Source organism: Winogradskyella thalassocola, assembly GCF_900099995.1.
In the GTDB taxonomy this organism is placed as follows: Bacteria; Bacteroidota; Bacteroidia; order Flavobacteriales; family Flavobacteriaceae; genus Winogradskyella; species Winogradskyella thalassocola.
This window is the reverse complement of sequence record NZ_FNCZ01000011.1, coordinates 1-57,671: the sequence shown is the minus strand read 5'-3', so window position 1 is coordinate 57,671 and position 57,671 is coordinate 1. Positions and strand designations below refer to the sequence as shown.

Annotated in this window: 51 protein-coding genes; 30 read left to right on the top strand and 21 right to left on the bottom strand. The window is 32.5% G+C overall.

Annotated elements, in window-relative coordinates; all coding sequences use genetic code 11:
• Positions 1–109: 109 nt before the first annotated feature.
• From BLT80_RS18025 to BLT80_RS18005, 5 genes are all read right to left on the bottom strand, one after another.
• The gene (locus tag BLT80_RS18025) at positions 110–1,273 is read right to left on the bottom strand and encodes an SH3 domain-containing protein (RefSeq protein ID WP_139181103.1); all 1,164 of its coding nucleotides are present in this window, start codon (positions 1,271–1,273) and stop codon (positions 110–112) included.
• A 16-nt stretch (positions 1,274–1,289) separates the two neighbouring features.
• Positions 1,290–2,714: an L-serine ammonia-lyase gene (locus tag BLT80_RS18020; RefSeq protein WP_092470604.1), complete on the bottom strand. Its 1,425-nt coding sequence runs from the start codon at positions 2,712–2,714 to the stop codon at positions 1,290–1,292.
• Between the two features lie 92 nt (positions 2,715–2,806).
• A complete protein-coding gene (locus BLT80_RS18015; RefSeq protein WP_092470602.1) occupies positions 2,807–3,769 on the bottom strand; it encodes a T9SS type A sorting domain-containing protein in 963 nt (320 codons plus the stop codon).
• 186 nt (positions 3,770–3,955) lie between these two features.
• Positions 3,956–4,465, bottom strand: coding sequence for a hypothetical protein (locus BLT80_RS18010; protein ID WP_092470600.1), 510 nt, complete (start codon positions 4,463–4,465; stop codon positions 3,956–3,958).
• Positions 4,466–4,635: 170 nt separating this feature from the next.
• Positions 4,636–8,175 (bottom strand): choice-of-anchor I family protein, encoded by a 3,540-nt coding sequence (locus BLT80_RS18005; protein ID WP_092470598.1) that lies wholly within the window; start codon positions 8,173–8,175, stop codon positions 4,636–4,638.
• 290 nt (positions 8,176–8,465) lie between these two features.
• On the opposite strand from BLT80_RS18005, the gene dnaK reads away from it, so the two are divergent.
• Entirely contained in the window at positions 8,466–10,367 is a 1,902-nt protein-coding gene (gene dnaK, locus BLT80_RS18000) for a molecular chaperone DnaK (protein WP_092470596.1), read from the top strand.
• A 293-nt stretch (positions 10,368–10,660) separates the two neighbouring features.
• Complete coding sequence (locus BLT80_RS17995) at positions 10,661–11,947, top strand: phenylacetate--CoA ligase family protein (RefSeq protein ID WP_092470594.1); 1,287 nt, start codon at positions 10,661–10,663, stop codon at positions 11,945–11,947.
• Positions 11,948–12,059: 112 nt separating this feature from the next.
• Here BLT80_RS17995 and BLT80_RS17990 read toward each other — a convergent pair whose 3' ends face one another.
• Entirely contained in the window at positions 12,060–12,725 is a 666-nt protein-coding gene (locus BLT80_RS17990; protein ID WP_092470592.1) for an acetyltransferase, read from the bottom strand.
• A gap of 228 nt (positions 12,726–12,953) precedes the next feature.
• Here BLT80_RS17990 and BLT80_RS17985 point away from each other — a divergent pair, with 228 nt between their 5' ends.
• The 10 genes from BLT80_RS17985 to BLT80_RS17940 all read left to right on the top strand — a co-directional run bounded on the left by BLT80_RS17985 (position 12,954) and on the right by BLT80_RS17940 (position 26,577).
• On the top strand, positions 12,954–14,171 hold the full coding sequence (locus BLT80_RS17985; RefSeq protein WP_092470590.1) for a class I SAM-dependent rRNA methyltransferase: 1,218 nt from the start codon (positions 12,954–12,956) through the stop codon (positions 14,169–14,171).
• Positions 14,172–14,261: 90 nt separating this feature from the next.
• On the top strand, positions 14,262–15,209 hold the full coding sequence (locus BLT80_RS17980; RefSeq protein WP_092470588.1) for an NAD(P)H-dependent flavin oxidoreductase: 948 nt from the start codon (positions 14,262–14,264) through the stop codon (positions 15,207–15,209).
• Positions 15,209–15,640, top strand: a complete 432-nt coding sequence (locus BLT80_RS17975) for a hypothetical protein (RefSeq protein ID WP_092470586.1) — start codon at positions 15,209–15,211, stop codon at positions 15,638–15,640. The genes BLT80_RS17980 and BLT80_RS17975 overlap by 1 nt, the downstream gene beginning before the upstream one ends.
• 119 nt (positions 15,641–15,759) lie before the next feature.
• Entirely contained in the window at positions 15,760–16,107 is a 348-nt protein-coding gene (locus tag BLT80_RS17970) for a YciI family protein (protein WP_092470584.1), read from the top strand.
• 6 nt (positions 16,108–16,113) lie between these two features.
• Complete coding sequence (locus BLT80_RS17965) at positions 16,114–17,355, top strand: RNA polymerase sigma factor (RefSeq protein WP_092470582.1); 1,242 nt, start codon at positions 16,114–16,116, stop codon at positions 17,353–17,355.
• 28 nt (positions 17,356–17,383) lie between these two features.
• Complete coding sequence (locus BLT80_RS17960; RefSeq protein ID WP_092470580.1) at positions 17,384–18,082, top strand: DNA alkylation repair protein; 699 nt, start codon at positions 17,384–17,386, stop codon at positions 18,080–18,082.
• A 46-nt stretch (positions 18,083–18,128) separates the two neighbouring features.
• Positions 18,129–18,503, top strand: coding sequence for a VOC family protein (locus BLT80_RS17955; RefSeq protein WP_092470578.1), 375 nt, complete (start codon positions 18,129–18,131; stop codon positions 18,501–18,503).
• A gap of 117 nt (positions 18,504–18,620) precedes the next feature.
• Positions 18,621–18,941: a YtxH domain-containing protein gene (locus tag BLT80_RS17950; protein WP_092470576.1), complete on the top strand. Its 321-nt coding sequence runs from the start codon at positions 18,621–18,623 to the stop codon at positions 18,939–18,941.
• Positions 18,942–19,297: 356 nt separating this feature from the next.
• Positions 19,298–26,176, top strand: coding sequence for a PAS domain-containing sensor histidine kinase (locus BLT80_RS17945; RefSeq protein WP_092470574.1), 6,879 nt, complete (start codon positions 19,298–19,300; stop codon positions 26,174–26,176).
• 2 nt (positions 26,177–26,178) lie between these two features.
• Positions 26,179–26,577 carry a response regulator gene (locus BLT80_RS17940; RefSeq protein WP_092470572.1) on the top strand — a complete coding sequence of 133 codons (399 nt, stop codon included), beginning with the start codon at positions 26,179–26,181 and terminating at the stop codon, positions 26,575–26,577.
• Between the two features lie 26 nt (positions 26,578–26,603).
• Here BLT80_RS17940 and BLT80_RS17935 read toward each other — a convergent pair whose 3' ends face one another.
• Complete coding sequence (locus BLT80_RS17935; RefSeq protein WP_092470570.1) at positions 26,604–27,242, bottom strand: alpha/beta hydrolase; 639 nt, start codon at positions 27,240–27,242, stop codon at positions 26,604–26,606.
• Between the two features lie 53 nt (positions 27,243–27,295).
• Between BLT80_RS17935 and BLT80_RS17930 the strand changes: the two genes are divergently transcribed.
• The 5 genes from BLT80_RS17930 (at position 27,296) to BLT80_RS17910 (ending at position 32,083) form a co-directional block, all read left to right on the top strand.
• On the top strand, positions 27,296–27,721 hold the full coding sequence (locus BLT80_RS17930; RefSeq protein ID WP_092470568.1) for a PaaI family thioesterase: 426 nt from the start codon (positions 27,296–27,298) through the stop codon (positions 27,719–27,721).
• A 3-nt stretch (positions 27,722–27,724) separates the two neighbouring features.
• The gene (locus BLT80_RS17925; protein ID WP_092470566.1) at positions 27,725–28,843 is read left to right on the top strand and encodes a chorismate-binding protein; all 1,119 of its coding nucleotides are present in this window, start codon (positions 27,725–27,727) and stop codon (positions 28,841–28,843) included.
• Between the two features lie 84 nt (positions 28,844–28,927).
• Positions 28,928–30,688, top strand: a complete 1,761-nt coding sequence (gene menD / locus BLT80_RS17920; protein WP_092470564.1) for a 2-succinyl-5-enolpyruvyl-6-hydroxy-3-cyclohexene-1-carboxylic-acid synthase — start codon at positions 28,928–28,930, stop codon at positions 30,686–30,688.
• A gap of 96 nt (positions 30,689–30,784) precedes the next feature.
• The gene (locus tag BLT80_RS17915; protein ID WP_092470562.1) at positions 30,785–31,126 is read left to right on the top strand and encodes a DUF2853 family protein; all 342 of its coding nucleotides are present in this window, start codon (positions 30,785–30,787) and stop codon (positions 31,124–31,126) included.
• 126 nt (positions 31,127–31,252) lie between these two features.
• Complete coding sequence (locus tag BLT80_RS17910) at positions 31,253–32,083, top strand: CvfB family protein (RefSeq protein ID WP_092470560.1); 831 nt, start codon at positions 31,253–31,255, stop codon at positions 32,081–32,083.
• On the opposite strand, the gene BLT80_RS17905 is transcribed toward BLT80_RS17910, so the two are convergent.
• A complete protein-coding gene (locus BLT80_RS17905; RefSeq protein ID WP_139181102.1) occupies positions 32,071–32,412 on the bottom strand; it encodes a hypothetical protein in 342 nt (113 codons plus the stop codon). The genes BLT80_RS17910 and BLT80_RS17905 overlap by 13 nt on opposite strands.
• Positions 32,413–32,613: 201 nt before the next feature.
• Here BLT80_RS17905 and BLT80_RS17900 point away from each other — a divergent pair, with 201 nt between their 5' ends.
• The 7 genes from BLT80_RS17900 to BLT80_RS17870 all read left to right on the top strand — a co-directional run bounded on the left by BLT80_RS17900 (position 32,614) and on the right by BLT80_RS17870 (position 39,843).
• Complete coding sequence (locus BLT80_RS17900; RefSeq protein WP_092470555.1) at positions 32,614–33,453, top strand: 1,4-dihydroxy-2-naphthoyl-CoA synthase; 840 nt, start codon at positions 32,614–32,616, stop codon at positions 33,451–33,453.
• Between the two features lie 15 nt (positions 33,454–33,468).
• Complete coding sequence (gene menA / locus BLT80_RS17895; protein ID WP_092470553.1) at positions 33,469–34,374, top strand: 1,4-dihydroxy-2-naphthoate octaprenyltransferase; 906 nt, start codon at positions 33,469–33,471, stop codon at positions 34,372–34,374.
• 36 nt (positions 34,375–34,410) lie between these two features.
• Positions 34,411–35,088: a metal-dependent hydrolase gene (locus BLT80_RS17890; protein WP_092470551.1), complete on the top strand. Its 678-nt coding sequence runs from the start codon at positions 34,411–34,413 to the stop codon at positions 35,086–35,088.
• Between the two features lie 20 nt (positions 35,089–35,108).
• A complete protein-coding gene (locus BLT80_RS17885; protein ID WP_092470549.1) occupies positions 35,109–35,933 on the top strand; it encodes an alpha/beta hydrolase in 825 nt (274 codons plus the stop codon).
• Positions 35,934–35,987: 54 nt separating this feature from the next.
• The gene (locus tag BLT80_RS17880; RefSeq protein WP_092470547.1) at positions 35,988–37,100 is read left to right on the top strand and encodes a DUF2914 domain-containing protein; all 1,113 of its coding nucleotides are present in this window, start codon (positions 35,988–35,990) and stop codon (positions 37,098–37,100) included.
• A gap of 88 nt (positions 37,101–37,188) precedes the next feature.
• Positions 37,189–39,159, top strand: a complete 1,971-nt coding sequence (locus BLT80_RS17875) for a YgiQ family radical SAM protein (RefSeq protein ID WP_092470545.1) — start codon at positions 37,189–37,191, stop codon at positions 39,157–39,159.
• 15 nt (positions 39,160–39,174) lie between these two features.
• Positions 39,175–39,843, top strand: coding sequence for an RluA family pseudouridine synthase (locus BLT80_RS17870; protein WP_092470543.1), 669 nt, complete (start codon positions 39,175–39,177; stop codon positions 39,841–39,843).
• Between the two features lie 2 nt (positions 39,844–39,845).
• On the opposite strand, the gene BLT80_RS17865 is transcribed toward BLT80_RS17870, so the two are convergent.
• On the bottom strand, positions 39,846–40,637 hold the full coding sequence (locus BLT80_RS17865; protein ID WP_092470540.1) for an SDR family oxidoreductase: 792 nt from the start codon (positions 40,635–40,637) through the stop codon (positions 39,846–39,848).
• A gap of 460 nt (positions 40,638–41,097) precedes the next feature.
• Between BLT80_RS17865 and BLT80_RS17860 the strand changes: the two genes are divergently transcribed.
• The gene (locus BLT80_RS17860; protein WP_092470537.1) at positions 41,098–42,213 is read left to right on the top strand and encodes a glycosyltransferase family 4 protein; all 1,116 of its coding nucleotides are present in this window, start codon (positions 41,098–41,100) and stop codon (positions 42,211–42,213) included.
• 7 nt (positions 42,214–42,220) lie between these two features.
• Here BLT80_RS17860 and BLT80_RS17855 read toward each other — a convergent pair whose 3' ends face one another.
• Positions 42,221–43,114, bottom strand: coding sequence for a sterol desaturase family protein (locus tag BLT80_RS17855; protein WP_092470535.1), 894 nt, complete (start codon positions 43,112–43,114; stop codon positions 42,221–42,223).
• Between the two features lie 59 nt (positions 43,115–43,173).
• Here BLT80_RS17855 and BLT80_RS17850 point away from each other — a divergent pair, with 59 nt between their 5' ends.
• The 4 genes from BLT80_RS17850 to BLT80_RS17835 all read left to right on the top strand — a co-directional run bounded on the left by BLT80_RS17850 (position 43,174) and on the right by BLT80_RS17835 (position 48,415).
• Positions 43,174–44,208 (top strand): o-succinylbenzoate synthase, encoded by a 1,035-nt coding sequence (locus tag BLT80_RS17850; RefSeq protein WP_092470744.1) that lies wholly within the window; start codon positions 43,174–43,176, stop codon positions 44,206–44,208.
• 2 nt (positions 44,209–44,210) lie between these two features.
• Positions 44,211–45,152 (top strand): CPBP family intramembrane glutamic endopeptidase, encoded by a 942-nt coding sequence (locus BLT80_RS17845; protein WP_092470533.1) that lies wholly within the window; start codon positions 44,211–44,213, stop codon positions 45,150–45,152.
• 3 nt (positions 45,153–45,155) lie between these two features.
• Complete coding sequence (locus BLT80_RS17840) at positions 45,156–46,241, top strand: AMP-binding protein (protein WP_092470531.1); 1,086 nt, start codon at positions 45,156–45,158, stop codon at positions 46,239–46,241.
• Positions 46,242–46,327: 86 nt separating this feature from the next.
• Positions 46,328–48,415, top strand: coding sequence for a vWA domain-containing protein (locus BLT80_RS17835; RefSeq protein ID WP_092470529.1), 2,088 nt, complete (start codon positions 46,328–46,330; stop codon positions 48,413–48,415).
• A gap of 70 nt (positions 48,416–48,485) precedes the next feature.
• On the opposite strand, the gene BLT80_RS17830 is transcribed toward BLT80_RS17835, so the two are convergent.
• The 3 genes from BLT80_RS17830 to BLT80_RS17820 all read right to left on the bottom strand — a co-directional run bounded on the left by BLT80_RS17830 (position 48,486) and on the right by BLT80_RS17820 (position 50,887).
• A complete protein-coding gene (locus BLT80_RS17830) occupies positions 48,486–49,343 on the bottom strand; it encodes an OmpA/MotB family protein (protein WP_092470527.1) in 858 nt (285 codons plus the stop codon).
• Positions 49,344–49,447: 104 nt separating this feature from the next.
• The gene (locus BLT80_RS17825; protein ID WP_092470525.1) at positions 49,448–50,437 is read right to left on the bottom strand and encodes a glycosyltransferase family 2 protein; all 990 of its coding nucleotides are present in this window, start codon (positions 50,435–50,437) and stop codon (positions 49,448–49,450) included.
• Complete coding sequence (locus BLT80_RS17820; protein ID WP_092470742.1) at positions 50,438–50,887, bottom strand: type I restriction enzyme HsdR N-terminal domain-containing protein; 450 nt, start codon at positions 50,885–50,887, stop codon at positions 50,438–50,440.
• Positions 50,888–51,019: 132 nt separating this feature from the next.
• On the opposite strand from BLT80_RS17820, the gene holA reads away from it, so the two are divergent.
• Positions 51,020–52,027: a DNA polymerase III subunit delta gene (gene holA / locus BLT80_RS17815; RefSeq protein ID WP_092470740.1), complete on the top strand. Its 1,008-nt coding sequence runs from the start codon at positions 51,020–51,022 to the stop codon at positions 52,025–52,027.
• Between the two features lie 27 nt (positions 52,028–52,054).
• On the opposite strand, the gene BLT80_RS17810 is transcribed toward holA, so the two are convergent.
• The 8 genes from BLT80_RS17810 to BLT80_RS17775 form a co-directional block, all read right to left on the bottom strand.
• Entirely contained in the window at positions 52,055–52,480 is a 426-nt protein-coding gene (locus tag BLT80_RS17810) for a hypothetical protein (protein ID WP_139181101.1), read from the bottom strand.
• 7 nt (positions 52,481–52,487) lie between these two features.
• Positions 52,488–53,576: an acyltransferase family protein gene (locus BLT80_RS17805; protein WP_175455645.1), complete on the bottom strand. Its 1,089-nt coding sequence runs from the start codon at positions 53,574–53,576 to the stop codon at positions 52,488–52,490.
• The gene (locus tag BLT80_RS17800; protein WP_175455644.1) at positions 53,566–54,051 is read right to left on the bottom strand and encodes an SRPBCC family protein; all 486 of its coding nucleotides are present in this window, start codon (positions 54,049–54,051) and stop codon (positions 53,566–53,568) included. Before BLT80_RS17800 ends, BLT80_RS17805 begins: the two co-directional genes overlap by 11 nt.
• Before the next feature lie 97 nt (positions 54,052–54,148).
• Positions 54,149–54,382, bottom strand: coding sequence for a hypothetical protein (locus BLT80_RS17795; protein ID WP_092470517.1), 234 nt, complete (start codon positions 54,380–54,382; stop codon positions 54,149–54,151).
• A 150-nt stretch (positions 54,383–54,532) separates the two neighbouring features.
• A complete protein-coding gene (locus tag BLT80_RS17790) occupies positions 54,533–55,348 on the bottom strand; it encodes a hypothetical protein (RefSeq protein WP_092470515.1) in 816 nt (271 codons plus the stop codon).
• 167 nt (positions 55,349–55,515) lie between these two features.
• Positions 55,516–56,337, bottom strand: a complete 822-nt coding sequence (locus tag BLT80_RS17785) for a hypothetical protein (RefSeq protein ID WP_092470514.1) — start codon at positions 56,335–56,337, stop codon at positions 55,516–55,518.
• A gap of 64 nt (positions 56,338–56,401) precedes the next feature.
• Positions 56,402–57,259 carry an IS3 family transposase gene (locus BLT80_RS17780; protein WP_092470513.1) on the bottom strand — a complete coding sequence of 286 codons (858 nt, stop codon included), beginning with the start codon at positions 57,257–57,259 and terminating at the stop codon, positions 56,402–56,404.
• Positions 57,260–57,264: 5 nt separating this feature from the next.
• The gene (locus tag BLT80_RS17775; protein ID WP_092470739.1) at positions 57,265–57,630 is read right to left on the bottom strand and encodes a transposase; all 366 of its coding nucleotides are present in this window, start codon (positions 57,628–57,630) and stop codon (positions 57,265–57,267) included.
• Positions 57,631–57,671 lie beyond the last annotated feature (41 nt).

Here is a 57,671-nt window from a genome sequence, read left to right as displayed (position 1 = left end):
CCTGTAAATTTTAGTCTTATGTAAAAATAAGTCATTGTGGTATTATTCTTTTCCGCTATTGCAGATTGTAGACCATTGGGGAATTATGTATTTGAAAGATACTAGGATATTAACAAAGGTTGAAAACAGTAACACTATAGATCTTCCCGTTTTTGAAAACGATGTTATAGCCGCCATAATCATTGAAAATAGTATAGGTGTGAAGATCTTGTATGCTAGTGCGTATATACTTAGAATATAATTTTATGAATTCAGTTTCAATTATGGTATGGTCTATAATAGAGTTTTCGTTCATAATAAAAACGCTGTTTTCATCTAAAATAATATCGACAATTTCTGCCAAGTTTTCTTCAGGATTAACAGATAATGTCATGTTTTTATAATGGTAAAATGTAGAACTATAATACACTCCGCATTCATCACTTATGTTTTCCATTTTAATAGGTTGTCCGTAAGTGTCAATAACAGTATTTAAGTCTGCCATTTGCTTGTTAATTTGTACTCCTTTTATTTTGAAACTGGCATCTTCTATAAAGCTGGTAACCATTTCAGATGGTAATGGGTGTTCTAAACCATCAGCTAAAGTCAAATACATTTGTGTAGACTTTATCAACGCTGTATTATTTGTATCTGTGGCGACATCTAGTAAAACAAGATAAGCAGATTTTAGATAAGTGTAGCCGCTATTCCAAGCTAACTCAACTAACCGTTCGGCAATCTTAAGTCGCTCATTAGTATTGCTTTTTTCTATACTAGCGTAAGACAAAGCTAAAGCATCATAACTAGGACGTTCATTAAGATATTTTCTTTGAATGTAGCGGTTATCAGAGATATTTACCCATGCATCTTTTTCAACAGGTATATACTTTACTCGCACAGGTTCTCCCATAGTTAAAATGGTTCGAATTTCTCCTGATAAATTTGGTTCACCTCGCGCTCTTAAAGAGGCCACAGTCACAAATAAATGATGTCCACCGTAATAGTTGTCACCATTTAAAATGGGATTGTCACTATCTTCTACAATATTTTGATTTGAATTGTACTTAACTGAAAGGTATTTTGATTGCACATAACCTGTGTTGTCATTATCTGCTTTTACAAAAACCCAATCACTTGTTTGTGTAGAAAGGACTTCAACGCGTGCATTGACTTTAAAATATCCCTTGAAGCCATCATTCGTAGTCGCTTCATTGTAAAGGCGTGTATCAGCGTTTATATATTTGTGATTTTGCGCCTGAATCACCATTGAAACAAAAAGAAATATAAAAAGCATTTTTAACCTCATGAGTCTAACAGTCTGTAAGATTCACACCAACAGCTAATCCACCTTCAGAGGTTTCTTTATATTTAGAGCTCATGTCTTTTGCGGTTTCCCACATAGTTTGTACTACTTTATCAAGTGGAACTTTTACATTTTTAGGATCTGTTTCTAAAGCTAGTTCTGCCGCATTAATAGCTTTGATTGCTCCCATAGAATTACGTTCAATACATGGTATTTGAACTAAGCCACCAATAGGGTCACAAGTTAGTCCTAAATGATGCTCCATCGCTATTTCTGCCGCAACTAAAACTTGTTCTGGTGTGCCTCCTAATAATTCAGTTAAGGCACCGGCTGCCATTGCAGACGACACTCCAATTTCTGCTTGGCAGCCTCCCATTGCTGCACTGATAGTGGCGTTCTTTTTAAAGATACTACCAATTTCACTGGCAACTAATAAGAATCTTTTAATGTGTTCAAAGTCGGCATCGTGATTTTCAATCACCAAATAATACATTAATACAGATGGAATAACACCTGCACTTCCGTTTGTTGGTGCAGTAACTACACGTCCCAAAGAGGCATTAACTTCGTTAACCGCTAAAGCAAAACAACTGACCCATTTTAAAATCTGGCGGAATTTAACTTCCGTTTTTCTAATAGTCTCGAGCCATTCTTGTGGGTTTTCATAAGTATTATCTCCTATAATATTTTTGTGCATGTCAAAAGCACGTCGTCTTACGTTTAATCCACCAGGTAAATTACCTTCGGTATGGCAACCTGTGTACATGCATTCTAGCATGGTATTCCAAATTCGTTTTAATTCAAAATCAATAGAAGCTTCATCTCTTATGGATTTTTCATTTTCTAAAACCACACCAGAAATAGGTAATTGTAATTGGTCACAAAACTTAAGTAACTCTTCTCCGTAGGCAATAGGATAAGGAAATGTGCAATAGAAGATTATTTTATTAGCTTTAGATACTTTTCGTTCTTCTTGTACCACAAATCCACCACCAATAGAGTAGTAGGTCGATTTATAATTTCTACCGTTAATTAGTGCTGTAAAAATCATTCCGTTGGAATGAAATGGTAACGATTTTCGGTTAAAAACGATATTAGTTTTAAAATCGAAAGGAATCGCTCTTTCATTATTAAAGTTTAAAACCTGATTTGTCTTAACATCGGTAATAATTGTATCGATATCCTCTATAGGCATACGTTCAGGGTCCGCACCAGTTAAGCCTAAAATTACAGCAAAATCTGTGGCATGTCCTTTTCCGGTTAAGGATAAAGAACCGTAAAGATCTATGGTGATTTTTTCAACCTTATCAAAACGATTTTTTGCTTTTAGTTCTTTTATCCAACGTTCTGCTGCTCGCCAAGGTCCTAAAGTATGAGAACTCGATGGTCCTACACCAATTTTTAGCATGTCGAAAACTGAAATACACTCCATTAAATTACTATTAGTGTTAGCAACAAAGATACATTATACGCATGAAGAAAAAAGTAAAAAACAGCCTTTGCTATATCTTTATGAAAGCGATATTACATTTTTAGAATCTTTTTAGTAATGGTTTGTGAATTGGTTGTTAACGATAAATAATACAAGCCTGATTGTAAGTTGTTTAAACTTAGTTTTTCGTTGTTTTTTATAGATCCATTTAATAGGCGTTGACCATGGGTATTATAAATTTCAAATAAAACAGGATCAACTATAGAAGTGTTATATTGAATAGTAACATTATCGGAAAAAGGATTAGGATGAACATTTACTGAAATAGCATCAAAGAGAAAGTCTTGAGTATTTAAAGGGAGCGAAAATAAAGCGCATACGGCATCTATATCGGCACCAGGAGTTGTTCCTCCACAGGTTCCATCTGGAATATCTTTAATCTCAATGGCGTCAAATTTTAAACTACCTTGAGCGTATCCAACTAAGATATTATCTATATCAATGCCGTTAGTTGATCCTCCGATTTCACCAATTTCATAAAACCCATCCGAATCTTCGTCAGGAATACCTTGTTCAATAAGTTGTGTTTCAGTATAGCTATCTACTGGGCGTATTGCTAATTTAATAGGTTCTACATTAGGTCCTATTTCAAAAACCCAAACATCGATATCATCCGTACCCGAATTACTTAAAAGGTTATCAGTAAATCCGAGTTTAATGAAACCACCTTGTCCTAAAGCAACAAATGTTGGTGAATCTTCAAGGCTACCATCGTAATCACTAATTCCAAGTGAGCCATTTGGTTCTGGGTCTATAAATGTACAACCAGATTGATATTCAATCACCACATCGGCAAATGTGATACCATCAGTACATATTTCGCATGCATTATCTGAAAAATCCAGGCAATCGTCATCTGCACAATCAATTAATCCATCACCGTCATTATCGATTCCATCAGCACAAGCTATAGCATTATTTTCTTGAGCATAAGTCACACTTAAAAAGCATAAGCATATAAATGTTAAGACCAAATTTAAAGTAGTTTTGTTCATTTTTTTTAATGTATTGATTAATAGGGGTTTCAATATATATAATTAAATTAATAAAAAAAGTTATTTTTAACTTTTAATAGAAAAATTCTTGAAAATATATCATATACTATTGCGAATAATTTAAAAAATGACAAAAAAAAAGCTTGAAATTTATTTCAAGCTTTTTAAAATATTTATTTTAATATTCTATTCAATGTATTCCATTACGTCTTCATAATTTGTGATATCTAAATTACTACTATTTACAAAGTCAACTGGTAAAACAACAATTCTAAAGGTTTGGTTTAAAGTAGCAGCAGATGATAGATTATTGAAATCGAAGCTAGCAGGTGCGTCTATAAATAATCGAACTTCATCAAAGCTGTAATCATAATTATATTGAAATAATTCACCCGCATCTGTAAAAACAGTTTGAGGTATAAGTCTCCAAACATCATTACCTGTAACAGGATCTTGTTCCCAAAGCACATAAGTTAAAATCATGTCGGTGTCAAAAAGATCAATTGAGCTAGGAATAACAATATACTCTTCGTAGCTGTTTTCAGGCAGGAAATCAATTGTTCTTTCAAAGGATTGACCTACAAAGTTAACTCCATTTAATCCATCTTGTCCATCAAAACCAGGAGGGCCTTGGTCACCAGTACATGCGGTTAATAAAAAAGTAAGTGCAAATAATAAAGAGGCAATTTTTCTCATGATGATATAAATTTTAATTAATAACTAATGTATTGCTATTTATTATCAAACAGTGTGCCCTTTTTAGATATTATTAAGATTTTGCTTCTTAAAGAAAAATGAATTGAATTATTACAACGAAAAAAAGCACCTTCAATTGAAGGTGCTTTTATGGAAATAAATTAGCAGATTTATTTAATTAAAAGCTTAAAGCTTTCACCATTGTTTGTTTTCAATATATAGGTGCCAATATTTAAACTTGGTAGTTTAAAGTCCATTGTATTTTCCTTAGTCGCTATTTCACGGCCTTGTAAATCAAATAAAGACACTGAAACCGTTTGGTTAAAATAAACCGTTTGATTTGATTTTGAAGGATTAGGATATATTTTAAACGATTCAGACTGCAAAGTAAATTCATCTGTATTCAGGGTTGTAGTGTTAAGTGCATAGAAACTTAATGTAGAACTAACCTCATTAGCCATAATCACTAAACCAGTGTTAACTGGACTGTTTTCTGGAGTTACATATATTATACCTTCAGGACCTAAGTCACCACCTTCATCTTCACCTAAATCTCTATTGTTAATATACTTTTCAAACACAGGATTGTTTGGGTCTGTAATGTTATACGTCATAAAACCACCAACACGCTCTAGAGTGATGAATGCATACACCTGACCATCAATTTCCGTAATAGTGACACCTTCAGGCTCAGGACCTTTATTATCACTTCTGTTTTTAAAGTTGTTATTGCTATTACTTGCATTAAATAAACCTCCATAAGTTGGGTCGTTTGCTGTAATACGTTCAAAATCATCACCACTATCAAAAACTAAAGCTCCTGTTGCGGCATTCCAAACGCTAAAAGAGCGCGATCCTAAAACATGAATTTCGTCAATATCACCGTCATTGTCAGTATCTCCAGAAGCGTTAGTCGCTGTTAATCGTCCTAAGTTACTATCAAGTTTTAAAAATTCTGCGTTAGGAAAAACCGTTGGATCTAAATTTAAATCGCTCACACGTTCTTCTTCTTCAAATGTATCATATTCTCTGGCATCACCTTCATTGGCAGTTACTAAATAAGTAACTCCTCCTATTTCGTAAGACGCCATAGCATCTGGCATATACATTCCTTTTACTGGCCAATTGGCTAAGAAAATAAAGTCTGTATCATCAGAAGCATCTAATGTGTTTCCTGCTAAAGTATGATCTTTTAACCCTAAAGGCAAAATAGATGTTATAGTATTAGTTGTTAAGTCGATAACTCCAATAGCATTGTTTTCTTGAAGTGTTACATAAGCTGTTTGTGAATCACTTGAGAATGAAATATATTCTGGTTCTAAGTCTTGAGAAACGGAAGCATTTGGACCAAATATTCTAACACCTGCAGCTTGTAGTGTAGTTAATTGATTATCGAAGGTATTAAAGTTAATACTTGTAACGTTCGCTTGAGAAATGTTTCCTAAGCCCGATGTAACATCAATAACAGAAATACTACCTTCAGGATCTACAGAATAATCATCATTTGGTTGACCTTCGTTAGCTACTAAAAGTTTAGTGCCATCAGGAGTGAATCCAACCATATCAGGAAGATTTCCAGCAGTGACTGTCGATAAGATTGTGCCATTAATATCACAAAACACAACCACACCATCTTCTAAAGGCCCTTTTGAAATCCCAAGAGCGACGATATTATTCATATAGGCCACACTCGTTGGATCACCATAGGTAGATAAATCGATAGCACTGATTGTAGAAATGGCATTGATATCAGAGAAATCGATAATCTCTAATTTCTGAGCTATTGAATTTAAAACAAATAGACGTTCTGAAACAGGATCGTGAGCCACAATCTCTGCAGAACCAGCACCATCTACTAAATAACTAGATAAATAAGTAATATCTAAAAGATCAGTTGCTGCAGGTGTCGCCGTATCATTATCTATAATATAAACTCCTGTAGTTTCATGAGCACCTAAAGTACCATTAACAGGATTTGAAAGACTCAAAATAAAAAGTTCATCCATTTCTGCAATAGCATCATCTACAAGAGGAATTGTTATTGAAATTGCATCTGTAGAATTTGCAGGAAAGTCTATTGTTTGGTTTGTAAAAGTAAAATCATCAGTCTCTGTAGCTGTTAATAATTCGGTAACTAAACTAACATTTATCGAAACGATGTTAGCTGTAGATGCAGATAATTCTATTGAAACCTCAAGGCTAGTTCCATCTTCACTAATAACATAAGTGCTTTCGGCAAAACTAATCTGTGGAATCACATTAGTAATAGGATTATAAGTTCCTGGTGATGCATAAACATTGTCACCAAGAGAAGGACCAATTAAGTTAGTCGCTGGTAACCAGTTGGTACCTTCGTTAAAGTCGCCTTCAGGATTTAACAATTCTAAAGAAGGACCATCACCATCCGCAGTCGTTGGCCAAGGCGAATCATCGCTATATTCAACTTGAGATATTACAGTGCCTTCAGAATTTTTAATTTCTAATAATTCGCCACCATTACCTAAGGCATTAGAAATAGCTTGCGGCATATCCAAAAATGACACTCCGTAAAAGGCATCGGCAGTAGCTTTGTCAGTCGCTAATAAAACAATGCCTTCTGAAGCCAATGTCATTTCAGGGAATGTAAAAAAGAAATTACCTTCATCATTAACCGTTATGCCTCCTAAATCAATTGAAGTAGCACTATTATTATAGATTTCTAAAAACTCTAAAGCGTTAGAGTCATCAGAAGGAGCATTATACATGATTTCAGTAATAATTAAACCAGAGGTTAAGGAGTTGTAATAAAAATCGTCACTCACATAAGCAGTGGTTTGTGTATTGGCAAAGACATCTTCAAGATTGTTGATGTTAACGTTATAAGCTAAACCTTCATTTAAACCTGAATGTGTAAGAGTTGCTGTTAATGTAACATTGTCATAAACAATTGAATTCACATTAAGAGCAGGACTGAAAATATAATTAGCTATTGATTCTGCTGTAGCTTGTGTGACCTCTTCAGTAAATACAACTTTGGTTGTGGTTTGGTTAATTGAATAAACATTAGCAACACTTGGAGGGTTTGTATCTGTCGTTGAGATTACAAACGGAGTTGTGTCAAAAGGTAGATTAGCAGCTTCTTCAAAGTTATAGTTACTCATAGTATTTAAAGCAACGATATAGCCGTTAGCTGTATAGCCTGTTCTTGGTCCATTGTAAACAGCCAAAGTCGTTCCGTTAGCATACGTTAAAGCCGTAGAGCCTTCTGTAAGTCCAGTGCCAATTAAACCAGTGCCAGCACCATCATCATAGGCAGAAGATGAATTTGCAACAGCAGTAATAAATGTAGTAGGAGTGTCTATATCTGTACCTTGATATACAAATATAGCTTCTGATGATGCCGAAATTCCGCCAGGCGAACCAACAATAGTTCCATGTGATACGTTTGGTATGTCACTAATAGTGTAAAATGTAATAATTGATCCGGCTGTAATTACTTCTGTACCTGTATGCCATTCATAATTAGCTTCACCAGAATTAAATTCTGTTCCTGTCCATTCTTTGTCAGAAAAATAGATAATGCTATTTGCAGGTATGTCAACAAATGTCACCATTGCAAAATCATCGTCGTCATTGGCGTGAAAAGCAGTAAACGCCATATCACCAGTACTTAATTGAGCACTAGCGAAGCATGTGAAAAAGATAAATAATAATTGTAAAATGTGTTTCATAATTTTTGGTTGTTTTTAGTTCCTGTAAAGCTATCAACCATACGTATCCTTATTATATGCTTAGTATTATTAAAGAATGAAGAAATTTTTAATAAGGTTAAGTAGACGTATTCTAAGTGTTGTGTAGTTTATTATCTCTTAACAATTTCTTAAAGTGACATCATGTCATATTTTTTGTCATGGCATAATCATTGACTAATACATACCGAGATAGAAAATTAACACACTATAATTTCCGTGTATTTGTCTAATATTAGGTAGAAGCGGAAAACTATTAACAAATAAATATTATGAGTAAGATTATTGGAATTGATTTAGGTACAACAAACTCTTGTGTTTCTGTAATGGAAGGTAACGAGCCAGTTGTAATCCCGAACGCTGAAGGTAAAAGAACAACACCTTCGGTTATCGCTTTCGTAGAAGGTGGTGAAATTAAAGTTGGAGATCCAGCAAAAAGACAAGCAGTTACTAACCCAACAAAGACAGTTTATTCGATTAAACGTTTTATGGGTAACAAGTATTCTGAGTCTAAGAAAGAAGCAGAGCGTGTACCATATAAAGTGGTAAAAGGTGACAACGATACTCCAAGAGTAGATATCGATGGTCGTTTATACACGCCTCAAGAATTATCGGCAATGGTACTTCAAAAAATGAAGAAAACTGCTGAAGATTATTTAGGACAAGATGTAACTGAAGCTGTAATTACAGTACCAGCATATTTTAACGATGCACAACGTCAGGCTACAAAAGAAGCTGGTGAGATTGCAGGTCTTAAAGTTCGTAGAATTATAAACGAACCAACAGCTGCAGCATTGGCTTACGGAATGGACAAAAAAGGGACTGACCAAAAAATCGTAGTATTTGACTTTGGTGGAGGAACACATGATGTATCTATTCTAGAATTAGGTGATGGTGTATTTGAAGTATTATCTACAGATGGTGATACACATTTAGGTGGTGATGATGTTGATCAACGTATTATCGATTGGTTAGCTGAGGAGTTTATTGCTGATGAAAATATGGACTTACGTAAAGACCCAATGGCTTTACAACGTTTAAAAGAAGCAGCAGAAAAAGCGAAGATTGAATTATCATCTTCTGCACAAACTGAAATCAACTTGCCTTACGTTACAGCAACAGCTAGTGGACCAAAGCACTTGGTACGTACATTAACACGTTCTAAATTTGAGCAGTTAATTGACGATTTAATTAAACGTACAATAGAGCCTTGTCAAACAGCCCTAAAAGCAGCAGGTTTAACAAAATCTGATATTGACCAAGTTATTTTAGTTGGTGGTTCTACACGTATTCCTGCAGTTGTAAACGCAGTTGAAGCTTTCTTCGGAAAAGCTCCAAGTAAAGGTGTGAATCCTGATGAGGTTGTATCATTAGGTGCAGCAATTCAAGGTGGTGTTTTATCTGGTGATGTAAAAGATGTTCTTTTATTAGACGTTACACCATTATCATTAGGTATTGAAACTATGGGTAATGTAATGACGAAGTTGATTGAGTCTAACACAACGATTCCTACTAAGAAATCGCAAGTATTCTCAACAGCTGCAGACAATCAGCCATCAGTAGAGATTCACGTGTTACAAGGTGAGCGTCCAATGGCAGCAGATAACAAAACAATTGGTCGTTTCCACTTAGACGGAATTCCACCATCAAGACGAGGAACTCCTCAGATTGAAGTAACGTTTGATATTGATGCCAATGGTATCATTAAAGTATCTGCTACAGATAAAGCAACAAACAAAACTCAAGATATCAGAATTGAAGCATCATCTGGATTAACAGAAGAGGAAATTCAAAAGATGAAAGCTGATGCTGAAGCAAATGCTGAATCTGATGCGAAAGCAAAAGAAACTGCTGATAAATTGAATGAGGCCGATGCTATGATTTTTCAAACAGAAAGTCAGTTGAAAGAATTTGGTGATAAATTATCTGATGATAAAAAAGCGCCAATTGAGTCAGCTCTTGAAGAATTGAAAAAAGCATACGAAACAAAAGATATCGCAGTTATCACTCCAGCTTTAGATAAAATTAACGAAGTATGGAAAGTAGCAAGCGAAGAAATGTACAAAGCCCAAGCAGAAGGTCAAGGTGGAGCTGCTGGTCCTGAAGCAGGAGCAGAGCAACCAGCTGACGAGTCTAGCGATGTGGAAGATGTAGACTTCGAAGAAGTTAAGTAAGCAGAGAACCAACTTTTGCTTTTGCGAAAGTTATGTGAATCGCTTATGCCAACGAAGGTGGGCATCTCAGAGAACCAAAATATGCTTTTGGCGTATTTTGAGTGAATCGCTTATGCCAACGAAAGTGGGCATCTTAGAGAATCAATTCTGACTTTTTTGTCAGAAAGAAGCTAAATACTTCAATTAAATAATAAAAAACGCAATCATTAATTTGGTTGCGTTTTTTTGTTAATGTTTATAGTAAAAACGTCCCTAATCTAAAATTTAATTAACTTTACAGAAACCAAATCAAATTGAATTTAAGACGCTATATTTTTTGGACAATAGACCGACTTAAAGGAAGTTCTTTAAGAAAAAACTATCAGCACACAACATCTATCTTAGAAGCCAAGGATAAGAATTGGACTAAGACTGAAAACTCTAATCGTTTATTAGAATTGTTGAATCATGCTACTGAGACAACGTCATTTTATAGAGGTAGATCCTTTAAATCATTAGAAGATTTCCCGGTCGTTAATAAAAATATGATCCGAGATAATTTTGATGCTTTCTTTTCTGATAAGTACCAAAAACAGCAATGTAAAGTTGCTTCTACAAGCGGTTCAACAGGAGCACCATTTCAGCTTTATCAAAATAAAGAAAAGGTTCGTAAAATAAAGGCTGACATTCTTTATTTTTCTTCTTTATCAAACTATGAATTAGGAGAGTTTCTCGTCTTTATTAAAATTTGGCCTAAACTCTTACCTTTTAAATTAAAGCTGAATTTCTTTGCTAAGAATTTCAAACCTTGGAACATTTTAAATTTATCTGATGCCGCAATTGAAGAGTTAATCGCAACACTCAATAAGAAAAGGACGCCTATTAGTTTTTTAGGTTACCCCACTGCTTTTGAGAAAATTTGTAATTATATAGATGCTCTAGGAGAAAACCCTATTCAATTTAAAACCCGATCAATAATTACAATCTCAGAGCGTTTAAATTCTTATACAAGGCAGACTACAGAGACGTATTTTGGAGTTACACCATTATCTAGATATTCAAATAATGAAACAGGTATAATGGCTCAGCAATTGAGTGCGGAAGACACTAAATTTAGAATCAATGACTCTAGCTATGTCATGGAAATTCTAGCTTTAAATGAAGATAAGAAGTTACCCGATGGTGAATTAGGACGGATTGTTTTAACTGATTTATATAATTTGGCAACTCCTTTAATTCGATATGATACTGGTGATATTGGCATTATGGAACACGACAAAAACGGACGACCATTCTTCACTGAAATTTCAGGAAGGAAAGTAGATCAACTTTATAATACAAGTGGTGAGTTAATCTCATCACATTTATCGTTAAGGTTATTAGATTATGGGACTTTTAAGCAATTTCAATTGGTTCAAAAAAGTAAGACAGAGTATCATTTTAATCTAAACACAGTGAAGCGCATCGATGAAACGAAATTAATTTCGGATTATAAAGTGCATTTCGGGGAAGACGCTATTATAAAAATCAATTATGTAGATGAGATTCCGCTTTTAGCCTCAGGAAAAAGGAGAGAAGTTGTAAATGAGTATTATACCTAAATCAGCTCATTATTTTTTAAGGTTAATTTTCTTCAATAAGTTTAAGTTTCAAAATAGCCAACAAAAACTCTTGATGGACTCGTTCTAATCTTAATAATACAATTAAGTTTTTTTATCCTAAATATTTGGAGTTTGGTTTTCGATCTTTAATAGTATGAATAGGGGATCCAAAAGCTTTTTTTAAATCACCAATAGATTTAACAACTAACGATGCTGCACCAATAATGGTATGGTCTCCAACGGAAATGTTTTGTATAATAGTGGTTTTTAAGCAAATTGCAGAGCATAGTCCGATGTTTACATTACCTCCAATAGTAGCACCAGATGCTAAACTAGAAAAATCAGACATAACAGAATCATGCCCCAAAGAAGACATTGTATTTAAAATTGTAAACCGACCAATTTTTGCATTAGCATTTATTACAACACTTGGCATTACAACAGCTCCTTCTGAGATGACCACATCTCTAGCAATTATTGCACTTGGATGTACAATTGGAACAAACTCTAAATTTGATGTGATTTTGGAGATATTATTATAAGCCTTTTGCCTATTACTGTTATCTCCAACAGCGATGACTATACCTTGGATATTATGTTGTTCAATTAATGTAGGTAGCGTATCTAAATTACCAATAATTTTATATCCAAAAATGTCTTTATTTCTTGGCTTATATGAATCTAAAAAACCTATAATTTTGTGTTTGTTGTTTCTGTGAATAATATCGATAATCATCTTAGCATGGCCAGAAGCACCATATATTAAAATATTTTTCATTTTGTTATAAATAGATATTGATAAAAAAAATGATTTCTTTTAAACAAATTAACATGTTAATAATAGATTTGGTGACAATAATTCAAATATAATGTTATTAAGGATAATTAATACAAATTAAGGATAAAGCGTTTAATTTTAGCTGTAAAATGATTAATTATTTAATCTTAAGCTTAATTTGTATTGCATTTTATTGTTGTATGTTTGATTTTAAATCTGAATTTTAATATGTCCTTAGATACCAATTACATCCCAAAACGATTAGCTGTAAAACTTAACGCCAAAGCAGAACAATTCGTTGTAAAAGGACATCCTTGGGTATTTTCTAACAGTATTGTAAAAATTAATGATGATGCTCATACTGGTGATTTAGCCATTATATTTAGTAAAAATAAAAACAAAGTTGTGGGATTAGGATTGTATGATGCTGATTCTCCTATTAGAATTAAAATCATTCATAATGCTGACACCAAAGTAGAAGTTAATGCTGCTTTTTTTCATCATAAAATAGAATTAGCTCTTGAGAAGCGTTCAGAGTTACTTTTAACAAATACTAATAGTTATCGTCTATTATTCGGTGAAAATGATGGTTTCCCTGGGTTAATAGCTGATGTTTATGATTCCGTATTAGTGGTAAAAGTATACTCCGAAATTTGGTTGGCTTATTTAGAACCTATTTTAGAAAGTTTACAGAAAACGTCAAAAGCGGAAACCATCGTAATGCGTTTAAGTAGAAGTTTACAGAATAGTAAAAACCATTCTTTAAAGGATGGTGAAGTTATTTTTGGTACACTAGATAATGAAGTTGTAGAATTTGTAGAGCATGGTGTTAATTTTTCTGCTAACGTTATTAAAGGTCATAAAACGGGTTATTTTTTAGATCATAGAGATAATAGAAGACGTGTTGGCGAATTAAGTAAAGGCAAATCAGTTTTAGATGTATTCTCTTATGCAGGAGGATTCTCTGTTCATGCTTTAGCAAAGGGAGCAACCGATGTTACTAGTTTAGATATTAGTAAGCAAGCTTTAGATATAGCTCGCGAAAATGGAAAGTTAAATGCTTATACAGGTCAACATAAAACCATCTCGGGTGATGCATTTGCAGAAATGAAGGCGTTAATAGCGAAAGGTAAAACCTATGATGTTGTAGTAATCGATCCACCAAGTTTTGCCAAGCAACAATCAGAAATAGATTTAGCAAAAAAGAAATATGCGCAATTGGCAGAACTAGGAGAGAAGCTCACTGCTAAAAACGGGCTCTTAGTGTTAGCATCATGCTCCTCTAGAGTATTAGCCCAAGCATTTTTTGATTTAAACTCTCAAGTCTTAAATTCTAAATCAAGACTTTTTGAAACAGAATTAAAAACCAAACATGATATAGACCATCCCATTGCATTTCCTGAAGGAGCCTATTTAAAATGTGGCTATTATCGGTTTTTAGAATAAAAGTGTTATGCATGCATAATATTTATTACATTTGTGTTATTAATAAATGTCACACTGAACTTGTCTAAGTGTTATTAAAATTAATTATTTATGTCTACAAAACTCACAGAACTTCTAAACATCAAATACCCAATCATTCAAGCACCAATGTTCTTGGTTTCTAATGTTGCTATGGTAACCGAAGCTATGAAAGCTGGAATTGCTGGTTGTATTCCTGCACTTAATTACAGAACTTTAGACGAATTAAGAGCAGCTATAAAAGAACTGAAAGCTAATAAAGTTGAAGGTGGTTCTTTTGGTTTTAACTTAATTGTAAACAAGTCTAACGTTAAATATAAAGCCCAATTAGAAGTTATTTGCCAAGAAGGCTGTGATTTTATTATCACCTCTTTAGGAAGTCCGGAAGAAACCATTTTCCAAGCACATGCCGTTGGTATTAAGGTCTTCTGTGATGTTACCGATTTAAGGTTTGCCAAAAAAGTTGAACAACTAGGAGCAGATGCAGCAATCGCTGTAAATAATGAAGCTGGTGGACATAGAGGAAATTTATCTCCTGAAGCATTAACTAACCAATTAAGCAAAGCATTAACCATACCTGTAATATCAGCGGGTGGTGTAGGCTGTAAAGCGGATATTGATAAAATGTTGAGTTATGGAGCTGAAGGAGTTTCTGTTGGAAGTCCGTTTATTGCTTCTATTGAAGCTGGAGTTACAGACGAATATAAACAAGCTTGTGTAGATTATGGTGAAAAAGATATTATAATGACGGAGCGTATCTCTGGGACTCCATGTACAGTAATTAATACACCTTATGTTCAGAAAATAGGAACAAAGGCGACATGGCTAGAAAATCTCTTGAATAAGAATAAAAGCCTAAAAAAATGGGTGAAAATGATTCGTTTTTCAATAGGAATGAGAGCTACCGAAAATGCTGCTAAAAAAGCCACTTATAAAACGGTTTGGGTTGCCGGCCCAAGCATTGAGCATACTAAAGAAATTCTTCCTGTAAAAGCTATTGTAGATAATTTGGTTAATTAATGGCTATAACTTCAAAGACCATTAAATATGGTATAATTACCATTGGAGTTATAGGTTTTCTTTTTATTACCGGCATACTTGCTTTCATTTTGTATGAATCTAAAAAAGACATTTCAAATGAAGAACCTTACGTGTCTTTTTTAAACAAACCACATCAACTAAAAACTGTTAGTACGCTTCGTTGGCATAAAGACAACTTGCGTTTTAGTCATTACAGTTTAGAGGTTAATGATGATTCTAATTATAACGATAAAGATGTGAAGTCTATAAAACAATATCAACCAGGTGATGCAATTACATTTCATGCAGCGAAATCATATTTTAGTAACCATGTTGGAGAAAGCTATTATCTTATAGGTCGCGATACTTTAGTGACAGGTGAAGTTGTAGAATTTCAATATTACTACACGCCAAATGCCTTACCTTATTGATTAATATTATTCTACTTTAGAAAAAAGTCTATATATTTATTTCAAATTTTATGTAATAATTGTCCTCTTTTATCTTTTGGTAAACGTCATAAGGATATAACTATTAAATTTTAAAAATTATGAAAGATTTTATGATGATTTTCGTTGGTAAAGAGTATGTTGATTTAGGCATGTCTCCAGAAGAGCTACAAAGCCGGATGGAAAAATGGTTTGCTTGGGGAGCCAAAATGGAACAAGCAGGTATTTTAAAAGGAGGTGAAGCCTTAACACCACAAATTAGACGTATTACTGGTAAAGACAGAACTGTTACCGACTTAACTTCTGCGGAAGTCAAAGAAATAGTCGGTGGATTTTATTTGATAAAAGCTAAGGATTTTGATGCGGTTCAAGAGATTGCGAATGATTTTCCTGATTATGATTTAGGAAACACAGTAGAAATTCGTGAAATTATGGTATTCGATCAATAACCGTTAATGGAACCAAAACTCATAGACCATCTTTTTCGCCATCACAGTGGAAAGATGGTCTCTGTTTTAACACGAATATTTGGACTACAACATCTCGATATTATTGAAGATGCCATACAAGATACCTTTATAAAAGCGAGTTTGTCTTGGAGAAAAGAACAACCTGAGTATCCTGAAGCATGGCTCACAAAGGCAGCTAAAAATAGAGTTTTAGATATTTTTAGAACCTTAAAAGCTCAAAAGAATAATAGTCTTCATATTACTCAAGGGACAGATGCCATCGCCATAAATGAATTATTTTTAGATTCAGAAATAGAAGATGCACAGCTTAGAATGATATTTACGGCTTGCCATCCCAAATTAGATCCTAGAGACCGCATTTCATTTGCTTTAAAAACCGTTTCCGGATTCAGTATTAAAGAAATTGCTTCCGCATTACTCACCAAAGAAGCAACGATTAAGAAACGATTATTACGTGCTCGCAAAGCGATTAAATCAGCCAATTTACAATTCAATATTCCTCAAGGCAAAGACTTACAAGAACGCTTAGATAGTGTATTAGAAGTATTATACCTTATTTTTAATGAAGGGTTTCACTCTAACAGTAAAGACCAATTAATCAGAGAAGATTTATGTGGTGAAGCCTTGCGTTTATGTAAATTATTGCTCAACCATCAACAAACCCAATTCCCAGAATGTTATGCGCTTTTTGCTTTGATGTGTTTTCATTCGGCAAGATTAGAAGCCAAAACAAACGTAAATAACGAAGTACTAGATTTAAAACAACAAGATAGAAGCTTATGGCATTTCCCATTAATTCAACTTGGGAATTCCATGATGTATAAAGCCGTTGAAACAAAGGAGTTTTCTTGTTACCATTATGAAGCTGCTATTGCAGCCGAACACTTAAAAGCTAAAACATTTGAAGACACCAATTGGAACAAAATTTTACACTGGTACAAAGCGCTTTATACCTTACAACCTATGGCTTCACATTTATTAACTATGGCAGTAATTTCAATGCAGACTAAGGATTATAAAATAGCAAATACGTATTTGAAACAACTAAAACCAGAAGATTTAGAGCAACGCGTGTATTTATATTATGCGGCTAAAGCGGATTATTATGCCGAAACCGATAATTTTGATGAAGCTTTATTACAAATCGATTTGGCTTTAGATGCGGTAACTAATACCTTAGAGAAAGCGTATTTATTGAAGAAAAAGGAGATTTTGAAATCTTTATAACAACCACTTGAGAAATAAAATTGACTAAATGACCTGCAAAGAAATTATAGAAGCGCTTTATGACTTAGAAGACAAGGATAAAGTAGCTTTTAAAGCGAAGAAGTTTGGCATTATCTCATATAATTCACTAGGTATTTATCATAAAGATTTAAAAGTAATAGCTAAAGAAATAGGTATAGACAATACACTCGCCTTACAGCTTTTTGATAGTGAAATTTACGAAGCGCGCTTATTATGTAGCAAACTATTTAACCCCAAAGATGTTACAGAGGAGCTCATGGAAAAATGGGTAAAGACCTTTGAAAATTGGGAAATATGTGACAGCTTTTGTATGGGGTTGTTTTCAAAAAGTAGTTTTGCTCTTGCAAAAATATTAGAATGGTCACAAAGAGAACCAGAGTTTGAGAAGAGAGCAGCATTTGCTACTTTAGCATCGTATTGTATGGCAGATAAAACTTCAGATAACGCCTTATTTGAACAATTTTTATCAATTATAAAACGCGAAGCCCATGATGAGAGGCTCTACGTGAAAAAAGCCGTAAATTGGGCCTTAAGAAACATAGGAAAACGAAATGTAGACCTCAATCGTAAAGCCATAGAAGTCGCTAATGACATTCTAGAATTTGAAAGTAAATCTGCCCAATGGATAGCCAAAAATGCGTTAGCCGAATTGCAAAAGGAAGGCATTAGAATGTCTGATTATCCGAGAGCTATTTATAGGTTTTAGATTTCTAAAATTTAACGACCACTAATTATTCTATAATATAAGATATATGACACTAAAACCAAAATCCATAAGACCGTTCATAGGTTCAAAAGCTTACAATATTTCTAGAGAATTCTATAAAGATTTAGGATTTGAAGAATTTGTTATTTCTCATAATATGTCTGCATTTAAAACAGGAGAATTCGCCTTTTATTTACAAGACTATTACGCAAAAGATTCGATAGATAATACTATGGTTTTTCTAGAAGTTGATAATGTTCAACACCATCTGCAACATTTGAAGCAAAGTGGAATAATAGAAAAGTACGAAAACGTCAGATGTTCAGAGATTGTTTATAATGATTGGGGAAATGAGTTTTTTCTTCATGATCCTGCCGGCATTCTTTGGCATTTTGGAGAATTCAACACAGAAGTTAAATAACCGTTTTTAATAGCTTAATATTTCCATAAACTCTTGGCACTAAATTTGTTTGTAACAAAACAGCCTGTTTTACGACGTATAATGTAGAACACATGTTTAATAAAAAAGAAAAAAGTTATGATTAATAAAGGAGCAATAGTATTAGGAGCATTAATTGGAGCAGCGGCAGGAGTTTTGTTAGCACCAGAAAAAGGAAGCGTTACAAGAGACAAGCTTAAGAAAGAAGGTAAAGTGATAAAGGATCAAATCACTAGCGATTTTACTGAAGTAAAAGAGGATTTATCTAAAGCAGCATATTCAGGGAAGGAGAAATTTAAACAAGATTTGGAAGATTTTGCTTCAAAATCGAGTTATAAAACAGAACAAGCAATTACCTTTTTAGAAAAGCAATTAGCTATTTTAAAAGATAAGAATAAAACATTACAGAAGACAAGCTAATGTGATTCTGTAAATTACATTATAAATTTAATTTCTTCTAAAAATGAATCTTTTCAAACTTTGAAAAGATTCATTTTTTTGTTTTTTATTTCAAAGCTTTTTTTCAATAAATTCACATGAACTTAATCTTGAATTTTAAAATCATTAACAAATTTTTTGTATTTTAACGTTTTATCTATACGTATTACCCCAAGTCATATTCATCTTTTTTCTATTTATAAGTGACTCTTAATGAATTGAATGTGTCTCATATAATATATATGGGAAATATTGTAGTTAAAATATTTTTTATAGCAAATTTATCTAAATGTATCTGTTTCTTTTAACAGGCGTATTTAATTATTTAAAAACTGTTAATGAATAGATTAGAACATTCAATTAAAAAAAGGTATTTACTTTTTATATCTACAATTATATTAATCATTATAGCTGTATTATTTATTATTCGCAGTAGTATTAATGATCAAAAAAAAGTGGCTTTATTAATTAATAAAGCATCTGAGCAATGTTTATTGAACGAGCGCATGAATAGCTTAGTATATTCTTTTGATAGCCTCAATAATGATACGATCAGTTCAGAAATAATAGGTTCTTTTAAAGGTTATATCAATAAATTTGAAAATACACATCGTTTTTTAGACTCTGTAAATAAACAAGATCGGGGGAGTAAAGTCTTAGACTCGTTGCTTAAAATTACAGGTACGCAATCACAAAAAATAATTTCTTCTAGTAAGAATATTATAAATAATCCTAATAAGAACTTAATATCAAAGGATGTAAATCTTATAGCAGACACAGAATTACCTTATTTCTTAACGATGCAGTCTGCAATTAGAGAATATCAAAAAAGTGCGGAACAAAATCGTCAGAATTTTTTACAAACAATCTATGTTCTTGTATTCATTGCCATTTTAATATTAATAGGAGAATTTTTATTTGTTTTAGTTCCTGCACTAAAAGAATTATTTAAACAAAATAATGAATTGGTAAAAGTAAATAGTGATTTAGCTAAATCTGAAACCAAGATAAAAGAGAATTTATTAGAATTAACAAGTCTTAAAACAGGTTTAGAAAAAAGAGAAGCTTACAACAAAGTGTTTATTGAGCAAGCTCCAACAGCTATTGCCATGTTAGATACTGATATGAGATATTTAGCGGTATCTCAACGTTGGATTGCTGATTACAAAATGGAAAATGAGATTATTATTGGTCGAAGCCATTATGATATTTTCCCAGAAATAGGAGAAGAGTGGAAACAGAATCATCAAAAGTGTTTAAATGGTGTTATAGATACTTGTGATGAAGCACCCTTTGTTCGAGCAGATGGAACGGTGCAATGGATTTTTTGGGATGTCCGTCCTTGGTATATTTCTGAAGATAAGATTGGAGGTCTGCTTATGCATACTGGTGATATAACACACCTAAAGGAAAAAGAAGACGAACGGGTTCGCATCGAAAAAATATTAGATAAAACTAATGAAGTTGCCCGGATAGGAACATGGGAAATAGACTTGATAAAAAACACCATTTTTTGGAGTAAAGTAGTTTTCGAGATACATGAAGTACCTAGTGATTTTACACCTAATTTAGAAATAGGTATTAATTTTTATAAGGAAGGGAAAAGCCGAAAGATAATTGAAAAAGCAATTAATGACGCCGAGGTGCAAGGTGTTTCTTTTGATCTAGAGTTAGAGCTTGTAACATTTAAAGGAAATAACATTTGGGTTCGCACTACCGGACAAGCAGAAATTGTAGATGGTAAATGTATCCGTATTTATGGAGTGTTTCAGGATATAACTAGTGCTAAAAATTCAGAAATAGAGTTAAATAAAGCCCATGCCGAGTTAAAGGTTCAACAAGCATACAATAAAATTTTTATAGAGCAAGCTCCGACAGCCATCGCTATGGTTGATAATAATATGTGCTACATAGCCGTTTCTCAGCGTTGGATTACAGATTATAAAATGGAAGGTCAAGAATTCATTGGCCGTTCTCATTATGATCTTTTCCCAGAAATAGGAGATGAGTGGAAGGCTATGCATCAACGATGTCTTAATGGTGCTATTGATAAAAATGACGAAGAACCTTTTTTACGTGCTGATGGATCTTTACAATGGCTTTATTGGGATGTGCGTCCTTGGTACGACTCAGAAGGAAATATAGGAGGCATATTAATGCAAACAGGTGATATAACGGATATAAAAGAAAATGAAGATGAAAAAAATCGGATAGAAAAAATATTAGAAAAATCAAATGAAGTATCTCGTACAGGTACATGGGACATCGATTTAATAAAGAACACTATTTTTTGGAGTAAAATGGTTTTTGAAATACATGAAACTCCTGAAGATTTTCAACCGGATTTAGAAACTGCCATCCAATTTTTCAAAGAAGGAAACAGTAGAGATATTATTGAAAAAGCAGTTGAAGAGGCTATAGAAAACGGCAAACCTTATGATGTAGAAGTTGAGTTGGTAACCTTAAAAGGTAATATTGTTTGGACACGTGCTATTGGTCAGGCAGAAATTGTAGGTGGAAAATGTATACGAATTTTTGGGGTGTTTCAAGATATTAATGAGAAGAAGCTTTCACAAATAGCTCTGAATAAGGCTCATACAGAATTAGAGGCTATATTTGATTCTGAAGCGATTGCTATTGTTGCTACGAATAGAGATGGTATCATTAGTAAGTTTAATCCTGGAGCGGAAGTCTTAACAGGGTATTCCGCTAATGAAATGATAGGTGTAGAAAGACCTTTAGTATATCATCTAAGAGAGGAACTAGATGCGTTTAAAACGGATATTGCGAAACAATATGGAAAAGATCTTACTGGTTTTAACGCGCAAGAAGAATTAGCAAAACACAATGCTTACGATACTCGAGAATGGCACTATCTTAGAAAAGATGGCTCGATTTTACCTGTTCAATTAACCTTAACATCTATTAAAGATGAGAAGGGAAAGGTTATTGGATTTTTAGGAGTGTCTACAGATATTTCAGAAAAAAGAATTGCTCAAGAGGAACTCTTGAAAAAAAATCAACTCTTAAATTTTGCGGAAGAGATTACCTTAATGGGTAATTGGCAATGGGATATCGTTACTGGCAATATTGAAAGTTCTAATAATCTATATAATATTTTTAACCTTGATAAAAATTCTGACCTTTTAAGTTTTGATACTTATTTTGATCTAGTTCACCCTGACGATAAAGGTTTTGTAAAAGAGTATATAAATAAAATAATAGAAGAGAAATCGTTTCATAAGTTTACACATCGAATTATAACAGCAGATGGAATCTTAAAAACTATTGAGGTTCTAGGTGAAGTTATCACTGATAATAATGGAGAGATTACTAAAATAAATGGGACGAGCCAAGATATTACTGCAACTAAACTTGCTGAAATAGAATTGAATAAAGCGCACCTGCAGTTAAAGGCAATTTTCAATTCTGGCCCAATAGCCATTGTTTCTACAGATAATAATGGAATTTTTAGCCATTTTAACAGTGGAGCGGAACATTTATTAGGGTATTCATCTTCGGAAATGGTCGGATTAAAAGAACCTGAAATTTATCATTTAGAGGACGAACTAGACCAATTTAGGATTGATATAGCAGAAAAGTATGGTATGGATCCTAATGGATTTGATCCTTTTTCTGAATTAGCAAAACGAAATGAATATGATACGCGGGAATGGACGTATAAGAGAAAAGATGGCTCTACGTTTCCGGTAGAGTTAACGTTAACAGCAATTAGAAATGAACAAGATGAGAAAATCGGGTTTTTAGGGGTTGCATTTGACATTACAGAAAAAAAGTTAGCAGAAAATGAGATTTTAAGAAAGAATCAATTATTAAATTTTGCAGAAGAAATTAGTTTACTAGGAAATTGGCAATGGGATACAATTGCAGATAAAGTAGAGTGGTCTGATAATCTGTATAATATTTTTGGGCTAGATAAGGAAATTGAAACGTTAAGTTTTGATACGTATTTTAGTTTTGTTCACCCTGAAGATAAGGATATTGTAACCGATTATTTTGATCAAACACGAGTAGAGAAACGACTTAAACGATTTACGCACCGTATTATAGCAGGTAATGGAGACGTAAAAATAGTACAGCTTCTAGGTGAAGTTATTACTGATTTATTCGGTAATATTATTGAAATGATTGGAACCTGCCAAGATGTTACGGCGGCTCATATTGCTGAAAAAGAATTATTTGATGCCCACACCCAATTAAAAGCGATATTTAATTCTGGTCCACTAGCCATTGTATCGGTTGATAATGAAGGCATTATTAATCATTTTAACTACGGTGCGGAATTTTTACTCGGTTATTCTGCTTCAGAAATGATTGGATTAAAGAAACCCGATATTTATCACTTAGATGAAGAGCTCTTAGCTTTTAAGGAAGATATTGCTAAAAAGTATAATAAAGATCTCAAGGGTTTTAGCCCTTATTTAGAATTGTCAAAACATAATGCTTACGACACAAGAGAATGGACTTATAGAAGAAAAGATGGTACAACCTTTCCTGTTGAATTAACATTAACAGCCATAAAAAATAATGACGGTGAAAAAATTGGGTTTTTAGCGGTTGCAAATGATATTTCTGATAGAAAAATAACACAGAATGAACTATTACGAAAAAATCAAATACTAAATTTTGCAGAAGAAATTACGCTGATGGGGAATTGGCAAGCAGACATTATAAATAACACCTTAAAATGGTCAGCAAACCTATATCGCATTTTTCAATTAGATGAAAGTAATGATATCACCTTAGATACATACCTAGATTATACACACCCAGAAGATAAAGATCGTTTAGCGGAACACATGCGGAAGACGGTTGAAAACAAAACGTTTACGGATATATCACATCGAATTCAATTAAAAGATGGTACAATAAAAATTGTTCAACTTTTAGCACAGGTTACTACAAATGGTTTTGGTGATGTTACTGAAATTATTGGTACATGCCAAGATATAACAGCTCAGAAAATGGCTGAAACAGAACTGATACGTAAAAACCACTTTTTAAGTTTTGCAGAGCGGATAACCATGATGGGGAATTGGCAATGGGATGTTGTTACAGATAGCCTAAAATGGTCTTCTAATTTATATAAAATATTTGAACATGATGAAAGCCTAACGAATTTAAAGTATGATACGTTCTACAGTTATGTTCATCCAGAAGATAAAGAATATATCTCTAATTATGTAGAGGGGTCATTCTTAGAAAAAAAGTTCCCTAGTAATTTTATTCACCGCATTATTACAGGTAGCGGAAAAATTAAAACAGTACATTTCTTAGGAGAAGTTATTCTTAATGAGCAAGGTGAGGTTATTGAAATGATGGGAACTTGTCAAGATATTACCGAACAAAAGATGGAGGAAAATAAGTTTAGAGGCTTATTAGAATCGGCTCCAGATGCTATGGTAATTGTCGATGAAAACGATGAAATCCAATTAATTAATAAAGAAGCGGAAAAATTATTTGGTTATCATGTAGACGAATTAATAGGTGAGCGGGTTGAAATGCTAATTCCTAAAAGATTCGCAGAAATGCATAATGAGCATCGAGATAATTTTTTTAGTAAGACCCCTAAGAAAAGATTATCGACGGAAAGAAGAGAATTGTATGGTTTAAATAAGGAAGGCAAAGAAATTCCTATTCAAATAAGTCTTAGTCCACTACAAACTGAGCAAGGACTGCTATTGTCAGCAGCAATAAGAGATATAACTGCGCAAAAACAAGCAGAGAGTGAAATTTTGCGCAAGAATCAGTTATTAACTTTTGCAGAGAAGATAACGATGATGGGGAATTGGCAGTGGAATCTTGTAACAAATAAAGTAGATTGGTCTGCCAACCTTTATAATATTTTTGGAGTAGAAGAAAACGCAACGATATCTTACGATACATACTTTAGCTTTGTTCATATAGATGATAAAGAAAAGGTAACTGAGTATGTAGAAAAGTCAATTAACGATAAAAACGATGTTGATTTAATGCATCGTATAACATTAACAGATGGAACGATAAAAACCATACAACTTTTGGCTGAAGTCGTCGTAGATAGCATAGGTAATGTGGTTGAAATGGTAGGTACTTGCCAAGATGTAACATCTCAACGAATGGCAGAGAACAAATTCAGAGGGCTATTAGAGTCTGCACCAGATGCCATGGTAATTGTAAATGCAGAGGGTAATATTCAACTTATTAATAAACAAGCTGAAAAACTATTTGGATACACTGCAGAAGAATTAATAAATAAATCAGTTGAAGTTCTTATTCCTAAGCAATTTTCAGATAAACATGTATCGCATCGTGATGGATTTTTCTCTAATCCAAAAGTGAGATCAATGGGAGTCGGAAATGAAAAAGAATTATTCGCTATAAATAAAAGTGGTATAGAAATACCAATACAAATAAGTTTGAGCCCACTTCAAACTGAAGAAGGCTTATTGATTTCGGCAGCGATACGAGATATCACAGTACAAAAAACAGCACAGACTAAAATAATAAATGCTAAAAATGATTTAGAAGTTTTAGCACAGAAATTAATTATTCAAAACGGTCAACTTGCAGATTTTGCACAGATTACATCTCATAATCTGCGGGCTCCTGTAAGTAATTTAAATTCGCTTTTAGGGTTTTATGTAGAATCGGATGATAATGAAGAAAAAGACTTTTTGTTTAAAAAATTCGAAGCCGTTATTAATCACCTTACTGTAACCTTAAATACTTTAGTAGAAGCTTTAAAAATTCGAAGTGATAATTCTAGAAATAAAGAAGATATTAGGTTTGAAGATGTGTTGAGAACAACAACAGATATTTTAAGTGGAGAAATATTAACAACTAATACTATTATTAAAGCAGATTTTTCTAAATTGCCATTAATAAAGTATGATAAAATTTATTTAGAAAGCATTTTTCTTAATTTAATAGGAAATGCTATAAAATATAGGTCTAAAGATAGAGACCCAGAAATTAGTATAAAGTCTGAAAACCTTAACGGAAAGATAAAATTAACTATAACGGATAACGGTTTAGGTATAAATTTAGATAGACATGGTAATAAAATTTTTGGTTTAAATAAAGTATTTCACAGACATCCAGACGCTAAAGGAGTGGGGTTATATATGACCAAAACACAAATCGAAGCTATGGGTGGAGCTATTAATGTATCGAGTAAAGTAAATAAAGGGACAACATTTACAATAACTTTTTAATTATGAACAGTAATTACAATATATGTGTAATTGATGATGACGATATCTATCAATTTACAATTATTAAAATGCTTAAGTCCATCGATTTAGATAAAGAAATAAGCCTTTTTTCAGATGGAGAAGAGGCCTTAGAGTTTTTAATAGATAACCTCTATAACAATGAAGAACTTCCAGATATTATATTTTTAGATATTAATATGCCTATTATGGATGGTTTTCAATTTATGGAAGAGTATGTAAAAATCAAACCTAAACTAAACAAGAAAATAATTATCTATATGGTGTCTTCTTCTGTAGACCCTGTGGATATTGAACGTGCTAAGAGTATTAGCGATATATCTGACTATATTATAAAACCTATTAAGCCGGGACAGTTAAAAGAAATTATGGCTAATCTTTAAAAAGAAGGTTTATTGAAAAATTGATATTAGACTAATTTTTTGATAAACTCAACATTTACCATATGTGTTCCTTTAAAAGGCATAAAAGTAATCTTGTCTCCAAATAGAGCTATAGATCGAGCGGACTCAAGTTGAATTCTTTGTTCATCTAAATATTCGTCTTCAGTGCCGTAGATCAACTTTACTTTGGTGGCTTTAGCTAGATACTCAAAATCTTCAACGGTTAATTCTTTCGGAATCCCGCCAGAATGGAGTATAAGTTGATCACACTGTAGCTGTCGTTTTGCGATATATCGCATAGCTACACTAACCCCTTGAGAATAGCCAAAAACGATTAAATGAACACCTTTAGGAATTTTTTCAACTTCTAACACTGCATCAATATAGTTTACAATATTTTCCATTCCGTCTTCAGTATTATCGCGCGTTAGCCAATTAGCACCAACATGCATTTTAGGTTGAATGTAAAATTTGCTGGGAGCTTGTGGCGCAATAATGTAATTGTCATCAGGATTTAAGCCTTTAAAATATTTAAGAAAATAACGACTCATATAACCCATGCCGTGACATACCAACCAAACCGTTTTTGTACGTTCCGTAAGTGTATTTAAAGTAGAGTAGGAGTTGGTACTGGTGTATGAGATTTCTTTCTCTTGTGAATTCATTTTTCTAGGCGGTTTCTGTATCTTTGTAATCGATTCAAAAATACTATTTTTATATGCAAATGACTAAAGAGGATTTCTTAGCAAAAGCGAATTCAGCAAGCAAAAATACCTTAATGGAAACCTTAGATATTGAAATGGTGGACTATGGGGATGATTTTTTGGTGGCCAGAATGCCTGTAACATCCAAAGTGTACCAACCAGATGGAGTTTTACACGGAGGAGCGACAGCAGCTTTAGCAGAAAGTGTTGGTAGTTTTGCGTCACATATTTTTATAGATACCGAGAATATGTTTGTGCGTGGTTTAGAAATTACAGCGAATCATCTAAAAAGTGTTACCAAAGGTTATATCTATGCCAAAGCGACGTTTTTGCATAAAGGACGTACCACACAATTACTAGATATTAGGGTGACAGACGAAGCTAATAATCTCATCTCAATATGTAGGTTATCTACGATTTCACTTCCAAAAAAGAAATAAGTAATGGATGCAATGTCCTTTTTTGATGCTCTAGAGCAGCAATACAAAAACAATTTACCCTTTGTCGTTTATAGTAGACCAATTAATTCAGTCATTAAATGTTGGATGCAAGAGGATGATACAGTTCATAAATCAGAAACATTTACTGAGAGTGGGTTTTTATTCGCTCCTTTTGATCTTCAACAGAACAGTATTCTTTTTCCTAAAGAGCATTGTTTATATACCGAAATAACGACGGATAGTTTAGACGTTGAAGATTATGAACCTACCGCAATCACTCAAAGTGAAACTGAGAGAATTCAACATATCGATTTAGTTTCTAAAGGTATCGATAGTATAAAAAATAAGGATTTACAAAAAGTAGTATTATCACGTTGTGAAACAAAATCACTTCGAGATCCTAATCCATTAACCATTTTTAAACGCCTTTTTAATGCCTATTCAAATGCGATGGTGTACTGTTGGTATCATCCTAAGGTCGGATTATGGATTGGAGCCACACCAGAGCTATTATTAAAAGTTGAAGGTAAACGACTCACCACAATTTCTTTAGCAGGAACACAGCCTTATCAAAGCCAGTCAGAAGCAACTTGGACAAACAAAGAGTTTGAAGAGCAGCAAATTGTTACGGATTATATTACGGAACAACTAAAACCTTTCACCTCAAACATCACGATATCAGAAGTAGATACCGTTAGAGCTGGTAACTTATTACATCTAAAAACGAGAATTATCAGTGTTTTAAAAGACGATGCGGATTTAAAAGCTATAATCGAAGCCTTGCATCCAACCCCTGCGGTTTGTGGGTTTTCTAAAGCTAAAGCAAAGGATTTTATTCTTAATAATGAAAACTATAACCGAGAATATTACACTGGTTTTTTAGGCGAATTAAACCTAAAACAAAGCAAAACCCGCAACACTAATAGGCGTAACGTTGAGAATAATGCTTATGCTGTTATAAAAACGCAGTCTAATTTTTATGTGAATTTACGCTGTATGCAACTCAAAGATGCCAAAGCAAATATTTATGTAGGTGGAGGTATTACCAAAGCTTCTAACCCAAAGAATGAATGGGAAGAAACTGTGAATAAAACAGCCACAATAAATACGGTACTTAATTAAATACAAAATGTAATTGTAATTAGTTCTATTTTTAGTCGAAGCGCTATTTTATTATCTCCTTTAATTAGGTAATTTTGTATTTATATGAAGTACTCAAAAATACCTTTATCTCAAACCATAGTTACCTTATGCAAAACGCATAATGTAAAACATATTATAATTTCTCCAGGAAGTAGAAATGCTCCTTTAACAATCGGTTTTACGAACGATGATTTTTTTAAGTGTTATAGTATCGTTGACGAACGTTGTGCTGCATTTTTCGCACTAGGAATCGCTCAGCAACTACAAGAACCAGTCGCCGTGGTTTGCACGTCTGGTAGTGCATTACTAAATTATTATCCTGCGGTTTCGGAAGCGTATTATAGCAATATTCCTCTAGTCGTTATATCTGCTGATAGGCCAAAACATTTGATTGATATTGGAGATGGACAAACCATTAAACAAAAAAATGTTTATGGTGAACATGTTTTGTATAATGCCAATTTAAAGCTAGATATAAAAGAAGGAGAGAATACGATTATAGAAAGTGATAGACCAATTCTAAAAAGTATAGAAAATAAGTTGGAACGTTTTTTAGGACTTCAAAAAGATATACAAACACATAATGAATCTGAAATTCATGATGCACTTACGATTTCTAGATTAAATTTAGGACCAGTGCATATTAATTGCCCATTTGATGAACCATTATATGAAACCACTGAAGAGTTATTAATAAATCCGAAACCTTATAAAATTCAGAGTAGAGAAGATAAGATAGATCGTTTTGAAATTAAAAGCTTATTAGATATTTGGCACAGTGCTAAACGAAAAATGATTTTGGTTGGTGTTTTAGAACCTAATTCTATTGAGGCACAATGGATTCAGGAAATAGCGGATGATGACAGTATAATAGTATTAACTGAAACGACTTCGAATTTACATCATGCCGATTTTTTTCCGGGAATAGATAAATTAATAGCACCTTTAAACGAAGACGATTTAAAAGCATTACAACCCGATATATTAATCACATTTGGAGGTTTAATCGTTTCCAAAAAAATTAAAGCATTTTTAAGAACGTATAAGCCAGAGTTTCACTGCCATGTTGGATTAACGAGAGCTAATGATACCTTTTTCTGTTTAGAAAAGCATATTAAATTACGTCCAAACACTTTTTTAAGTGCATTCTTACCTCAAGTCACACATCATACCAAAAGCACCTATAAAAGTTCGTGGCTTGCTGTACGTCAAAAACGACGAAAATTGCAAGAGGAATATTTGCAAACTCTTCCGTTTTCCGATTTTAAAGTCTTTAATTCAGTTTTAAAGAGTATTCCAAAACAAAGTCTGTTACAGGTGGGTAATAGCTCCGCAATAAGATACACGCAATTATTTCAACTTACAAAAAGTATCGATGTATTTTGTAATAGAGGAACAAGTGGTATTGATGGTAGTACGAGCACAGCAATAGGATCTTCAACTGTATCCGAAAAGCGAACGACATTTGTTACAGGTGATTTAAGCTTCTTTTACGATAGTAATGCACTTTGGAACAACTATATTCCTAAAACCTTTAGAATAATCGTGATTAATAATGAAGGTGGTGGGATTTTTAGAATATTACCAGGTGATAAAAACTCAGAAAATTTTGATCGCTTTTTTGAAACCAAACATCATTTATCTGCCAAGCAATTATGTGATATGTTCGGTTTAGAATACAGTGTTGCTAAAGATGAAAAACAATTAGATGCGCAATTAGAAACGTTTTACAAAGGGACTAAGCAGCCAAAATTATTAGAGGTTTTTACTCCATCTCGTATGAACGACAAGGTTTTATTAGATTTCTTTAGATATATTAAATAATTGGTAAAATAGTTAAGATGTGACTTTTTGATTTTTATTGTGTCTAAAAAATAGTACCTTTAAAGGGTTATTTATTAAACTTAAAAAAACAGAAAAATGAGTAAAAGAGATGATTTAATCGTAAAGTATGCGGCAGATTTAAAAGACAAATGTGGTGTTAATCCAGATATGGATTTATTAACTAAAGTAACTGTAGGTTTAGGTCCTTCAATTTACAATGCAGATTCTTCAACGGTTTCTGGTTCTGACGACAAAGAATTAGCTACAGTAAAAAATAACTTTTTAATCAAAAAATTAGGTTTAAAAGAAGGTGCAGAACTAGATAAAGCTATTGACGCCGTAATGGAAACTTATGGACGTTCTAACCGATCAAAGTATAGAGTTGTGGTTTATTACTTATTGACTAAGCACTTTAAAAAAGAAGCTATTTATTCTTAAATAGAATTATATATATGTTATAGCGTTATAATTTAAAAGTTATAACGCTTTTTTTTATGCTGAATATATTTCACTATCCATAAAAATTCCTATTAAATCTCGTAAAAATATATTTACCTTTGCAGTATGATAAACTTAGGCGAATACAATACATTAGAAATTTTAAGAGATACTGAACCTGGATTGTTTTTAGGTGATGGTGCAGAAGGTGAAGTACTTTTACCTAATAGATATGTGCCAAAAGTATTCGAAATTGGTGATAAAATTGAAGTTTTTGTTTATTTAGATAACGAAGAACGTCCAGTTGCCACAACAGATCAACCTTATATTAAAAAAGGTGATTTTGCTTTATTACGTTGTAATCAAATTACAGATTATGGAGCCTTTTTAGATTGGGGTTTGGTAAAGGAATTGTTCTGTCCTTTTAGGGAACAAGCATTTAAAATGAAAGCGGGTGGTTGGTATTTAGTGCATTGCTATTTAGATGATGAAACCGAACGTTTAGTTGCGTCTAGTAAGACAAATCGTTTTTTAGATAATAAAGAGTTAACCGTTGCTCAATTTGACGAGGTAGATCTTATTGTTTCTCATCCTTCAGAATTAGGAATGAACGTTATTGTAAATAAAACCCACTTAGGTTTAGTCTTTAATGATGATATTTATAAAGATATTAGTGTTGGTGATAGACTTAAAGGAATTGTTAAGAAAGTTCGAGAAGATAATAAATTAGATATTTCGTTAAATCAAATAGGCTATAGAAATATTGAACCTAATGCAGAGCACATTCTAAATGAACTGCATGATAATGGTGGCTTTTTACCGGTACACGATAAATCGAATCCTGAAAAAATTAAAGATTTACTTCAAATGAGTAAAAAGAGTTTCAAAAAGGCGATTGGTTCTTTGTATAAAGAACGTCAGATAGAAATAAAAGAGGACGGTATTTATTTATTATAATGCTTGGTTTCTTGTTTCGATAAGGTTTCTTCAACCCAACTTATAGCGGTGTCAAAATCTTTAAATACTTTTCTATTGAATTTAAAAAAGTGACTTTCAATTTCAATGATTCGTTCAGTAAGGTTGCTATAAGCAATTGTAGCATATGCTTTTAGGTTTCCGAATGTTTCGTTGAAGTTCTTAGCGTCATTAACGTTTACTGAATATGAATTTACTCTATTAGTAATAAACCCAATAGGTTGATCCTTATAATGTGTTTTTATTAAGAATGAGAGTTCTTCAAAGTTTTTAAATGTTATATCCGCTCCTTCTTTAAACTCTGCTACCATAAAATTATGGTAAAAATATACCGTTCCTAATTTCAGGTTATAGATCGTATATGCCTTGTTAATTATTTTAGGATTGTAATTCATTGCAAATTAATAATATGTGCGCAAATATATTATGCATGCATAATAAAATCAAGTAAAAACGAGAGTTTATTTTATTATTATTAATTTCTTATTTTTACGCTCTAAATAGTGATAAATATGAGCCATATAGATTGGAAAGTTGCCAAGTCTTATGAAGATATAACCTATCATAAGTGCAATGGAGTTGCTAGAATTGCATTTAATAGACCAGATATAAGAAACGCTTTTCGTCCAAAAACTACTTCAGAGCTTTATGATGCATTTTATGATGCAGGTGAGGATGTAAATATTGGAGTCGTACTTTTAAGTGCAGAAGGACCTTCTTCTAAAGACGGTATTTGGAGCTTTTGTTCTGGTGGAGACCAAAAGGCAAGAGGACATCAAGGTTACGTAGGAGAGGATGGTTACCATCGTTTAAATATTTTAGAAGTTCAACGTTTAATACGTTTTATGCCAAAGGCTGTTATTGCAGTTGTACCAGGTTGGGCCGTTGGAGGAGGACACAGCTTACACGTTGTATGCGATTTAACTTTAGCCAGTAAAGAACACGCCATTTTTAAACAAACAGATGCTGATGTTACCAGTTTTGACGGAGGCTATGGTTCTGCTTATTTAGCAAAAATGGTAGGCCAGAAAAGAGCAAGAGAAATCTTTTTCTTAGGACGAAATTATTCTGCCCAAGAAGCTTTTGATATGGGCATGGTAAATGCGGTTATTCCTCATGAAGAATTAGAAGATACAGCCTACGAATGGGCGCAAGAAATATTAGCAAAATCACCGACATCTATAAAAATGTTAAAGTTTGCCATGAATCTTACCGATGATGGTATGGTTGGACAACAAGTATTTGCTGGTGAAGCCACAAGATTAGCTTACATGACAGATGAAGCTAAAGAAGGTAGAGATGCCTTTTTAGAAAAGAGGAAGCCTAACTTTCCGAAAAAATGGATTCCTTAATCTAAATTATAATACATGGATAAAATTATACCATGGCTTAATGCCATGCGATTAAGAACTTTACCACTTTCTGTTTCTGGAATTATCCTTGGTGGCTGTTTTGCATATTATAATGGACATTTTGACGAGTGGATTTTTATTTTTGCTTTATTGACCACTATCAGTTTGCAAATACTATCAAACTTAGCAAATGATTATGGTGATGGAGTGCGAGGTACAGATAATGATGAGCGTGTAGGTCCACAACGTGCTATACAAAGTGGGGCCATTACTCCAGATGAAATGATGGATGGTATAAAACTGAACATCATTATCGTTATTGTATTTACAATGGTTCTTATTTGGAACGCATTTGACCCTGGTAGCATTCTTTATATTATATTGTTTTTATTACTTGGAGGACTTTCGGTTTATGCCGCTTTAAATTATACAATGGGGGATTCTCCATACGGCTATCGTGCCCTTGGAGATGTATTTGTATTTGTGTTTTTTGGATTGGTTAGTACGCTTGGGAGCTACTTACTTTTTGTGCATACCTTAGATCATGTTGTTGTTTTACCTGCTATTTCAATAGGTTTATTAAGTGTGGGAGTATTGAATTTAAACAATATGAGAGACATTGAATCCGACACCAATTCTGGGAAAATTACCTTGGCTATAAAGCTAGGAAAGAAGGATGCTAAACGTTATCACTTTGCTCTTATTATAGGTGCCATGTTGTTTACCATGTTGTTTTCAATCCTCTATTATGTAGAACCTTATAATTTCTTATATTTAATCGCTTTTATACCTTTACTTATTCATCTTAAAAAGATAAAAGGAGCGAAGACAGCTAATGATTTTGATAGTCAGCTAAAGGTTTTGGCATTATCTACATTCCTAATGGCAATACTTTTAGGAGTTGGTTATATTTTGTATTAATTTTAAGAGCAATTTAGCCTTTAAAATTAATATAATATGAAAATTACATTCTACGGTCATGCCTCTTTGGGCATTCAAATTAAAGATGTTTATATTTTAGTCGATCCTTTTATAACAGGAAACGACAAAGCTTCTGAGATAGATATTGAAGCTATAAAAGCGGATTATATTCTAATCACACATGCGCATCGAGATCATATTTTAGATGTAGAAGCCATTGCGAAACGTACAGGAGCAATAATTGTTTCTAATTTTGAAATTGTAACTCATTTTCAAAATAAAGGATTAGAAGGTCATCCTATGAATCACGGTGGATCTTGGGATTTTGAATTTGGTAATCTTAAATATGTTAATGCTATTCATTCTTCGTCTTTTCCTGATGGATCATATGGAGGTCAACCTGGCGGATTTATTATTGAAGGAGAACGCAAAACTATTTACATCGCAGGTGATACAGCTTTAACTATGGATATGAAGTTAATTCCGATGCAAGTTAATCTCGATTTAGCAATTTTACCTATTGGAGATAATTTTACAATGGGAATTGAGGATGCTATTCTTGCTAGTGATTTTATAGAATGCGATAAAGTTCTAGGTTATCATTTTGATACTTTCGGTTATATAGAGATTAATCATGAAGACGCCAAACGTAAATTCTTTGATAAGGGTAAAGATTTAATGTTATTAGAGATTGGTGAGCGTATAGAATTATAATTTTAAATAATACTTTAAACATGTATAAATCACTAATTTTATTATTACTACTATCGGTTGTATTGAATTGCTCAAATGCACCACAATATGATGATCCTATTCCTCCTCATGATAATTTTAAGTTAGAATCGTCATTACTAAGTGAAACACGAGTTATAAATGTTTGGACACCTCCAAATTATAAATCAAGTAGTGATTCCTTGCCTGTCATTTACATGCCAGATGGTGGTATTGTAATGGAAGATTTTCCACACATTGCAAATACAATTTCAAAATTAGTTGAAAACAAAAGCATTCCTCCAATTATACTTGTTGGTATAGAAAATATTGATAGAAGAAAAGATTTATCTGGGTATTCAGAGGTAAAAGCAGATGAAGACTATTGTCCTTTAACGGATGGGGCAAAAAATTTCCGAGCTTTTATTACAGATGAATTAATCCCTGAAATAAACAGTAAGTATAGAACGACCAATGAAAAAGGTATCATTGGAGAGTCTTTAGCGGGTTTGTTTGTGATGGAAACGTTTTTTTTGAATCCTGAGATTTTTGATTTTTATATTGCTATGGATCCTTCACTTTGGTGGAATGATCATTATTTAGTAAAAAACACGGAAAACTATTTAGAAAATTTACCAGAACGACAAACTAAACTTTGGTTTGCAGCTTCTGATGCAAAAGATATTTCAATTCACTCTAAAAGTCTTACTAAAATTTTAGAAAATAAATCACCTAAGCAGTTAGTGTGGAAATACTCTGACAAGCCAAAAGAACAGCATAACACCATTTTTAGAGCTACAAAAGAGAAAGCTTTGATTTGGATTTTGAATGTTGATGAAAAAGATTGATTTAAATTATCTTAAGTCATAGTTATTAAATTTATAAGTGCGATTTGAATTTCAATGAGAACATTAGATAAATTTAGAAAAAGTGCTTTTCACAGATTTCTAAAAAAACATCAAAAATATGCCCCAATTATATTTTTTATTGGGGGATTTATTTTTGATACGTTGACTTTAGGACGTGTGGATAGGTTGTATGATACCATTGTTTTGTGTTCACACATGACAATGTTGAGTGTAACACTTTATCTCTATAATTTAGCGGATGATTTTAAATGGAGACTTACAATTCTTCAACGCTATCGCGACTACTATCCACTAGCGATTCAGTTTTTCTTTGGAGCACTTTCAAGTGCTTATGTTATCTATTTTTCAAGAAGTGTTTCGCTTTCTAAAACCATGTCTTTCTTTATAATATTACTCGTGTTACTTTTTGCGAACGAGTTACTTAAGAAAAGAATTTCTAATAAATACTTACAGTTTAGTGTATATTTTTTTATCAGTTTTACTTTTTTCTCTTTCATTATCCCTGTATTACTAAAAAAGATGAATACTAGTATTTTTATTTTATCTGGTGTTGTTAGCCTAGTTCTCACACTGACGTTAATCTTAGTTATCTATTATAAAAGTCCAACGACACGAGCTGAGATAAAACTTGCAAAAATTGTAGGAATCGTTTTCGGAATGTACACTATCATTAATTTGTTTTATTTCTATAATCTTATTCCTCCTGTACCACTTGCGTTAGAAAATGGCATTGTAGCACATCATATTAAAGTCGATAACAATAAATATTCGGTTAGCTATCAAAAAGAAGAATGGTATATATTCTGGAGAATGCATCGGTTAAAATTTATAACGAGTCCAGGAGAAAGTGTATACATCTTTTCATCAATATTTGCCCCAACTCATATAGAGAAATCAATATTTCATCGCTGGAAATGGTTTAATAGTCAAACCGATGACTGGGAGATTGTTGAAGATATAGGTTTTGATATTACTGGAGGTAGAAATGATGGCTATCGCGGTTATACCGTTAAGAACAATATAAAGGAAGGTTTATGGAAAGTTGAAGTTATAACCGAAGAAGAGTTAATTATAGGTGTGGTTGATTTTGAAATTATAATAAGTAATACGCTTAACCCTGAAGCGTTAGTGATTAAGAATTTCTAAAAGCAAAAACATTTTTGATTATCTAATTATAATTGAATTTTTTAAGGTTTTAATAGGTAATCGAATTTAACTGTATCTTTGCAGCACTATGAAAATGAATAAACTTACAGATTGGTTACCTACAACAAACAAAGAAGTTAAAATTAGAGGTTGGCAAGAGCTCGATGTTATACTTTTTAGTGGAGATGCATATGTGGATCATCCATCATTTGGACCTGCAGTTATTGGCCGTATTTTAGAAAGTTATGGACTTAAAGTTGCTATTGTACCACAGCCTAGTGTAAACGACAATTTACAAGATTTTACAAAACTAGGAATTCCAAAATTATTCTTTGCAGTGACTGGTGGTTGTATGGATCCTATGGTTAGTAATTATACAGCGAGTAAAAGACGTCGCGATAAAGATGCCTATACACCAAATGGAGATATAGGATTTAGACCAGATTATGCGACCTCTGTATATTCTAATATTTTAAAAGAAAAATTCCCAAATGTTCCTGTATTAATAGGAGGTATTGAAGCGTCTTTACGTCGTGTAACACATTACGATTACTGGAGTGATAAACTAATGCCAACTATTTTAGAAACTTCTAAAGCAGATATGTTGGTGTATGGAATGGGAGAACAACCTTTACGAGAAATAGTAGAGTTGTTACAAAAAGGAGTACCTTTTTCGAGTTTAAAAACGATTAAACAAACCGCTTTTTTATTAGATAGCGATGAATCACTTCCAAAGAATAAAAATTGGGAAGATGTTGAAATTCAGTCACATGATATCTGTTTAAAAGATAAGAAGAAATTTGCCTCTAACTTTAAAATAATTGAGCAAGAATCGAATAAATTAAACGCAAAACGAATTCTTCAAGGTGTTAACAAGCGACAATTGGTTATTAATCCACCGTTTCCAACGATGTTAGAAGCAGAAATTGATGCCTCATTCGATTTACCTTATACACGATTACCACACCCTAAATACAATAAGCGTGGCCCAATTCCTGCGTTTGAAATGATTAAGTTTTCCATTAACATTCATCGTGGTTGTTTTGGAGGTTGTAGTTTTTGTACCATTTCCGCCCATCAAGGCAAATTTATTGCGAGTCGTAGTCAGGAATCGGTTTTAAGAGAAGTTGATAAAGTGGCCAATATGCCCGATTTTAAAGGGTATTTATCAGATATTGGCGGCCCTTCTGCCAATATGTATAAGATGAAAGGAAAGGTGCAATCTATTTGCGATAAATGTGTAGCTCCTTCTTGTATTTCGCCTGTAATTTGTAGCAATCTAGACACCTCTCATAAGCCGTTAACGGAACTATATCAAGCGGTTGATAAGCATCCTAAAATAAAAAAATCATTTATAGGTAGTGGTATTCGTCATGATATGTTGGTACCAGAATTCAATAAAAATGCAGATCCAAAAGAATTAGATGCTTACACAGAAGAAGTGATGACAAATCATATTTCTGGACGATTAAAAGTGGCGCCAGAGCACACTTCTGATCCTGTACTAAAGTTGATGCGTAAGCCATCGTTTAAATACTTTCATAAATTTAAAGAGCGTTTTGACAAGATCAATATTAAGAAAGATTTAAAACTTCAACTAATTCCTTATTTTATTTCAAATCATCCAGCTTGTGAAGTAGAAGATATGGCGAATTTGGCTGCGGAAACTAAAGATATGGGGTTTCAGTTAGAGCAAGTCCAAGGGTTTACTCCAACACCAATGACAGTTGCAACAGTGATCTATTATAGTGGTTATCATCCATATACTCTAAAACCAACGCAAACACCAAAATCTCGAAAGGAAAAAGAGGAACAACATCGTTTCTTCTTTTGGTATAAAAAGGAAAACAAGGATTGGATTAGAAAGACCTTGAATAAAGTAGGTAGGCAAGATTTATTAAATGTGTTGTTACCAGAAAGTCAGGAAAAAGGATGGAAAAGTGTTAATCTTAAAGCGGTTAAAAACACGTTCGATGATGCTATTCCTTCTACGGATTCAAATTTTTCAAATGGTTCTCGTCGAAAAAAGAAACGTAAATCAAGACCAAAAAGACGTTAAAAAAAGTGTATTCTAATGTCAAATCTTGAAATAATAGAAGAGAATAACGATTATATAATCGTTAATAAAGTAGCAGGACTTATTACAGAAAAAAGTCCTTACGAGAATCTTACTGTTGAGAATCAGGTATTCAATCACTTTATAAAAAGTAAGCGAAAGCCTTATGTTGGTGTCATTCATAGATTAGATCGCGTCACAAGTGGTGTGATAATTTTCGCTAAGAAAAAAAGCATTCTTGTAGCGTTTAATACGTTATTTAGTAGCCGAAAAGTTCAAAAAACGTATTTGGCAATTGTTAAAGACAAGCCTATAAAGAGTAAAGGGACCTTAGTTAATTTTCTCGTGAAGAATAATTTAGAAAAAAGGGCAGACATCGTTACATCAAAATCGAAAGAGACGTTAGATTGTATGCTTTCTTATAAAGTCATTGACCAAAACGATTTCGGTTACCTTTTAGAAATAAAACCAAAAACAGGTCGGTTTCATCAAATAAGAGCGCAATTGGCACATATTGGACTTCCTATTCTTGGAGATGAAAAATATGGATCAGTTGAATATTATTTTCCTTTGGCTGTTTGTCTTCATGCTTGGAAAATAACCTATAAAGATTCTGGTTCTGAAGAGATGAAAACTTTTGAAGCACCATTACCTCATAATAAATTTTGGAAATTTAAATCCATCTAAGCTCACCGCACCTGACTTTTCAAAATGATTTTATGAAGTAAACGAGGAAAAAATCGCTTAAGATAAATTCCTTTAGTTTCACCCTTACCTATATAGGCTTCAAACTTCTCTTTTTGGATGGCTTTAAGCATACGTTTGGCAAATACGAACACTTCTAAACCGTTTTTTGTAGCGGTATCTTGCGTGCTTTGCGATGAACCATCACCAGTTAAAGCATTTATAGCCACATTTGTATTCACAAATCCTGGACAAATCATAGTAACTTTTATATGGTCTTTGTCATGTTCTAATCGCAACGCATCAAAAAAGCCATGTAACGCATGTTTGGCTCCACAATAGGCAGAACGATATGGAGAACTAAATTTCCCCATAAGACTTGTTACAGTTACAAAATGACCCGATTGCTGGGCTATAAAATGTGGTAAAAGGGCTTTAGACAAAGCAACAGTTCCGAGATAATCAACATCCATTAGTCTCTTGTCAACTAAAATGTCCGTATCAATTATTAAAGATCTTTGGCTAATACCACCATTATTAATTAGAATATCTACATGACCAAAAAAGGATAGCGCTTTTTCAGTAATAGGTTTCATATTTAAATAATCAGCTAAATCAAAAGGAAGAATTTCAATAGAGGCAGAATTGGAACATTCTGTTTTTACCTCCAATAAGGCAGTTTCGCGTCTCGAGGAAAAGATTAACTTACAATCTAGTTGCGATAATTGTAGAGCTAATGCTTTCCCAATACCACTTGAGGCTCCAGTAATCCAAATAACTTTGTGAGTAAATGTCATATATTATATTTCTAACTATTTCTTAAATTTTCAATACTAACAGTCATTATGTAAATTATTATAGAAATTAACACTTGAATTATGTATCCAACCAAGTGTTAGAAATTAGTAAAGTTTCAATCTAGAAATTAAATGTAAAAAAATAACAAGTAACTTTATTAAATTCATTTTATAAGTGCCACATTTTTTGAGTATTATTATTTCAAAGCAAAATTTAAAGATATATCTTTGTATATTAATTGTAAAAATCGATTTGCGTAATACTAAGTATTTATAAAATAATAGTTTATAAAGAGTTACTGTTTGTTTTGTTTTGTTTTGTTTTGTTTTGTTTTGTTTTGTTTTGTTTTGTTTTTTGAAACAAATGTATATTTGCTATGATTCTATTGTGAAATAGATAAATTTGATCAATTAAAAATATGAATTTCTATAAACGAGTTTGATCATTTTTTAGATTATTATGAAAATTGTTTTTTTAGCAAGATACTTACCAGCTGAAGGTTCTACTACGCATATGTATGCAGTAGCGGATAATCTTTTAAAGCGAGGTCATAGTGTCTATATTTTATCTAGAGGTACAGGTGGCGATTATAATGCGAATCTATTATATGAGAAAGCTGAACTAACAGGAGTTCAATTTATTAAACTTCCTTTCCCTTTACACAATAAGATTAATTTTCTTACGAGATTTCGACAATTAGTCTCATATCTATTTGCAATTCCATTTGCATTATTTCAATTGTATAAAATTAAACCCGATGTTATACACGCACATTATCCTGTAACCACATACTTAGCTGCTATCTATAGATTTTTAACAGGAAAGAAATTTATTGTAACGCATCACAATATGAAAATTCCTAAACATATTTTTAATAGACAAGGAGATTATGTTATAGCGATTAGTAGAGAATTAGAATCGAGTTTGATTTCAAATTATAACTATAAAAAAAATGCAGTCAAACTTATTTTCAATGGTGTTAAAGATCATAAAAATGTGCTTGATAACAATTCCATAATTAGATTAAAAGAAATTAATCATATACCTAAAGACCGGATTGTTTTTGGTTTTGTTGGCACTATAAATAAGCGTAAAGGAATTGATATTTTAATCAATGCATTTAAAAACTGCAAAGATTTAAAAATCCACCTCATAATTCTTGGAAATGGTAATATGGATTGGCTGAATGGTTTAATTGATGAAAATAAACTCAGAAGTTTAATTACCTTAATTCCTTTTAGAGACCCTTCAGATATCTATAATATGATAGATGTATTAATTCTTCCATCACGAGTTGAAGGTTTTCCATTGGTCCCTTTAGAAGCTATGATGATGAAAAAATCTGTAATTAGATCAAATATTGAAGGAGCTCAAGACCAAATTATTGAAGGTGAAAATGGATTCCTATTTGAATCTGAAAATTCTTCGCAATTAGCAAATATCATTAAAAAAATCACTTTAAATCCCGAAATATTAAAAGAATTAGGTGAAAATGCCTATCAACGTGCTATTAATAATTTTTCAGAAGAATCAATGGTAGATGAATTAGTAAAAGTTTATAATCTAACCAAATAAATTAAAATTAGTTCTCGTTTTCCTTCAGCCAGTCTTGCCTTAAATCATGACTAAGTTTACCACTTCCGTCGTGTTTCCAACCGGGAGGTTTAAAGAGGTAGAGTAATCGGTGTTTTAAAGATATTCGCCCTGTAGATGCATCTTTCAAAAGTTGCCACCATTCAACAAAAGCAATTTTTATTGGGTTGTAGCTTTTAATATTTGTAACTAAACCATATATAACTTTTTCGTCCTCCAATTCAGGTTGAAACGTCCCAAATAAGCGATCCCAAATAATTAGAATTCCTGCGTGGTTTCGGTCTAAGTAAATTGGATTACTTCCATGATGTACCCTGTGGTGCGATGGAGTATTAAAAACAGCTTCAAAGCATTTTGGCATTTTATTGATGGCTTCCGTATGAATCCAGAACTGATACAACAAGCTAATAGACATTTGTAGCAGAATCATAGCTGGATGAAAGCCTAACAACGGCAACCACAGCCAAAATATAAACGTGTAGAAACTACCAGACCAAGTTTGTCTAAGTGCTGTACTTAAATTATAATGTTCTGAAGAATGATGAACCACATGTGATGCCCAAAATAAGCGGCACTCATGAGAAACGCGATGAAACCAATAATAGGCAAAGTCATCAGCAAAAAATATTAAGATAAAAGACCACCAAGCTACAGGAATTGTAAATAATCTAAAGTTATCATAAACCCAAAAGAACACTAATACCACAATAGTTTTACTAGCAAAACCTAAAAACACATTACCTAATCCCATGGCTATAGATGAGAAGGCATCTTTAGTTTTATAGGTGTTAATGTGTTGTTTTGTAGTGATATATAATTCTAACAACATTGCCAATATAAAAAAGGGTATGGCATAAAGAATGATATTAGGAAAATCTGGCATTATCAGTAGTTATTTGTGCTCTAAATTACGAAAATAATTAACTATTTTTGATACCTATGATTAAAGCAACCTACTATAAATACATTCTAGACTTTAAACGTCCAAGCGGCACATCTAGAGGTGTAATGACCACAAAGGAGACGTGGTTTATCTTATTAGAACACAAAGCTAATAACGGAGTAGGCGAGTGCGGTATTTTAAGAGGTTTATCTATAGATGATCGGCCTGATTTTGAGGACAAATTAAAATGGACTTGTCATAACATCCATCTTGGCTTAGAAAAACTTTTAGATGAATTAATTGAATTTCCAAGTATTCAATTTGGATTGGAAACCGCATTCAAATCTTTAGAAAGTACAGATCAATTTCAATTATTTCCTTCAGATTTCACCAAAGGAACGGACAACATCCCTATAAACGGTTTAGTTTGGATGGGAGATGACCATTTTATGCGAACCCAAATCAAAGAAAAAATTGAGGGAGGATTTAACTGTATTAAATTAAAAATTGGAGCGATTGATTTTCAAACTGAATTAGATATTTTAAAATCTATACGAAAAGAGTTCTCAGTTTCAGATATTGAAATAAGAGTTGATGCTAACGGAGCGTTTTCGCCTAAAGATGCTTTAGAAAAGTTAAAACGACTTTCAAAATACCAATTACATTCTATAGAACAACCTATAAAACCAAAGCAGTTTGAAGTGATGTCTCAGCTTTGTAAGGAAACGCCATTGCCAATTGCTTTAGATGAAGAATTAATAGGCGTGTTCACAGAAGAAAAAAAACAAGAATTATTACAAACTATACAACCGCAATATATTATTTTAAAACCAAGTTTGGTTGGTGGTTTTACAGGTAGTCAACAATGGATTGACATGGCAAAAAACTTAAATATAAAATGGTGGATTACTAGTGCATTAGAAAGTAATATTGGGTTGAACTCCATAGCACAATGGACGTATACATTAAAAAACACCATGCCTCAAGGTTTAGGAACTGGAAGTTTATTTACTAATAATTTTCCTTCTCCATTACATGTAAAAAACGGAACTTTGCATAACGATTTAAAACAGAATTGGAAATTTAGTATTTAGATATGAATTATATTCAACAAGCCTATAAAGGTCAGCGTGAACTTTGGATGTTTATCCTAACAACCTTTTTGGTTGCGGGTATTTTTATTAGCAATTTTGTGTTTTATTTAGTGTCAGATCCCAGTGATTTAGATGCGGCTATGGATGCCATGAAAAGTTGGAATTTACCTGCAAATGTCATATTAGCCATCAATTTATTGCCATTTGTATTTTTGCTAGGGCTCTTATTTATTTTAGTAAAATTTGTACATCAAAGAAGCCTTTTGTCATTAACAACAACACGACTTAAGGTAGATTATAAACGAATTTTATTTTCGTTTTTAATGATTACAATATATACAGTTGTTTCTTTTTTTATAATGTATTCTATAGATTCATCAGAAATTGAATTTCAATTTAATCCTGTTAAGTTTTCAATTTTATTTATAATAAGTATTCTTTTATTTCCGTTTCAAATAGGTTTAGAAGAGTATCTCTTTAGAGGTTATTTAATGCAACATATAGGTATTTTAGTTAAGAATAAATGGTTTCCTTTAATTTTTACATCAATTTTATTCGGAATTGCGCATAGTGCAAATCCAGAGGTAGGGGCAATCGGCTTCTGGCAGATGATGATTTTCTATGTAGGAACAGGATTACTATTAGGAATTATGACTTTAATGGACGAAGGTTTAGAGTTAGCTCTAGGATTTCATTTAGGCAATAATCTAATTGCTTCTTTGTTAGTAACAGCAGATTGGACAGCGTTGCAAACCGATGCTCTTTTTAAAGATACATCTGAACCAGAATTAGGATCAATTTCAGAAATTATATTACCTGTTTTAATCGTTTATCCTTTAATGTTATTAATACTTTCAAAAAAATACGGCTGGACTAACTGGAAAGATAAATTATTCGGAAAAGTAGAAGAGCCACCAAAAGAGAATTATAAAATAATTGACTAGAATATGACACCAGAATATAACAAAGTACACAATCGTTTTAAGTTTAATGGACTTCATTTTAGTCACGAAGAACTTAAAGAAGTAGCTTACAGTCTCATAAAAGAAGGAGAGCCCTATGAAAAAGTAACTGGGAATTTTTTAATTGATTGGCTAAACAATAAGGATTTTTTATATGTAACAACCTCAGGTTCTACAGGACATCCTAAAGAGATTAAATTAATGAAACAAGCAATGGTGAATTCTTCCATTGCTACAGGTAACTTTTTTGGATTAGAGCCAGGGGATAAAGCTTTAGATTGTTTACCAAGTCATTTCATTGCAGGGAAAATGATGTTTGTACGTGCTTTAGTTTTAGGTTTAGAAATTGATTTTGTAGAGCCTTCTGCACATCCTATTTTTGATTACGAAAAGACTTATGACTTCTGTGCTATGGTACCATTACAATTAAAACATACCATTAATTATATACAGAATATAAAATCGATTATTGTTGGTGGCTCTAAAGTCACTAAGCCGTTATTAGAAAAAATTAAAAACTGTGAGCCTAAGTTTTATGAAACTTATGGAATGACGGAAACCGTAACACATGTTGCCGTAAGACAGTTACAATCTAAGACAGCCGAAAAAGAGCTTTATTTTAAGGCTTTAGAAAATGTGACTTTCGAACAAGATGACAGAAATTGTTTAGTTATCCATGCTCCAAAGTTGGTAGAGGAAGCGTTAGTTACTAATGACATTGTAGAGTTGAAATCGGAAACAAGTTTTCAGTTATTTGGACGTTTTGATAATGTTATAAATTCTGGTGGAGTAAAATTATTTCCAGAACAGATAGAAGATAAACTACAACCAGCGATTAAACAACGTTATATAGTGGCCGGTGAAGATGACGTAACTTTAGGGGAAAAACTGATTCTTATAGTTGAAAATCCGTCAGTTTCTAAAGAAGAAATTGCAAAAGCAATTAAAGAATTAAAGACTCTAAATAAGTTTGAAGTCCCTAAGGAAATTTACACTATAGCGAAATTCTCAGAAACAGTAAACGGAAAAATTCAACGTAAAAAAACCATAAAAGCTGTTTTAGGGAGTTAACTCATTCAAACAGGGAGTTTACTCATTGTAGGTTTTACATTTTAGTATTTGTTTATAGGTTTACAAAAACTTATAAATCAACTATTATGAAAAATCTAGTGCTTATTTTATGCTTTATGTTATCTACAGGATACATAATAGCTCAAGAAAAAACAATCTCAGGAACTATAACAACTGCAGGTGATGGTTTACCTTTGCCAGGAGCTAGTGTTATTATTAAAGGAAGTTCAATTGGTGCTCAAACTGATTTTGATGGGAAGTATAAGCTAAAAGCTAATGTTGGTGACATTATAATGGTATCCTATATTGGTATGCAAACTCAAAATGTTACTATTGGATCTGGTGTAATTTATGATATAGCACTTGAATCAGATAACGCTTTAGATGAAGTCATTGTCGTTGGTTATGGAACTTCTAGTAGAGATGGCTATACACATTACTCTAAGCCAAGACCAACTCTAGCTTCAAAGCTTTCAGGAAAAGTGTCTGGAGTTTCAGTTACGAATTCAAACGGAACACCAGGAACATCATCAAATATTGTTATTAGAGGTACTGCTTCAGCAAATTCAAAAAAACCGCTTTATATTTTAAATGGAAAGCCAATTTCTGAAAATGAATTTAGAAATATTAAAGCAGATAAAATTAAGCATATTGAAATCTTAAATGCGCGTCAAGGAAACACTGTATATGGTTATGAAGGCACAAAAGGTGTTATTATATTAAGAACAAAAGGCCATAAAAACAAGATTAATTTTGATGATATTGATAATTTTCTGAATGAATCTTATACTCAAATTGAAGAGAATACATTTAAACGAACTCAACTTGCTGCGCTTTCGACCTTCTCTATAGATGTAGATAAAGCCGGTTATAGTAATGTTAGACGCATGATTAATAATGGTGAAACCATTCCTCCAAATGCGGTAAAGCTCGAAGAGATGGTAAATTACTTCAATTATAATTACCCACAACCAACAGATGAACACCCATTTTCTATAAATACAGAAGTTGTAACGACACCATGGCACAAAGACACACAATTGGTTAGAATTGGATTACAAGGCAAAACGTATGACAATGATAAATTGCCAGCATCTAATTTAACATTCCTAATTGATGTGTCAGGATCTATGGGGTCGCAGAATAAATTGCCATTATTAAAAAGTGCATTTAAGCTTTTGGTGAATCAACTTCGTGAAAAAGATAAGGTATCTATTGTTGTGTATGCTGGAGCTGCAGGTGTAGTTTTAGAACCAACATCGGGTGATAAAAAACAAACCATATTAGCTGCATTAGACAATTTGAATTCCGGAGGTTCTACAGCAGGAGGAGCAGGCATTGAATTAGCCTATAAATTAGCAGAAAAGAATTTCAAAAAAACAGGAAACAATCGTGTCATTTTAGCTACGGATGGAGATTTTAATGTAGGTGCTTCAGGTGATAATGAGATGCAAGCCTTAATTGAAGAGAAACGAAAGTCTGGAGTATTCTTGTCTGTTTTAGGTTTTGGTTATGGCAATTATAAAGATTCAAAATTAGAAATTTTAGCGGATAAAGGAAACGGAAACCATGCGTACATTGATAATATGCAAGAAGCACAGAAGGTATTTGGTAAAGAATTCGGTGGTACTTTATTCACAATAGCAAAGGATGTAAAAATCCAAGTCGAATTTAATCCTAAAAAAGTCCAGGCCTACAGATTAATTGGGTACGAAAATAGATTATTAGCAGATGAGGATTTTGTAGATGATACCAAAGATGCTGGTGAGTTGGGAAGTGGACATACCGTTACAGCCTTATATGAAATAATTCCGACTGGAGTGAAAAGTCATTACCTTAAAAAGGTACCAGATTTAAAATACACTAAATCTGAAGTAGCTTCTCATTACGATGATGAATTGTTTACAGTAAAATTCAGATACAAAAATCCTAATGAGGATAAGAGTATTGAAATGATTCATATACAGGAGAATAAAATAAGTGAGGCTTCTAATGATATGAATTTTGCATCAGCTGTCGCATTATTTGGTATGCAATTGAGACATTCTAAATATTCTAATAATACATCGTCGTCTAAAGTGCTTGAACTCGCAGAAGGGGGTAGAGGAGATGATAAGGATGGTTATAGAGCAGAGTTTATAAGGTTAGTAAAATCTTATGATAATATAAATTAGAAGGAACTCATAAAAAACAAAAAGCCCAATGCAAACGCATTGGGCTTTTCAATATTAAAATCTATTAGGATTATTTTCCTTCAGATAAATTTTTCATTTCGTTTTCAACCATTTCATAGAATTGGTCAATTTTAGGCATTACAACAATACGCGTACGTCTATTTTTTGCTCTATTTTCAGCAGTGTCATTGTCTACTAAAGGAACATAAGAACTACGACCAGCAGCAATTAACTGCTGAGGATTAACATTTAAGCTTTCTAAAACTCTAACAACAGATGTTGCGCGCTTAACACTTAAATCCCAGTTGTCTAACAATGGTGGTTTACTGTAAGATAAATTATCAGTATGAGATTCTACCATAGCTTCAAAGTCAGGTTTGCTATTAATTACTTTAGCAACTTTCGCTAAGATTTCGTTAGCTCTTGTCGTAACGTTGTAGCTTCCACTTTGGAATAATAATTTATCAGCAATAGATATAAATACCACACCTTTTTCAACATTAATTTCAATGTCTGGATCGTTAATTCCAACGGCTTTTTTAAGGCTAGTAACAATAGCAAGTGTTACGCTATCCTTTTTAGTCAATGCATCTTGTAATCTTGTAATTTTTAAATCACGTTCTTTTAAGCTTTCTAAAGACTTTTCAAGATTTTCAGATCCTTTTTTAGTTAAGATTGTTAAGTCTCCTTTGGTATCAATTAAATCTTGATTTGACTTACGTAAATCAGCAAGTTGGTCCTTCATGGTTTCCACTCTTGCATTAGCCGCAGCTACGTCAGATAAACAACTATTTAATTTAACGGTTGCAGTATTTAATAAATCTTGGGTTTCTTTTTGTTGTGCTTCAAGTGCTAAATAATCTTTTTTAGACACACAAGATGCCAAAAATACCATTGAGCAAACACCTAATAACATTAATTTTTTCATAATTGAACTCTAGTTTAAATTGTTAAGTTTAACATAACAAAATTATGGAAAACAAAAGTCCGTAGGTCATGGATTAACATAAATTTTAACAGTTTTATAAACAATTAAAATTGCGTTCGTTTTTTTATAAAATAAGACCAAACTATAGACACTGTTTCATAGTACCCTGAACGCTTAGATTCTTGTTTTCGTTGTTTTAAAAGTCGTGTTAAACTAAAATAAAATGATAGGTGTGCTTTTAAAATAGCAAAGAAAAAAGCTGGTTTTAATTGAAATAAGAAGCGTATAGCTGCAATACCATCCAATACCATTTTAAACATTATTCTAAAAAGAACATGAGCATCGGTGTGTTTTAATAGAGTTATTAAGCTATTTCTAAAATTGAGATAGGTTTTTTTAGGGTTCGTATTATTTAAGGTGGCACCACCAACATGATATACCGTTGAATTACCAACATACTTTGTTATATAGTTAGCATTAAAGGCACTCCAACACAAATCAATCTCTTCCATGTGCGCAAAATAGGTTTCGTCAAAACCTTTTAAGCTTTTAAAAACCTCATTTCTTATAAAAAAGCAAGCTCCTGAAGCCCAGAAAATAGTTTTGGTATCGTTGTACTGTCCGTGGTCTTCTTCTATGGTGTCAAAAATTCGGCCTCTGCAATATGGGAATCCATACTTATCTATAAATCCTCCAGCTGCACCAGCATATTCAAAATGAGATTTATTTTTATAATCCAAAATTTTAGGTTGAATGATAGCAGTAGTAGTACTATTAAATTCGGACATTATGGGTTGAAGCCAATTTTCGGTCACTTCAATATCACTATTTAATAAGCAGAGTAGAGGTTCTTCTATATGTTTTAAAGCATCATTGTAACCTTTTGCATAGCCACCATTTTCTGTGTTTTGAATGTGTTTTACAGTAGGAAAGTGTTTAGAAACAAAAGTAACCGAATCATCGGTTGACGCGTTATCTGCTACATAAATTATAGCATCTTCAGAATGTTTTATGACAGACGGTAAAAATTGTTCGAGTAAGGCTTTTCCATTCCAGTTTAAAATAACAATCGCTAAGTTCTTGGTTTGTAGCATTTACTTTTGAGTATAATTAGGGATGTCTTTTAAAAACGAAAATCGTTCAGCATTCATATCCATTTCACAATAATAATGATTTAAACCATTAGTCACCATTAAATACGAGGCATTTAAAGCCAGGTTATATCGTGCAATTTGGTCGAAGGTCGTTTGGTCTATTTTGATATTATGGGATTTACATTCTACTATTAAAAGAATGCTACCATCCGAATTAAAAATGACAATATCGTAACGTTTTTTTAAGCCGTTTATAATCAGTTCTTTTTCAACATTAATCAATGATTTAGGGTAGTTCTTAACCGTCATTAAATAATGTACACAATGTTGCCTCACCCATTCTTCGGGTTGAAGGACGATGAATTTTTTCCGAACGACATCAAAAATAGAAACTTTATTTTCTGTACTTTTGAAACGGTATTCAAACTTTGGAAAGTTGAGATCTTGCAACACTTAGAATCACTAATTTTTTTCAAAGTTAAATTAGAATACCACAAATCACAATTTTCGATTACCAAAATCCATATTATTTAATATTAGCAATTGGAATTGGGAGTTTAATTAGTGGAATTTATATCAATTTTGGACGACGTAAAAAAATTAGTAGCTGCAATACAAAAGGGAGATCTTAAGCCTATCTATTTTTTAATGGGAGAAGAAGCCTATTATATAGATAAGATTTCAGATTATATTGAAGACAATGTTTTGGACGAAACCGAGAAAGGATTCAACCAAATGGTGCTTTATGGGCGCGATGTCACTATAGATGACATTGTGAGTAATGCTAAGCGTTATCCGATGATGGCAGAACGCCAAGTTGTTATTGTTAAGGAAGCACAAGACTTAAGTAGAACCATAGAGCAGTTGGCGCAATACGCTGCTAATTCGCAACCTTCAACGGTTTTAGTTATTAATTATAAGTACAAAAAGATAGATAAGCGTAAGGCTTTATATAAGGCAATTAATAAACACGGTGGTATTGTTTTCGAAAGTAAGAAAATGTATGAAAACCAAGTTGCCGATTGGATTAGACGTGTTTTAGCGGGTCAGAATTATAATATTTCGCCAAAAGCGGCTCAGATGTTGGTTGAATTTCTTGGCACTAACCTTAGCAAAATCGATAACGAACTTAATAAGCTCAAAATTGTTTTACCAGAAGGAACACAAATAACTCCAGATCATATTGAGCAAAATATTGGAATCAGTAAGGATTTTAATAATTTTGAATTACGAAAGGCCGTGGGAGAGCGTAATGTTTTAAAAGCGCACCAAATAGCAAAATACTTTGCAGAAAATCCAAAGGACAATCCTATAGTGGTTTCTGTAGCGTTGTTATTCGGCTTCTTTTCACAATTATTACATCTTCATGGTATGTCTGATAGAAATCCTCGTAGTGTCGCTTCGGCATTAAAGGTGAACCCTTATTTTGTGAACGAATATTTAGATGCTGCTAGAAATTATCCGATGAAAAAAGTGAGCTATATAATTGGTTTACTTCGCGAAACAGATGTAAAAAGCAAAGGTGTTGGTGCTAATGCAATACCTCAAGGTGACTTGCTTAAAGAGTTGTTAGTTAAGATTTTAGGATAGTTAATAGTATTTAAAAATAGCCTGTTATTATTTGGGTTCTAACCGATATGCTTTGCCACTTATAACCACCTTATTCTCAATTACAGACACCGATTCTGTGCTATTTATAACAAACGTGTTACTTGCAGAATTAGAGAATAGTTTATCAAAAAGTATTTGATCTAAATAGGTTTTGACTATGGCTTCAAACTCCGATTTATAAACTAAGAGCTCTGATAATGTGCAATAATTAGTGCTCTTAAAATCTGAATCATCCTCATGACGTTGGTCGTCTATCTTTATTTCGTTTCTAATGTTATTGTACTCGCTTTCAATTAAGTGAATAAATTCAGAAGTGCTGAGTTGAATTTCATAATCTTCGGTATAATGGTTATAGAATCTCCCGTAGTTCATACCACTGTTTACTAAGAGAGTTTCTTTAGTAACTTCTATATTGTTTAATAACACTTTCATCTCGTACTTAATTGGTCGGTTTTGAGACATACTTTGATGATAACTGTCTTAATTTAGATTTTAAATAACCAGACACTCTTGGTTCATAAAACTCACTTAAAATAAAGGATAAAAAGATCATGAATAAAGTTGTCGCAATTACGACGACATACTTGTTGGTGTCATTTCCTAAATTATCAAAAATAATATACCCAATTTTCTGATGAAGTAAATAAAGCGGGTAGGTGAGCATTCCTATTTTAATGAACTTAGAAGAATTTATGTGTTTCAATTTATTGCAAGCCACAAGTAATATTAATAGATAAAAGAGAACAATTATACCACAAGCAATATAGGGATCGAATTCAACATTAAAATGCCTCGCTTTTTTAGCTGTCTCAACAATAGTGTGTTGTATGGATATTGATAAAGTAATTAGCAATACTAATGCATATTTTAGATTCAACTTACTTTTATAAATCTGATAAAAAATAATTCCGGCAATAAAATAAGAACTCCAGTCTAGTATAAAGAGGGATTTACCAATTCTAAAAATAAAATGGTCGTTAAAAAACAGATATAACATGGATAGTGTCAGCCAGGTATAAATTAGATAATCTAGTTTTATGTGTTTTAATTTGTTTAAGACGAGATATGAACCGATAACGAAAATATAGAATTTCATTTCTATAAATAAAGTCCAATATACTCCATCAATACTTTCGACTCCGATATAATTATGAAACATCGTAAGGTTATAAAAGAACTGACTAAACTCTGCTGTAAATCTTGGTTCTCCAAATAATAGAATAACCATGAAGGTTAGTAAAACGCAAATCCAATACATTGGATACAGCCTTGAAATTCTAGAAATTATAAATTTTAGTATCGATCGATCTTTAATAGAAAGTAAAATTACAAAACCACTAATCATAAAGAAGATATTAATACCTAAGTAACCATATTTAAAGTAGTCACTAATGTCACTAAAGTTTAAATCAGACAAATGATCTGCTGTATACCCTCTAAATAGATAATGATAAAGCACAACAATTAAAGCCGCAATAAATCGAAATACGTCTAATTGGTAGATTCTATTTGTAACTTTAGTTTTCAACCTCAATTTTTAATTCTCGGTTAAATATAGGGAAGAATTCCACTGTAATCTTGGCTACTTGCTCAGCCGACATGTCTTTGTTTCCTAATCCTTTAAAGTCATCAGATTGTATAAAGCGCGTTTCCGTATCAGAAATCTTCTCTACTCTAAATCTGTGATTGTCCATCAATCCTTTAAAACTTCCTTCCATAGGGTCTGACCATCCAAATTCTTGCATGTCCTTATAAATAAAAACATGTGGTGTATTATATGTTTTTCCGTCTACTAAGTATGAAATCATAACTTTTCCGTTGTTATGAGTATTTCCATTAATTCCTACAAGAGAGCTACTCCAATTCGAAATGTTATTCCAATCCGTTAAAACTTTCCATACTTTTTCAATTGGAGCATCAATTACAATATCTGTATAGGTTTGCCAATGATTAGTATTTAATTCTCTCACTTCTATATGCTCTAGCATATCTTTAGTTTTCATTTCTAGATTAACGGTGTTCTTACATGCCCAATTAAGGATTACCATAATTATCAATGTAGTGACTTTTTGCTTTTTTCTCAAATTGATAACAACGTTTTTATTGTTTCTGTAACCATATCCTAATTTCTTTTCGTAATGAAACTTCAGGATTTGCTAACGGTATTGTTTGTCCAAATTGTTTGCTTCTATTAAATTTAAAAAAGATAGATTTATGTTTTTTCCAAACGTCAGGATACAATTCCAAAAACTTATTAAAAAAACTTTGTTCATTAATTTTCCCTTCTATTTTAGAAAGTACCTCTTTAAATTTTTGTTCTTGCTCTATAATCATTTTGTTATTTTATAGTAATATATAAGACTATTTGTAGTCTCTGATGTTATTCTTTTAATTTTGGTAATGGTGTATGATTCATTATGTATGTACCACTGCGTTGGGATGTGGTGTGTTTTTTCCATAGTACTTTATTGGCAACAGTTTTTATTATTCGTAAAACTCTTTTATGATAATATTTTTGCCCTCTGTTAATTTTCTCAATTCACTTAAAATATAATATCTATGCATAAATCCACAGAGTACAACAATTTTTTTACCTTGATTCTGTTCAGAAATTCGCATTATATTTTTAGCCATTGTTTGATTTCTTAAATCCCAAAAATCACTAGCCAACTGATATCCATCTCGGTAACTTATTTTTTCACCATTTGGTTTGGTATGAAAACGAGTTGCGAACTCATCTCTTTTATTCGTTATTCTTGTCAGCATGTTGTATTGATAATACTGTCTTTCTGAGCAAATGCTATCTGTTGATGGGTTGTTGAAGTTTTTAGGTGATTTAGAAGCTAATACTATTAATGGTTCTAAAAGAGCTTTATATTTATTATGAATTTTGGCTTCTGTATCAGATAATAGGTCAACTTTGTTTAAACTATCTATGAGTTTTGTTGTTAATCCATCAGTAGGTCGTGATCCAATATTTATCCTATATTCATTTCTACCTTCAAATTCATATGGTCTCAATTTAGCAGTAGGGTAATTTTCAATATACTTTTCAGATGCCATACGTTCATTACTATTTGAAACATTTTTGTGTCTAAAATCTGAAGTAAAAAAAGAAGAGTCTAGTTCTTCTAATATAAAATCAGGTTGAACATCTTCTAATATATTGAAGAGAATCTCTGAGTTAAAATTAGATTCTGGTTTATGAAGTGTTCCAATAACAATTATTTCAGTTGACTCTTCTGTTTTACAAGAAAAAATTGTTATTAAAATCAGGAATATTAATATTGTTTTATTCATTTTTTAACGTTGATGTGTATGATTAGTTGCGTGATTAAGCTACTAAAACAAGCATTTGCTATCGCAAAATCTGGGTTAATATTTGATGCAACGTATAAAAGTACGCTAGTGAAAAATTAATGGGATTTTACTTGTTTTTTAGCACAGTACTTTGTTAGGGTACGTTTTTATTCTCCGTATTTTATTTTTCTCGTTTTAACCATTTTTGTTTTTTTCTTTTTCAATTTGCCGCTTTCAGTTTGAATATGGCTATATCTTTTTTTTGAAATCCAATTTCCTTTTTTGTCATACTTATATTCAATTGTGTAACAAACATTATCATTGTCGTTCCAATTTCTTTTGTAAAATATTAAATCTCCTTGTTCATTATATTTATTAGAAGTCTTTTGTTTTTTCTCTCCAGAATGACTTATTGCTCTATTGTTAGAATTGACCAACTCGTTTTTATTATTATATTGATTAACGACCACGACATTATTTTCTAAATCATAATTTGCAGTTTCATAACCAATTAAACTACCATTTCCGTTATAGTTCTCAAGTCTAATTAAGTTTTTTTCTTTGTCCAAGAAGTATTGAGCGATATTCGAAATTTGCTTTTGTGAATTATAATCTATTTGAACAAAATTTCCAATTGAATCATATTTATATTCAGTGTGTTTTGTTTGATATCCAATTACATTTATCCATCTTTTGTTATCAAGTCTAACTCTTCTCTGTAAACTGTCATATTTATAAATATTTAGCCAAATCAATTTGTTTTTATCATCGAATCTTTTAAGGCTTGTCAATTGCATTGATTTATTGAAGTCCTTATGCTCAATTTCCGTTTTAATTCCGTCCGAATTATAAAAACTCGTTTTTTCAATAATTTGAGTGAAATTCGCGTTCTTTTCGTATTTGGTAGCATTGCTGTTATAACTTGCTATTGACTGTGAAAAGGTCAGTTGAGAGAGAAGGAAAGTGGTTATTAAAATTGTTAATCTCATTGATGTTTGCTTGGTTTTTGTAAATGTCTCGTCCTAAAATACGTCTACAGGTTATTGATTAAAATTAAGCTGCATTTTGGTGCACATTATTAGGTGTTTTATAGTCTAAAGATAAATGTAATCTTTTAGAGTTATATAATTTGATTGCATTTTTAGTTGCTCTTTTTGCATCTTCTACGCTGGCAAAGGTCTGGTCGAGGTAAAATTCATCTTTTAAAATTCCATTTACCCGCTCTGCAAGGGCATTTTCATAACAATGATTTTCTTCAGTCATGCTAATTGCTATCTTTTTTCGCTTTAGCTCGTTGGTGTATACATTGCTGCAATATTGTATTCCTCTGTCTGAGTGGTGGGTTAGATTCTTGAGTCCTTTATTATGATAGATTGCCTTTTTAAGCGCCCTAACACAACCGGTTAGCTCTAAGCTGTCACTTAGATCATAACCTACGATTTTACGTGAATACATATCTGTTAAGAGTGCTAGATAGCAAAATCCTTTAATAGTTCTGATGTAAGTTATATCTGCAGCCCACACTTGGTTGCATCTAACTATTTCTACATCTTTAATACTATTATTGTATTTGTAAAATCTATGATGTGAGTTTGTTGTTCTGGACGAATATTTCTTTCTCCGTATCAAAAGATTATTATCTCTGAGGACACGTAACAATTGATCTCTACCAATTTTGATGTTGTGTTTTTTAAAGTCCGTTTTTAGGGACCGCATCAACTTTCGAGCGCCTTCTCTTGGTAAAGTCCTTCTTCTTTTATGAACGATTTCCAACACTTGGTTTTCAATCTTTATTCGCTTGACGTATCGCTTTTTGTATTTATAAAACGCATCACGAGTTAGGAAATATCCCTTACAGATTGTTGCTATACTATAAGGTCTTTCTTTTGGATTATTGTCTAAAGTCTCCATTAGTGCTAGATGTTTAGTTTTTTTTTGAGTTCTAAAGCATCTTTGTAGCCTAGTTTCTTAGCAGCCACAGTGAGGTAACTATCATCAATAAGTTTATCGAGGTCTTTCTTTATGAGAAGTTCCTTTAGCTGTTTAAGCTCTTTTTGCAGGGCTTTTATTCGGGTAAGTTCATCATCTGTTTGCACGATTACACGGGTGTTCATTAAATCTTTACGATTGTACTTTTTTATCCATTCGTTAATGGTACTGGATTGGACGCCATAGAGCAATCCTACTTGTCTTTTAGAGTGGTTTCCCTTAGCAAGTTCATCAAGAACTTTGAGTTTAAAGCTTTCGCTATAACGTCTTACATATCCATCATTTTTATACATATACATTTGGTTTAGTGTATACATATTTCAGGACGGGTCAA

Coding starts and splice junctions, on each gene's coding strand:
- BLT80_RS18025 (WP_139181103.1), bottom strand. CDS start 1,273: ATGCTTTTTATATTTCTTTTTGTTTCAATGGTGATTCAGGCGCAAAAT.
- BLT80_RS18020 (WP_092470604.1), bottom strand. CDS start 2,714: ATGGAGTGTATTTCAGTTTTCGACATGCTAAAAATTGGTGTAGGACCA.
- BLT80_RS18015 (WP_092470602.1), bottom strand. CDS start 3,769: ATGAACAAAACTACTTTAAATTTGGTCTTAACATTTATATGCTTATGC.
- BLT80_RS18010 (WP_092470600.1), bottom strand. CDS start 4,465: ATGAGAAAAATTGCCTCTTTATTATTTGCACTTACTTTTTTATTAACC.
- BLT80_RS18005 (WP_092470598.1), bottom strand. CDS start 8,175: ATGAAACACATTTTACAATTATTATTTATCTTTTTCACATGCTTCGCT.
- dnaK (WP_092470596.1), top strand. CDS start 8,466: ATGAGTAAGATTATTGGAATTGATTTAGGTACAACAAACTCTTGTGTT.
- BLT80_RS17990 (WP_092470592.1), bottom strand. CDS start 12,725: ATGAAAAATATTTTAATATATGGTGCTTCTGGCCATGCTAAGATGATT.
- BLT80_RS17985 (WP_092470590.1), top strand. CDS start 12,954: ATGTCCTTAGATACCAATTACATCCCAAAACGATTAGCTGTAAAACTT.
- BLT80_RS17980 (WP_092470588.1), top strand. CDS start 14,262: ATGTCTACAAAACTCACAGAACTTCTAAACATCAAATACCCAATCATT.
- BLT80_RS17975 (WP_092470586.1), top strand. CDS start 15,209: ATGGCTATAACTTCAAAGACCATTAAATATGGTATAATTACCATTGGA.
- BLT80_RS17970 (WP_092470584.1), top strand. CDS start 15,760: ATGAAAGATTTTATGATGATTTTCGTTGGTAAAGAGTATGTTGATTTA.
- BLT80_RS17965 (WP_092470582.1), top strand. CDS start 16,114: ATGGAACCAAAACTCATAGACCATCTTTTTCGCCATCACAGTGGAAAG.
- BLT80_RS17960 (WP_092470580.1), top strand. CDS start 17,384: ATGACCTGCAAAGAAATTATAGAAGCGCTTTATGACTTAGAAGACAAG.
- BLT80_RS17955 (WP_092470578.1), top strand. CDS start 18,129: ATGACACTAAAACCAAAATCCATAAGACCGTTCATAGGTTCAAAAGCT.
- BLT80_RS17950 (WP_092470576.1), top strand. CDS start 18,621: ATGATTAATAAAGGAGCAATAGTATTAGGAGCATTAATTGGAGCAGCG.
- BLT80_RS17945 (WP_092470574.1), top strand. CDS start 19,298: ATGAATAGATTAGAACATTCAATTAAAAAAAGGTATTTACTTTTTATA.
- BLT80_RS17940 (WP_092470572.1), top strand. CDS start 26,179: ATGAACAGTAATTACAATATATGTGTAATTGATGATGACGATATCTAT.
- BLT80_RS17935 (WP_092470570.1), bottom strand. CDS start 27,242: ATGAATTCACAAGAGAAAGAAATCTCATACACCAGTACCAACTCCTAC.
- BLT80_RS17930 (WP_092470568.1), top strand. CDS start 27,296: ATGCAAATGACTAAAGAGGATTTCTTAGCAAAAGCGAATTCAGCAAGC.
- BLT80_RS17925 (WP_092470566.1), top strand. CDS start 27,725: ATGGATGCAATGTCCTTTTTTGATGCTCTAGAGCAGCAATACAAAAAC.
- menD (WP_092470564.1), top strand. CDS start 28,928: ATGAAGTACTCAAAAATACCTTTATCTCAAACCATAGTTACCTTATGC.
- BLT80_RS17915 (WP_092470562.1), top strand. CDS start 30,785: ATGAGTAAAAGAGATGATTTAATCGTAAAGTATGCGGCAGATTTAAAA.
- BLT80_RS17910 (WP_092470560.1), top strand. CDS start 31,253: ATGATAAACTTAGGCGAATACAATACATTAGAAATTTTAAGAGATACT.
- BLT80_RS17905 (WP_139181102.1), bottom strand. CDS start 32,412: ATGGTAGCAGAGTTTAAAGAAGGAGCGGATATAACATTTAAAAACTTT.
- BLT80_RS17900 (WP_092470555.1), top strand. CDS start 32,614: ATGAGCCATATAGATTGGAAAGTTGCCAAGTCTTATGAAGATATAACC.
- menA (WP_092470553.1), top strand. CDS start 33,469: ATGGATAAAATTATACCATGGCTTAATGCCATGCGATTAAGAACTTTA.
- BLT80_RS17890 (WP_092470551.1), top strand. CDS start 34,411: ATGAAAATTACATTCTACGGTCATGCCTCTTTGGGCATTCAAATTAAA.
- BLT80_RS17885 (WP_092470549.1), top strand. CDS start 35,109: ATGTATAAATCACTAATTTTATTATTACTACTATCGGTTGTATTGAAT.
- BLT80_RS17880 (WP_092470547.1), top strand. CDS start 35,988: ATGAGAACATTAGATAAATTTAGAAAAAGTGCTTTTCACAGATTTCTA.
- BLT80_RS17875 (WP_092470545.1), top strand. CDS start 37,189: ATGAAAATGAATAAACTTACAGATTGGTTACCTACAACAAACAAAGAA.
- BLT80_RS17870 (WP_092470543.1), top strand. CDS start 39,175: ATGTCAAATCTTGAAATAATAGAAGAGAATAACGATTATATAATCGTT.
- BLT80_RS17865 (WP_092470540.1), bottom strand. CDS start 40,637: ATGACATTTACTCACAAAGTTATTTGGATTACTGGAGCCTCAAGTGGT.
- BLT80_RS17860 (WP_092470537.1), top strand. CDS start 41,098: ATGAAAATTGTTTTTTTAGCAAGATACTTACCAGCTGAAGGTTCTACT.
- BLT80_RS17855 (WP_092470535.1), bottom strand. CDS start 43,114: ATGCCAGATTTTCCTAATATCATTCTTTATGCCATACCCTTTTTTATA.
- BLT80_RS17845 (WP_092470533.1), top strand. CDS start 44,211: ATGAATTATATTCAACAAGCCTATAAAGGTCAGCGTGAACTTTGGATG.
- BLT80_RS17840 (WP_092470531.1), top strand. CDS start 45,156: ATGACACCAGAATATAACAAAGTACACAATCGTTTTAAGTTTAATGGA.
- BLT80_RS17835 (WP_092470529.1), top strand. CDS start 46,328: ATGAAAAATCTAGTGCTTATTTTATGCTTTATGTTATCTACAGGATAC.
- BLT80_RS17830 (WP_092470527.1), bottom strand. CDS start 49,343: ATGAAAAAATTAATGTTATTAGGTGTTTGCTCAATGGTATTTTTGGCA.
- BLT80_RS17825 (WP_092470525.1), bottom strand. CDS start 50,437: ATGCTACAAACCAAGAACTTAGCGATTGTTATTTTAAACTGGAATGGA.
- BLT80_RS17810 (WP_139181101.1), bottom strand. CDS start 52,480: ATGAAAGTGTTATTAAACAATATAGAAGTTACTAAAGAAACTCTCTTA.
- BLT80_RS17800 (WP_175455644.1), bottom strand. CDS start 54,051: ATGAAAACTAAAGATATGCTAGAGCATATAGAAGTGAGAGAATTAAAT.
- BLT80_RS17795 (WP_092470517.1), bottom strand. CDS start 54,382: ATGATTATAGAGCAAGAACAAAAATTTAAAGAGGTACTTTCTAAAATA.
- BLT80_RS17790 (WP_092470515.1), bottom strand. CDS start 55,348: ATGAATAAAACAATATTAATATTCCTGATTTTAATAACAATTTTTTCT.
- BLT80_RS17785 (WP_092470514.1), bottom strand. CDS start 56,337: ATGAGATTAACAATTTTAATAACCACTTTCCTTCTCTCTCAACTGACC.
- BLT80_RS17780 (WP_092470513.1), bottom strand. CDS start 57,259: ATGGAGACTTTAGACAATAATCCAAAAGAAAGACCTTATAGTATAGCA.
- BLT80_RS17775 (WP_092470739.1), bottom strand. CDS start 57,630: ATGTATAAAAATGATGGATATGTAAGACGTTATAGCGAAAGCTTTAAA.